This window comes from Pseudomonas paralactis (genome assembly GCF_001439735.1).
Lineage (GTDB): Bacteria > Pseudomonadota > Gammaproteobacteria > Pseudomonadales > Pseudomonadaceae > Aquipseudomonas > Aquipseudomonas paralactis.
In genome coordinates, this window is sequence record NZ_JYLN01000017.1 from 1 (window position 1) to 52,547 (window position 52,547).

Genomic DNA, 52,547 nt, shown 5'->3' on the forward strand with positions numbered 1-52,547 from the left:
CGGCTGACAAAGACTGATTGATCGTCGTATGCTTTTTCATGGGCTCGCCCTCGCTGTCGTTGGCTTCTATAAGAATGCCACCGTGGCGCATAGACGCCTCGGCTTGGGCGAGTCCATCTAATTACAGAGGGCGATGTACGCTTAACTGACTGGCCCGTTCCCACAGTTGTTTTGTGAGGCTTACATAACCCTCAAGCGCTGATTAACCGCCCGATGAACCGCGCGCACATAGACGCAGCCCCGTGGCCTTTCTAAACTGCGGCTTGTCTTGGGGAGAGGGGTGGGCGCCGATGAATCGCAATGAACTACGCAAGGCCGACATCAACCTGATGGTGGTCTTCGAAGCGCTGATGCTTGAGCGCAATGTGACGCGGGTGGCGGAGAAGCTGTTTCTCGGCCAGCCAACCATCAGCTCGGCCCTCAATCGCCTGCGCACTTTGTTCAACGATCCGTTGTTCATTCGCGTCGGCCATCGCATGGAACCCACGGCACGAGCCGAGGAAATCATCCAGCACCTGTCGCCGGCCCTGGATTCCTTGTCATCGGCCCTGAGCCTGACCCATGATTTTGATCCGTCCATCAGCACCATGACCTTTCGCATCGGCCTCTCCGATGACGTTGAGTTCGGCCTGTTGCCGCCCTTGCTGCGTGCCTTGCGCCAGGAAGCGCCGCAGGTGGTGTTTGTGGTGCAGCATGTGGATTATTGGCGCATTCCCGACCTGCTGGCGTCCGGCGATATCACCGTGGGCATCACCCAGACTCGCGGCCTGCCGGCAAATGCCAAGCGCAAGCTGCTGCGGCATATCCGCCCCTGCCTGCTGCGTGCCGATGCCTCGGACACGCCGCTGACCCTCGACGAATATTGCTCACGGCCCCATGTGCTGGTGTCCCACACCGCCAACGTGGCCGGTTTTGCCGATGAGTGGTTGGCCGAAGTCGGCCGCAAGCGCCATGTGGTGCTGTCGGTGCCGCAATACAGCTCGCTGCCGGCCTTGCTCGCCGGCACCGACATGATCGCCAGCCTGCCGGACTATACCGCCCAGGCCATGGCCGCCAGCGGGAATCTGTTCTGCGAGCCGTTCCCGTTTCAAACCCCGACCCTGGACTTGTCGATGGTCTGGCTCAGCCACGTCGACACCGACCCGGCGGAGCGCTGGATGCGTTCGCGGCTGGAGGCGTTCATGAGCGACAAGCTCCCGGCGCCAAGCTGAAAGCAACTGTAGAGACTGCTTGGCGCTTTCAACTTGCCGCTTGCAGCTGTTCCTCACACACCCTCACCACTTGCTCACGAAACCAAATATTGGCGCTGTCTTGCCCATTGGTTTCGTTCCAGTGCATATCCAGGGTGAACCCCGGCAAACCGTTGGGCGCTTCGCACACACCGAACCCCGGCGTCGGCGCCAGTAACTTCTGCACGCGGCGTGGCAGGGTGACGATGAAGTCGGTGCCTGCAATCATCTTCAACGCCGCGCTGTAGCTGTTGGCCCGCGCAATCACCTGGCGCTTGCGCGCCTGACGTGCGAGCCAGCCGTCGATCATATTGGTGTCCGATGTCCACGGTGTGGGGAACACGTGACGCCGCTCGACGAAGGATTGCAGGCTGAACGCCGGTTCCCTGGGGGCCGAGCGCTGGTCGCACACACAGACCAGGTCATCTTCCAGCAGCATCTGGGTCTTGAAGTCTTTATGGGTGCGATGAAAGTGCGGGCCGAAGCAGATCACCAGGTCGAGGCGGCCTTCACGCAGGTCATCGACGGGAATGTCGGCTTCCAGCTTCTGCACATTGACGATCACCGGCAGGTCGGCATGGTCGAAGTGCTTCAACAGACGCGGCAGGATCAATTGCTCGAAGTATTCCGGGGCGCACACATTGAAGGTCACCGCCTGTTGGGTCGGGTCAAAGGCCTGGCCGCCGGCGTGGCATAGGTTGATGCTTTCCAGGATCTTCTGCACATGCCCGTACATGGTGGTGGCCTTGTACGTCGGACGCATACCGGCTCGCGTGTTGATAAACAGCTCATCCTCAAAGCTGGTACGCAACTTTTTCAGGCTGTAGCTCACCGTGGACTGGCTGACGAACAGCGTTTCGGACACATCAGTAACGCTGCTCTGGTCATAGACGGCGATAAACACCATCAAATCCTGCATATCGAGCTTTCTGAGCGAGTTACTGTTTAGCATCGGTTTCGTCCGTAAACCCTTTGTACCGAACTCAGTACAAGACTGAGCAAAATGTTAACGGAACGCTCGTACCAATAGAAAGCTCTGTAGGACCCTTCAATGTTTTGTGGGGGACAAATACTGTTTGTAATACGACGTCAGCGAATATGTCGTACGTAATGCCGGGGGTTGAAGCGCAGGACCATCAACAGCATCACCGCAGTCACCGCTGTCAGCGACCACCAGGCTCCTTCAAAGCTGCCCAGCTGGTCGCGGATCACTCCGGCAATCAAGGGCGACACCCCGGCAATCAGGTAACCGATGCCCTGTACAAACGCGGTCAGGCTACCGGCGCGCCGTGGGTTGTCGAGGTGGTCCAGAGACACAATCAGGCTCATGGGAAACAGCCCGCCAATACCCAGGCCGAGCAGGCAAGGCCATAGCAGGCTCCAGTGTTGCGGGCTCAGGATCAGGCCGCAGAACCCGAGAATAATCAGCACCAGCAGCCCCGCAATCACGCCGCGTTTATCCTGGCGCCGGTTGGCGATGGCCGGGGTGACCAGGCCGGAGATGACCTCCATGGCGGTCAGCAAACCCAACAGCAATCCGGCGTTCTGCTCGCTCCAGCCCTGTTCGACGTAGTACGGCGCCAGCCACGCCAGTACACAGGTGTAGGACGCCGTGCCGAGGCCAAAAAAGATCGCCAACAGCCACGCGCGACGATTGCTGAAAAATGACTCGCGGGGGGTCGAACCGGCTTGCGGCAAGGGTGGCAAAACTGAACGCTGCGCATACCAGAACACCAGCGCCAACAGCGCCAGCGCTGCCCAGATCGCCAGGCCGATACGCCAGCTGCCGGTGCGCACTTGCACCAGAGGCGAGAGTGATGCCGCCAGCGCAGCGCCGCCCATAATCGCCGTCACATACAGGCCCATGAACAGCGAAACGTCGGAGCTGAATCGCGACTTGATCAGCGTCGGCATCAACGCCTGAATCAGCGCAATACCCACCCCTGCGGCAATTGCGCTGACGATCAGCTCCAGCGCCGAATCCAGGAACAGGCGCGATAACGTCGCCAGCCCAATCACCAGCAGCGACAGCACAATACTGCGATGCTCGCCCAGGCGCTTGGCCAGGCCCATGCCAAAAAACATCGCCAGGCCCATGGCCATGACCGGCAACATGGTCAGCAAGGCGGCGCTGCTGAAACTCAACGGCACATCCACGCGAATCGACGACAATAACGGCCCCACAGCCGCCATCGACGGGCGCAGGTTAAGGGCGACCAGCACCACGCTGATCATCAGCCATACGGCGGTGGTGGGTTTTACTTGAACGTTTTCCATGGGCCTGCCTTGATGGGACAAGGGCGAATCAGGCCATGCAGGGGGGAATGGAGCAAATCAGAAAGTCGTTGGGGCTATCTAAAAATCACAGATGATTGACGCACCGCCGATCAAAATGTGGGAGGAGGCAAGCCCCCCCACATTTTTACCGCGGCGTGTCAGTAGCCAACGGTGAAGCGCTGACGCGAGTGTTTCGGTGTTTCGACCTCGTCGATCATGGCGATGGCGTAGTCGGCAAAGCTGATCGAGCTGTTACCGTCACTGCTCACCAGCAGGTCATCCTGGCCCAGGCGGAATTTGCCGGTACGCTCGGTTCCGTCGAACAGCGCCGAGGGCGACAGGAACGTCCAATCCAATTCCTGTTCCTGGCGTAGCGTTTCCAGGAACTCAGCCCCGGCACCGGCTTCGGCCTTGTACTCTGCCGGGAAACCTGGGCTGTCGATGACGCGGCTGCCGTCTGGCAGCAACAGCGAACCCGCACCACCCACCACCAGCAGGCGTTTGACCCCGGCCTTTTTCACCGGGCCGATCACGGCGCTGGCCGGCAAGGTGGCGAAGTGCGCGGCGCTGATCACCACATCGCTGCCGCTGATGGCGTGTTGCAACGCTTGTGCGTCCAGGGCGTCGACCTGTTTGGCCGTGACACCCGGGCGTACGCCCAGCTTTTCGGTATTGCGGGCGATGGCGGTGACGGTATGCCCACGGCGCAGGGCTTCTTCCAGCAGTTGGCTACCGGCACGGCCGGTAGCACCAATGATTGCGATTTTGCTCATGACGTTCTCCATCAGGGTTAGGGTTTAAAGCCAATCACCACTTCATTTCGCCCTTGGCGACTTTGGCGCTCAGTTCCAGCGAGCTTTCGTCGGCGAGGGTGGGGTAACGCTGTTTCATGGCCGCGATCAGGGCGGCGGAATCCTTGGCCTTGGCGGTTTCGATGTCGAAGGCCTTGATGTAGTCGGCGGTAAATTTCACCGAGGCCAGTGATGGGGTGCCCAGGTAGTGGCCAGGGATCACGGTTTGTGGCTTCAAGCTTTCAATACGCTCAAGGGTGCTCAGCCAGTCTTTATGGGATTGCGCGCTCTGAGTGTCAGCCATCCACAGGTGAATGTTTTCGGCGACCACCACACCACCGACCACGGCTTTGATCGACGGGATCCACACAAAGCTGCGATCCGGCTGCGGGCCGTCCAGACCGATCACTTCCAGCTGTTGCCCTTCAAGGGTCAGGCTGTGGCCCTGCAGCACCTGGGGCACGACGGTCTTGGCGGGTTTGTCGGCGCCCATTTTCGGGCCCCAGAATTCCAGCTTGCCGGCGACGGTGGCGTTGATATGGTCGACCACCGGTTGCGGCGCCAGCACCTTGGCGTCGGGGAAGGCGGCGGTCAGGGTGTCGAGGCCGAAGTAGTAGTCCGGGTCGCCATGGCTGATATAGATGGTGGTCAGGTGTTTGCCGCTGGCGCGGATCTTCTGCACCAGTTGCTCGGCCTGGCCTTTGCCGAACTGGGCATCCACCAGGATCGCGTCTTTGGCACCGCTGACCAGCACCGAGCTGACGGGAAAGATCGCCGCTTCGCCTGGGTTGTACACGTCCAGTTTCAGTTCTGCGGCTGCTGCGTGCGCGGCGAAGGCCAGGGCGGCAGTGGCCAGGGTCAAGCGTTTGAAGGTCGAGAACATCGGGCAGCTCCTGCCATTGGTAAGGGGTGGATAGAGCTTAGTTGCATAAAACACCACAAAAAATGCGATGCTGGGACATAGTTTGTTTCTGAAATCGGGCAGATCATGGATCGTCTTCAAGCAATGCGCGTGTTTGTTACTGTGGTGGACCTGGGCAGCCAGTCTGCCGCCGCCGATCATCTGGACCTGTCGCGCCCGGTGGTCTCGCGCTACCTGGCCGAGCTGGAAGACTGGGTCGGCGCGCGCCTGCTGCACCGCACCACGCGCAAGCTCAGCCTCACCGCTGCCGGGAGCGAAACCCTGCCGCGCTGTCGGCAATTGCTGGAGTTATGCGGCGATATGCAGGCCGCCGTCAGCGAGCCGGATGACGCACCCCGGGGCTTGTTGCGCCTGAGCGTCAGCACCTCGTTCGGCCAGGCGCAGCTGGGCGCGGCCATTGCCGAGTACGTCAAGCGCTACCCGTTGGTGACGGTGGATTTGCAGATGCTCGATCGCACGGTGAACCTGGTGGATGAACGCATCGACCTGGCGATCCGCACCAGCAATGATCTGGACCCCAACCTGATCGCCCGACGCTTGACCGTGTGCCGCTCGGTGGTATGCGCCACACCGGCCTATCTGCGAGAGCATCCGGCGCCGCAGAAAGTCGAAGACCTGGCCCGGCACAACTGCCTGACCCACTCCTACTTCGGCAAGAGCCTGTGGCATTTCGAAGAACAGGGCGAGCACGTGTCGGTGCCGGTGCACGGCAATATCACCGCCAACGAGGCCAGCACGCTATTGCGTATCACCCTGGCCGGGGCAGGGGTGGCGATGCTTCCCAGTTATCAGGCCGGTGACCTGATCCGCAGTGGTGAACTGGTGCGCTTGCTGCCCGCCGCAGAGCCCCGGCAGATGAACATCTACGCGGTGTACGCCTCGCGCAAGCACATGCCCTCGGCGCTGCGCAGCCTGCTGGATTTTCTGGTGCTGCGGTTTCCCGAAGCGCCCGCGTGGGACGTCGGGCTTTAAGGCGATATAAACGCGCTGAATGGCAGCCAATCATGGCAACTTGCGCTGACTGACCTATGCTTTAAACAGCGCCGTGTAGATCCGTTCAGAGGTCTGTGCCATGAGTATCAAAACCAGAAAGTACCTGACGATTTTCACCCTCTGCGCATTGGCGACTGCGTTGTACGGGACAGCCGCCTATCGCGTCGAACAAACACGCATGCAACCGGCGGCATTCGCCATCAGTTGCCACCAAGATCAATGCGTTCCCCGCACCGGCAGTTTCAGCGCGCTCAGGTAGGCTGCTCGGCCTTCAATTGCTCGCGAAACGCCTTGGGTGAAAACCCGACCCTGCGCCGAAACAGGCGCGAGAAGTTGGTCGGGTCGGAAAAGCCCAGCACCTCGGACATCTCATTGATGGTCATGCTGGTGTAGGTCAACAAACGCTTGGCTTCCAGCAACTGGCGGTCATGCATGATCTGCAACGCCGGCTGCCCGCCCAACTCCCGACAAGTCCCGTTCAAGTGTGAGACCGAGATGCCCAGCTTGTGGGCCAGGTCTTCAATCTTGGGGTGCTCGCGATAGTGTTGCTCGACCAGTTGAGTGAACCGGCGAAAATACTCGCGACCACGCGGCGCCCTTGGATGGCGGCGCTGAATCGCCTGGCGGCTGACCCACACCAGCAACACGCTGACCAGCGCGTGCAACATCATGTCCCGTGCCGGTTGATCATCGGCGTATTCGTCCTGCAAGCGGGCGAACAGGTTGTTCAAGTAGTCGCTGTCCTTGCCTGCCGGATAACTGCCCAGGGTTTGCAGACCGTCGACTGTGGCGCCCAGTTGCGCCTGCAAATGACTGACCAGCGGCGCCGAAAGGGTCAACACGTAACCCTGCACATCTTCGGAAAAACGAAAGCCATGCACGCACAGTGGCGGTAGCACTTGCAGGCTCGCTTCATTGAGGGTGGTGCGCTGGCCTTCGATTTCCAGTTGAGCCTGGCCTTTGTGCACATACAGCAGCTGGCACAGATCCGCGTGCCGGTGGGGCTGGATTTCCCACTGGTATTCCCGACTGCGCCGGGAAATGGTTTCGCAGTGCAACAAATCGGGCGTCGGCCACTGCTGGCTTTCCCCGTAAAGCTTGAAGACCGGAATCGCGGTTTTGGTCATGGTTTCAATCCGATACTCAGGATAATGGTTCGGTAATCGCCCCGATTGGCGAAAAGCACAGGCTTTGAAGCAGTTTTCACCTTCTTATGCGGTTCGCTCAAGTGAAAAATGTCAGCCACAAGTCCACTGACAACTCTTTCACTCGATACGTTCGGGTCAAGCGTGAAGGCCATAAAAATAATGAAAACCCTGAAAACTCAAGTCGCCATTATTGGTGCCGGTCCGTCTGGATTGCTGCTCGGCCAATTGCTGCACAACGCGGGCATTCAAACCCTTGTTCTAGAGCGACAGAGCGCCGATTACGTGCAAGGGCGCATCCGCGCCGGTGTGTTGGAGCAGGGTATGGTCGAGCTCTTGCGTGAGGCCGGGGTGAGCCAACGCATGGACACTGAAGGGTTGGTGCACACCGGCTTTGATATTGCGCTTAACGGCCAACGTGTTCCCATCGATCTCAAGGCATTGACCGGTGGCCAGTCGGTGATGATCTACGGCCAGACCGAAGTCACCCGCGACCTGATGGCCGCCCGCGCAGCCGCCGGCGCTACCACCCTGTACGAAGCGTGCGATGTTCAGCCCCATGATCTGAAAACTGATCGACCCTGGCTGACGTTCAACCATCAAGGCCAAGCCTATCGCCTGGAGTGCGATTACATCGCCGGGTGCGATGGTTTCCATGGCATCGCCCGGCAATCGATTCCGGCAGAGGCGTTGAAGGTATTCGAACGGGTCTATCCCTTCGGTTGGCTGGGGGTGCTTGCCGATACGCCGCCGGTACACGCCGAGCTGGTATACGCCAAACATCCACGGGGTTTTGCCCTGTGCAGTATGCGCTCCCCGACGCGCAGCCGTTATTACCTGCAAGTGCCGCAGGACGAGGCCGTGGAGGATTGGTCGGATGATCGTTTCTGGGATGAGCTGAAAACCCGCTTGCCCGCTTCATTGGTGCAGCAGTTGGTGACCGGCCCATCGATTGAAAAAAGTATCGCGCCGCTGCGCAGCTTCGTGGTGGAGCCCATGCAGTACGGGCGCCTGTTCCTGCTTGGTGATGCCGCACATATCGTCCCGCCCACCGGCGCCAAGGGGTTGAACCTGGCGGCCAGTGACGTGAGCACGTTGTTCCGGATTTTGCTCAAGGTGTATCGCGAAGGGCGCCTGGACTTGCTGCAACAGTACTCGGCGATCTGCCTGCGCCGGGTGTGGAAAGCCGAGCGGTTTTCCTGGTGGATGACCTCGATGCTGCATGAGTTTCCCCAGGCGGATGCCTTCAGCCGGCGCATTGCCGAGAGCGAGCTGGACTATTTCATTCACTCGGACGCCGGGCGCAAAACCATCGCAGAAAATTACGTCGGGCTTGCGTACGAGCCTATCGAATAGCCTGCTATCGTATCGAGCATTCCTGCGGGCGATTTTGTCCCGCGGGCCTTGCTCGAAGGTTCTGCCGTGACTCACCTCAATCAACCCGCCCCAACCGTTCCCGCCGTGCGCAGCATTCTTGCTGCGCTGATGATGGCGATCTTCCTTGGTGCCCTGGACCAGACCATTGTCGCGGTGTCCATGCCGGCCATTTCCGCGCAATTTCATGACGTCAACCTGCTGGCCTGGGTGATTTCCGGCTATATGGTGGCGATGACCGTGGCGGTGCCGATCTACGGCAAGCTTGGCGATCTGTATGGGCGCCGGCCCATGATGCTGATCGGCATGGGCCTGTTCACCCTGGCGTCGCTGTTTTGTGGCATGGCGCAAAGCATGGAGCAATTGGTGCTGGCGCGAATTCTCCAGGGCATCGGTGCCGGCGGGATGATTTCGGTGAGTCAGGCGATCATCGGCGACATCATCCCCCCTCGCGAACGTGGGCGGTACCAGGGCTATTTCAGCAGCATGTACGCGGTGGCCAGCGTGGCCGGGCCGGTGTTGGGCGGTTACATGACCGAGTACTTGTCGTGGCGCTGGGTGTTTTTGATCAACCTGCCGCTGGGCGCCGGCGCCTGGTACGTGGCCCATCGCACCCTGGTGGGGCTGCCGGTGCCACAGCGCAAGCCGATCATTGATTACCTCGGCACGGTGCTGATGATCATCGGCCTCACCGCCTTGTTGCTGGGCATCACCGAAATCGGCCAGGGCCATCATTGGCGTGACGCTCAAGTGCTGGGGTTGCTGGCCTGCGCGCTGCTGGCGTTGAGTGTGTTTGTGTGGCACGAACGCCGCGCCCGTGAGCCGTTACTGCCGATGCACCTGTTCGCCAACCGCAGTGCGGTGTTGTGCTGGTGCACGATTTTTATCACCAGCTTCCAGGCGATTTCCCTGAGCGTGCTGATGCCCCTGCGTTACCAGAGCGTGACCGGTTCAGGTGCCGACAGCGCAGCCTTGCACCTGCTGCCGCTGGCGATGGGGTTGCCGATGGGCGCTTATTTTGCCGGGCGCATGACCTCGGTGACTGGTCGTTACAAACCGATGATCTTAAGTGGCGCGTTGTTGAGCCCGCTGGCGATTCTCGGCATGGCCTACAGCGCGCCCCAGGCGTTGCTGCTCACCAGCGTATTCATGCTGTTGTGCGGCATCGCCGCCGGTATGCAGTTCCCGACCTCGCTGGTGGGTACGCAGAACTCGGTGGAACAACGGGACATCGGCGTCGCTACCAGCACCACCAATCTGTTTCGTTCCCTGGGCGGGGCGGTGGGGGTGGCCTGCATGTCGGCACTGCTGCTGGCGCTGTTGCACGACTCCAGTTTCGCCCACCTGGCCAGCGGCGCACTGGTGGCCGAAGGCAGTTCCGGCAACGTGCTGCTCGACGGTCTCAACGCAGCACCCGGCTCGGCGCAGGATGCGTTGCGCGGCGAGTTGGCGGTGACGTTTCGGCATTTGCTGATGGTGAGTGCGGCGGTGTCGCTGTTGGGGTTGGCGGCGGCGCTAGTGATGCCCAACCGGGTACTGCGCGGCCGTGAGGATAAGGCTCGATAATTGCGACTAACAGTACATCGCCCTCTGTAGGAGCGAGCTTGCTCGCGAAGAACGTCAACGATAACGCGGGCTTTCTGAGTGAACGCGGCGCCTTTGAGTTTTTCGCGAGCAAGCTCGCTCCTACAAAAAGCCAACGGATCAGGGGCTGTAATACCCGACCGCAACCATGAAATGCCCGCTTTTGCGCACATAGGCATGTTTGTTCTCGACCTTGCCGGTCACCGGGTTTTTCCAGCGGTACTTGTATTCCCCCTGGTCCTGCTCGGCCATCATCTTGAGAATCGGCTCACCCACCGGTTTGCCGTCCGGGTCCTTGATCTTGGCGAAGTCGGTATTTATCAGGCGCAAGTGGGTGCCGTGTGCCACGTAACGCCGCGTATCCAGGTCGACCACGAATACATACAGGTCATCCTGCAGGAAGCCGCCCTGCAATGAGTTGATTGCCTTGAGGGTGCCGGTTTCATCTTTCACCAGCGCATCCACTGCCTTGTTACGCAGCGCCCGTGCCTGTTCCGGCGTGGCGCGTGGCAGGTAATAACCCACCGCCAGGATGCGTTTGCCTACCCGCTGATAAAACACATGCTTGTGTTCGACCTTGCCGTCATTCCAGTTTTGCCAGCGATAATCAGCCTGCTGGATACCCTGGCTTTCGGGGACCTTGAGTGCTTCCTTGAACGATTGACGCAAATCCGGCCCGAGTACCTCCGATACGTCGCGACCGATCAGCGCGGAGGAGGGCCCGCCACTGGCCAGCAGCACGCCCTGGGTATCGACCACGAAGACGTAGCGGTCCTGGTCGATGAATTCGCCCTGGCGACTGAAGGCCGCAAAGGCCTTGTCACCGTGTTGCTGGTAATACGCCAAGGCTTTTTCCAGTAGGGCCTTGGCGGCCTGGGCATCCGCTTCCTGAGCCGTTGCGGCATGCACCTGGCTGCAACACAACAGCAGCAGCCAGGTGAGTCGGAGCAGTGTGTTCATATACCCGTCCCTCGATCTTGTTGGTGTGACAAGAGCGTAGACGGTTGCTCGGGAATCAGAAGGGTTTGGTTGGCAGGTATTTGCCGTCCAGGGTGATGACCGCACGGGAGCCGCCGTCCGGGTCTTCGACTTTCTTGATGTCCAGCTTGAAGTTAATCGCGCTGATGATGCCGTCGCCGAATTGCTCATGCACCAGGGCTTTCAGGGTAGAGCCGTAGACCTGCAGCATTTCGTAGAAACGGTACATGGTCGGGTCAGTCGGCACACCGCTTGGGAAGCTGCCGCGCAGTGGGACGCTTTGCAGCAGGCGGCTGGCATCCTCGTCGAGGCCGAGTTTGCCGCACACGATGTCGGCCGCCTCCTTGGGCAATGGGTGCTGGCCGAGCAGGGCGGCGGTGACGAACGCCAGGCTCAGGCCGGTGCCGTCGGTGAGGTCCTGCCATGACAGATTTTTGCGCGCCTTGAGGTCGATAACGGTATCGGCCAGGGCCAGGCGTGGGGTTTGCGCGAATTGGGATTGCAACATGGTGATGTCCTCTTGGGTGGATAAGGTTCAGGCAGCGTGGGCGCGGGTGGTTGGATGCTCAAGCAGGGAGACGAAGCGCCCGCTGCGTCCGTCCAGCGCGTCGATGCCGCCGGTTTCGATGTCGTACACCCAGCCGTGCAGGTTCACCCGGCCTTGTTCCAGGGCCAGGGCAACGCTGGGGTGAGTCTTGAGATTAGCCAATTGGGCGACCACGTTTTCGCGCACCAACGAATCCAGGCGTGCAGCGTCCGAGGTATGCGTACGGGAGGCATTGATCACCTTGGCCGACTCGGCATGGCGCAACCAGTTGGCCACGGCCGGCAGATGGTCCAGGCACTTGCAGGTGGAGATCGCAGTCATGGCGCCGCAGTCCGAATGCCCGCAAATCACGATGTCGCTGACCCCCAGTACCGCCACTGCATATTCGACGGTGGCCGACACACCGCCCGGCTCCGGGCCGTAGGACGGCACGATGTTGCCGGCATTGCGGATCACGAACAGATCACCGGGTTCCTGCTGGGTCAGAAGCTCCGGGACAACACGGCTGTCGGAGCAGGACACAAACAAGGTGCCGGGGTTTTGTGTGGTCGCCAGGTGCTTGAACAAGTCGCTGCGTGGGGAAAAGGCTTCACGTTGAAATTTGCGAAAGCCATCGATGAGATGCTGCATGGTGGTTCTCCTTGCGTCGCTGATGGGGCAAGGATGGAAGTTTTCGGCTATAGCGTCCAAGACCGGTTTATGATGATCTCTATAAGTCATGCCTATAGTTGGAGCATTGCCGATGCTGCTGCGTCATATCCGTTACTTGCTCGCCGTTGCCGAGCACCGCAACTTCACCCGCGCCGCCGAAGCGCTGCATGTGTCGCAGCCGACCCTGTCACAACAGATCAGGCAACTGGAAGAAAGCCTCGGCGCGCCACTGCTCGACCGTTCCGGGCGCAGCATCAGCCTGACCGATGCGGGGCAAGCCTACGTGCGCTTTGCGCGCCTGGCCTTGCAGGATCTGGAGGCTGGCAGCCGCGCCATGCACGATGTGCAAGACCTCAGCCGCGGGCACTTGCGCCTGGCCATGACGCCGACCTTTACCGCCTACCTGATCGGGCCATTGCTGGCGCGCTTCAACCGGCTGTATCCGGGCATTACCCTGAGCATCGAAGAATTGACCCAGGACCGCATCGAAGCCGCCCTGGGTGAGGACCTGCTGGATATTGGCATCGGATTTACCGGCGAGCATGGGCCGGACATTGAGTGCGAGGCGCTGTTTGTCGAACAACTGAGCGTAGTGGTCGGTGCCAACCATCCTCAATCAAGTCGACTTGTTTGGCTTGAACAACCCCTGGTGCTGCTGAACACCGGCTTCGCCACCCGCCGCCATATCGATGACTACTGCCGCCGGCAAGGTGTGAAACCCCGCATCGCCATGCAAGCCAACTCCATCAGCGCAATCATCGAAATCGTGCGCAACACGCCACTGGCGACCGTCCTGCCCCAAGCCCTGGCCGAGGCGCAGAGGGGGCTGCGCGCAGTGATCATCGACCCACCGCTGCCGCAGCGTACTGCCGCATTATTGAGCCGCAAGGGCGCCTACCGCAGCGCCGCGTGCAGGGCATTCGTCGAGTTGATCAAGGCGCAGCCAACCACTGACTGACAACACCCCCATACACACCCGTCGCCACACTCAGGTGCAACCACTGATCCACATAGCTCTTCCAGGCCACATCATCGCGGGGCAGCAGGAAGGCTTTTTCACTGTACTGCATCGGCCGCTCAGGGTTGACCGCACACAACCCAGGCTTGAGCTTCTGCTGATACCGCGCCTCGCTGGCATCGGTAATCATCACATCGGCCTTGCCCGCCAGCAGCTCATCAAAAATCGTCACGTTGTCATGCAGACGAATCTGCGTCTGGCCCAGGTGGGCACGGGCAAACACTTCATTGGTGCCACCTGCCGGCTCGATCACTCGCACCTGGGGCTGGTTGATCTGCTCAACCGTCTGATAACGCTGCACATCGGCGCAACGCACCAGCGGGATCTTGCCGTCGACCCCGAGGGATTGGCTGAAGAACGCCTTTTTCTGCCGCTCCAACGACACGGAAATCCCGCCCACGGCAATGTCGCAGCGCTGGGCGAGGAAGTCCGGCATCAACGTTTTCCAGGTGGTGGGCACCCACTTGATCGTGGCGTTGAGGCTCTTGGCCAGGGATTCGGCCATGGCAATATCAATGCCCTCATAACCGCCATCGGCGCGCAACGAGGTATAGGGCTTGTAGTCGCCCGTGGTGCAAACGGTCAGGGTGCCGCGCTGGATCACATCGTCAAGACGGGACGGGGCAGTGTCGGCCTGGGCGATGTTGGTCAGGCTTGCCAGCACGCAGAGGGCCAGAGGCGCTTTCATGGGGTCGAGTCCTTGGGGCACGGTCGGGGGGGCTTATTATTTCCAGCGTGGAGCAGGGTGGCAAGGTGCGGTTAAACGTGCCGAATATCGCCAGTTCATGGGCGAGGTCGGCGAGCAGGATTGGCGTTGGTACCTGCATCAGGCGTGACGGAGTTTACGGTGGCGGCTTTCGACCTTTTTTTCACGTTGCAGTGGTTAAGCTGTGAATCAAGGTCGTTCACTACCGTTTTACCCACATGAGCCCGTGATGTCGCCACAACCTCCATCCCCCATCGAGACTGAATTCACCGAGCGCTGTGACCGTGAGCATGCCAGGGTCTGCGGTGATCCGCGTCCGCCAAGGCTGTTGCAGCGCCTGGCCGCGTGGCGGGATGCGCGGCTGGTTCGCCATGCACTGAAGGTCGCGGGTGAGCCAGGGCTCATCCTTGACCTGGCCTGTGGTTCGGGGCGGTTCTGGCCGGTCCTGGCCGAGCACGTCAACCGGGTGATCCTGGCCTCTGACAACTCCCAGGCCATGCTCGACCACGCGCGCACCCATCACCCGGGCACGTTGCTCAAGCGTGTCAAAACCTTCCAGGGCTCGGCGTTTTCGATTGGCCTTTCAGCCAATGCGGTGGACTGCATTTTCTGCCTGGAGTTGTTTCGCCATGTGCCCAGCAGCGATGCGCGACTCCTGTTGTTGCGCGAGTTTCACCGCGTCAGCCGCGACACGGTGATTGTTTCCGTAAGCGTGGGTACGTCGGTAGAACAGGAGTTTCGTCAGGCTGGCTTCAAGATCCTGAATTACCAGGAATTCCTGCCGGGCTCCAAGTTGTGGTGTGTGTACGTCCTGCGTAAGAGAGGCTAACCCCCATCTGTCGGACTATTCTTTATCTCCTGTCGGAGTTTTCATGATGGTGTGTGCACTGCGGATGCTCGCAAGCGCCTTTGGCGATATATACTGCGCGCCATTCTTCAAGGGAGAGCCGTGTGGCCATCGATATTCACTGGATCTGCGACAACGATAGCCTCGGCCAGCATTGCGCCCAATGGCAGCAGTTGCCATTCGTCGCCCTCGACACCGAATTCATGCGGGTCGACACCTTTTATCCCATTGCCGGGCTGATCCAGATCGGTGATGGCGTACGCGCTTACCTGATCGATCCCCTGACCATCGACAACTGGCAGCCCTTGGCCGCCTTGCTGGAGAACCCGGCGGTGATCAAGGTGGTGCACGCCTGCAGCGAAGACCTGGAAGTGCTGCTGCGCCTGACCGGCAGCCTGCCCGCGCCTTTGTTCGACACCCAGTTGGCTGCGGCTTACCTCAACCTTGGTTTTTCCATGGGTTATTCGCGCCTGGTGCAAGCCGTGCTGGATATCGAGCTGCCCAAGGGCGAAACCCGCTCGGACTGGCTGCAGCGGCCATTGTCCGAGACGCAGGTCAGCTACGCCGCCGAAGACGCGGTGCACCTGGCCGAGGTCTATATTCGCCTGCGCCCGCAGCTATCGGATGACAAATACGCCTGGGTCCTGGAAGACGGCGCCGAACTGGTGGCCAACCTGCGCCGCGAAATCGACCCTTTCGAGGTGTACCGCGACGCCAAGCTGGCGTGGAAACTGTCCCGTGCCCAACTCGCCGTGCTGCGTGAATTGTGCGCCTGGCGCGAGCAACAGGCCCGCGCTCGCGACCTGCCGCGCAACCGCATCATCCGCGAGCATTCGCTCTGGCCGTTGGCCAAATCCCAACCGGATAACCTGGCGGCGCTGGGCAAGATCGAAGACATGCACCCGCGTACCGTGCGTCAGGACGGCCAGTTCCTGCTGGACCTGATCAAGCGTGCCGGTAGCGTGCCGATGGACCAGTGGCCTCCCGCCGTTGCCGAACCGTTGCCGGTGGACGCCGCCGCGCTGATCAAGCAACTGCGCGCTCTGGGCCAGACGTTCGCCGAGCGCCTGGAGATGGCGCCGGAACTGATGCTGCGCAAGAAAACCCTCGAAGCCCTGGTCAAAAGTGGCTACCCCGATGGGCCTTACCAATTGCCAGACTCGCTGCGTGGCTGGCGCCGCGAGCTGATGGGCCAGGCGCTGCTCGACAGCCTGGCCAATGCCGGAGAACAGCCTTGAAACGTATTTGCTCCATCTACCGCAGCAAGAAAAAAGACGGCATGTACCTCTACGTGCTCAAAAGCGATGCCCTGGAGCGTGTGCCCGAGCCGTTGATGGAAGCCTTCGGCAAGGCGCATCACGCGTTTGACATGGTGCTGACGCCGGAGCGCAAGCTGTCGCGCGAAGACATCACCGTGGTCCTGGAAAACCTCGACAAGCAGGGCTACCACCTGCAAATGCCGCCGGCCGAAGACGAGTACATCGAGCACTTGCCTGAAGAGTTGCTGCGCCGCAACGACCCGATGTGATCGATCAGTGCCCGCGTCAGGGCACAGGTTTTAAATGGAATCGTATTAGACGACGGTGGCCGTAAGGATGCGGGCGGCCGTCTGCATTGTTTTTGAAAGGTTTGAACCATGCGTGTTCTGATTGCTGAACAGGATCACCCGCTCTACGCCCAACTGCTCAAGGAAGCTGCCCCCGACCTTGAGGTGCTGACCAGCGGTGACTCGGCCGAACTCTCGCGTCTGGCCGCCGATTGCCCGGTGTGGCTGGGCCAGCCCGATCTGCTGGCGACCCTGCTGCGCCAGGGCCATCATCCGCAGTGGCTGCAATCGACCTGGGCGGGCATCACGCCGCTGCTGGCCGAGGGCTTGCCCCGCGACTATCGCCTGACCCGGGCGGTGGGCATCTTTGGCCAGGTCATGGCCGAGTTTGTGCTCACCTATATGCTGGGCCATGAGCGCGAAGTACTGGCGCGCCTGGTCAGCCAGGTCGAGCGCAAGTGGGACAACCGCATGGGCCAGAGCCTGGCGGGGCGCAAGGCGCTGATTGTCGGCACCGGCGACATTGGCAAAAGCGTGGCTGATTTTTTGGTGCCCTTTGGCGTCAAGTTGTACGGCATCGCCAGTACGGCGCGGGAACAGGCGCCGTTTATCGAAGTGGCCGAGCTCGACCAGTTGGGCCGTTTGGTGGGGGAGGTCGATTATGTGATCAACCTGCTGCCCAATACGCCCAACACCCATGACGTGTACAACGCGGCGTTGTTCAAGCAATTCAAGCCGACGGCGTTGTTTATCAACGTCGGGCGCGGCGTGGCGGTAGTAGATGCCGATCTGGTCGAAGCCCTGAAAGAAGGGCACCTGGCTGGCGCGGTGATCGACGTGTGCCGTCAGGAGCCGCTGCCGCAGCGCCACCCGTTCTGGACCGCCTGGGGTTTGCTGTTGACCGGGCACAGCTCGGCACCGACCTCGCCGTCGATGATGGTGGAGTTGTTTGTGCAGAACCTGCGGGCGTATCAGACCAAGCAAGCGCTGCGCGGGGAAGTGGACTTCGAGCGCGGGTACTGAGCTTGCCCCATGCCCTCCTGTAGGAGCGAGCTTGCTCGCGAAGAACGTCAACGATGACGCGCACTTTCTGAATAAGCGCGGCGCCTGTGAGTTTTTCGCGAGCAAGCTCGCTCCTACAGAGGGTCAGAGTGCGATGCTTAGAGGCTGAAGTCCCCCTCGCACACCAGCTCAGTCAACGGCTTGCGCGGGCTCGGCGCTTCACGGCCTTGCAGGTATTCCGGCAAACTCGCCTTGTCACCCAGCTTGCCCACGGCCACGGCGGCATGTAGCGCATAACCTTGAGGAATCTTCAGCTCTTTGCGGGTCAGTTCCTGATCGAAACCCGCCATGCCGTGGGTGTGCCAGCCGCTGAGGCTGGCTTGCAGCGCCAGGTGGCCCCAGGCCGAACCGGTGTCGAAGGTATGCCACAGCGCCGGGGTTTCTTCTGTAGCACCGGGGGCGATGAAGTCGGTTTTCGACGCGATGATGACCAGGGCCGACGCGTGCTGCGCCCAATTGCGGTTGAATTCATTCAGCAGGCCCAGGAAGCGCTCCCAGTCCGGTGTGTCCCGGCGCGCATAGAGAAACCGCCACGGCTGCGAGTTGTACGCCGAGGGTGCCCAGCGTGCGGCTTCGAAGAAACTCAGCAACGTCTCTTGCGCGATGCTTTCGCCGGTAAAGGCGCGGGGCGACCAGCGTTCGGTGAATTGGGTATGGATCGGGTAATCGGCAACGCGTGGGTTATCGCTCATGGACAGATCCTGATGAAAAAAGCGGGGTTTCAAAGCTACTGCGCCGACCCAGGCCTGACAAGCCTTGCAACACCGTCAGTCGTAAGCGCTTGGCCGTAACGGGCTTGGGCACTAGACTGGCGGCCTTTTCACCTTCCGATACTGATGTAGAGCCATGGCCGCCAAAGTCGAACCTTTCTGGATACGCAAAACCCTTGAGCACCTCGACCAGGAGGAGTGGGAGTCGTTGTGCGACGGCTGCGGCCTGTGCTGCCTGCAAAAGCTTGAGGATGAAGACGACAACAGCGTCTATTACACGCGTATCGCCTGCAAACTGCTCGACTTGAAAACCTGTCAGTGCACCGATTACCCCAATCGCCGGGCCTCGGTGCCCGACTGTATCCAGCTCACCCCTGGCCAGGCCGACCAATTCAAATGGCTGCCGCCGACCTGCGGTTACCGTCTGGTCAGCGAGCGCAAGGATTTGCCGCTTTGGCACCACCTGGTCTGCGGCGACCGTGACGCGGTGCACCATGAACGCATTTCCCAGTCCGGACGCATGCTCAGTGAAGGCAGCGTGCCCGAGGACGACTGGGAGGATTACCTGATCTTCCGTGCCGGCTGAACAAAGGAGTGCGTATGAAGGTGGCAGCCAAGTTGGCAGCGGCCCTGGGAATGCTGGCCCTGAGCGGGCCGGGCTGGTGCGCGAAGAAGGTTGACCTGGATTATCACGTCAAGCTGCTGCCTCAAAGCGAGCAGGCTGAGGTGCGCGTCAGCCTGGCTCAAGGCTCGGCGGTGCGCAGCCTGGATTTTGACCTGGGCCGCAGCGGCGATTACAGCGACTTCAAGGCCGACGGCCAGTGGCAAGTCACGGGCAGCCGTGGTGTGTGGCAACCCAGCGCCGACAAGGCCAGCCTGACCTACCGCGTGCGTCTGACCCACGCGCGCAAGCCGGGCACCTATGAAACGCGGGTCACGCCCAACTGGGCCTTACTGCGCGGCGAAGACCTGGTGCCGGCTGCGCGCCTGGACCAGCAGGATGGCATTGAGTTGGTCTCGCGCCTGATGTTCGAACTGCCGGCGGGCTGGAAGAGCGTCGAAACCGCCTGGCCGCGCATTGGCAAAAACAAATTCCGTATCGACAACGTATCCCGTCTGTTCGACCGGCCCACCGGTTGGATGCTCGCCGGCGACCTCGGCAGCCGCCGCCTGCGCCTGGGTGAAACCGACGTTACCGTGGCCTCGCCAAAGGGGCAGGGCATGCGCCGCATGGACGTGCTGACGCTGCTGACGTTCGTCTGGCCGCAGGTGGACGCCGCGTTCCCGCGCCATCCCGGCAAACTGTTGATCGTCGGTGCCAATGATCCGATGCGGCGGGGCGCTTATTCATTACGCGATTCGATCTACCTCAACAGCCGCACGCCGCTGGTTGGCGAAAATGGCAGCAGCCCGTTGCTGCGTGAAGTGGTGCAGGCCATCGGGCGCTTCAACGACCACGACGGCAGTGACTGGATCAGCGAGGGCCTGGGGGAGTATTACGCGATTGAGCTGGTACGACGCGCCGGGGGCCTCACCGATGAGCGTTATGCTGCGATTCAGGCGCGGCTGGCCAAAGAGAGCAAGGCGGTTACCAGCCTGAGGGGCGAGCAAATCGGCAGCGCCGGTGTAGCGCGGGCAGTGCTGGTGCTGCAGGACCTGGACCGCGAGATCCGCGTGAAAACCCACAACAAGCGATCCCTGGATGATCTGGCGCAGGCGGTGATGCGGGTGAACAGCATCAACACCAAAGAATTCGTGCAGTTGGCCGAAAGCGTAATCGGCGAGTCGTCGGTGGTACTGGACAGCAAACTGCTGCGCTGATCCCAAGCCCTGTGCAATTCAAAATGTGGGAGGGGGCAAGACCCTCCCACATTTGAATTTCCAGCATGTCCAAGACTTGGATCAGGCTTTGGGTTTCACCGCCTTTTCAGCCGCCATTTCCGCCTTGGTTTTCAAGTTTTTCAGCTCTTCCCCGGCTCGCTCGATCTTTGTGCGCACGCTGTTCATTTCCTGGCGGCCCTGCTCCAGCTTGTCCTTGAGCGAGCTGTGCCCGGTAAAGCCACGGGCCAGTGCCACGCCGCCAATCGCTACTTGGATCAGCCCGAAAATCCCGCCGCGGCGCAGGCCTTTGCCGACCATCATCACGCCGCCCGCCACCGAGCCGATACGTTCCCAGCCATGCACGTTCTGGGTGGGCTGAGGCTTCAACGGTGCGGCTTCGATGATAGGTTGCAAAATTTTGCTGTCGCTCATGATCTGTCTCCAACAAGGGCTAGTGTTACTAGCTGACTGCGCGCAGGGGCTGGATGTTCCCGCCAAATCAGTACTTGGGGCCCGAACGGGTGTTGTTACCCTTGGCCAGGCGGTCGTAAAGCACCACATTGACGGTGGCCGCCAGGTTCATGCAGCCAGTGGTGGGGATGTACACCACGTCTTCGCACCAGTCGCGGATCTCCTTGTCCAGGGAACCGTCCTCGGGGCCGAAGATATACAGCGCGCGGTCGGGGTGGGTGTATTCAGGCAGCGGGCGGGCGCCTTCCACCAGTTCCACGGCGACCGGGATGCAGCCCAGGGGCAGGATCTTTTTCAGGTCGTCGATGCCGATCAGCGGAATGTCGTGGTGGACCTTCTTGGTGTCGGTGATGAAGTCCCGGGCACGCTCGTAGCGCACGCCGGTGTAGAACACCGAGGCCACGCCGTAGCAGCCGGCGGCACGCATCACCGAGCCGACGTTTTCGGGGGATTTGGGGTTATACAGACCGATGCAGCTGTAGCGTTTATTGCCCACGGGGAAAGGTGCCTTAAGAAAAAAGGCGATTATACGGCCTGGGGGTATGCAGTGCTTGGGCGATCGTCATCGCGGGCAAGCCCGGCTCCCACAGGGGAATGCATTCCAAATGTGGGAGCTGGCTTGCCTGCGATGAGCACGGGTATCTACACAACTTTTGTAGCCACTGCCGACGCTAACCACGATGCGAAGCGAGCCGCTCTTGCTCTTGATCTTAGGCGCCCCGTCAAACCACGCTGGCCGGAATTCGCCATGGATTTGGGGGGTAAACCGGCAGGGATGCCGGTTTAGCCGCCCCGCGCCATGGATGGCGCGTGGCGGCGGCCCCCCAAATTCATGGCGAATTACGGGCACACCGAGCCTAAGCGAGGTGCCGAGTGGTGGGGCAAGAGCGCTTTGGTTACTTTCGCGCTTTTCGAAAGTGACCCGCTGTAAGAGCGGAACCCATAGCAGCCGTTACCCAAATAACGGATATGTACTCGGTCTGATCCAACATCCTGGCCTGTCCTGAGGCCGCCATCGGGGGCAAGCCCCCTCCCACAGGTCCGGCTTCGCACCAAAGTTGTGTAGATACTTATGCTGCGATGAGGCCAGTACAGACAAGGACGATCTTCAGTCGTCCTTCTTCATCAACCCCGCCAACGCCGCAAACGGGTTGTGCGTCGCCTTGGCGATGCTCGGGCTGCTGGTGGAACCTTCGCCGAAATATTGCTGGTCGGTGTAGCGCGAGTGTTCGTTATCGTGGCAATACAGGCACAGCAATTCCCAGTTGGAGCCGTCCTGAGGATTGTCATCATGATTATGGTTGCGGTGGTGTACGGTCAGTTCACTCAAGCGCTTGCCGGCGAATTCACGGGCGCAGCGGCCGCACACGTGGGGGTACATCTTCAAGGCTTTGTCGCGGTAGCCCATTTCGCGATCGCGCTGGGCATCGGCGAGGATGCGGTCCAGCTTGGCGGTGTGGGAGGGCGGGTTGTTCGAGCTCATCATGGCTCCTGGCTATTATTGGGTGGTTCACGGACAAGGTTGATTCTAGCTGCTCCCACAGGGGATTGGCGCTATTGAATCAACCGCGATCAGCCCTTGAGCTTCTCTGCAATCCAGATGGTATGCCGCGTGCCCTTGTTGCCATGGGCAAATACCTGCACTTCCTCGGCTTTGAAGCCGGCCTTGCGCAGTTTGTCACTGAACAGCTTGTCGGCGCTGGCCGACCACACGGCCAGCACGCCCTTGGGCCGCAGGGCCTTGGCGCAGGCGGCCAGGCCACCGGCGGAATACAGCCAACTGTTGGCCTTTTGCGTAAGCCCCTCGGGACCGTTGTCGACGTCGAGCATGATGGCGTCGAAGCCCTGGGGCTCGGCCTGTAGCACTTTGGCTACATCTTCCAGGCGGACCACCGTGCGCGGGTCCAGCAACGGGCGCCCGGACTTTTCTCCCAGCGGCCCACGGTTCCATTCCACGACGCCCGGCACCAGTTCGGCCACCACTACTTCGGCACTCTTGCCCAAATGCTTGAGCGCCGCGGCCAGGGTGAAGCCCATGCCCAAACCGCCGATCAGCACCCGGGAATTCGGGCGACCGGCCACCTTGCGGCACGGAATCTCCGCCAGGGCGTCTTCGGAGCCGTGCATACGCGTGTTCATCAACTGGCCGCCGTCACCACCCTGAATCTTGATGACGAAGTCCTCGCCGTATTCGAACAGGCACAGGGCGCCGCCGTTGTCGGGGATCGGAGTAGTGTCCAGCAGAACGAAACGTTTCATGGAAATCTCATTGGGAAGGGCATTCTTGCGCAGTTGGGAGTAGCCTTACGGCATTCCGGTCAGGCCATGGAGCCATCGATGAAGTGCAGCATTCTAACGGTCATTGTATTGAGCGCGCTCATATCCGCTGCGGCGCAGGCTCAGGAGTTGCAAACCGTACCGGTCGCGCCCACACCAACCCCTGGTGCGCCGGGCACGCCGACTCCCACGTTGTACCCGCAAGTCAGCCCGCCCGCCACGCCCAAGACCAACGGTACGCCCCCTTTGGTGCCTATCGTGTTGCCCGCGCCGCCCAAAGACCAGACCGTCCCCGGCCTGCAGCAGAACGACAGCAAGCCGAAGACGCCCGGCGGTTAAAACTGCTGAGCCAACAGTTGCCCATCGGCCATGCGCAAGCGCCTGGACAGGGCAACAGCAATGGCGCGGATGATCTTGGCCGCAACCCGGGGAGCTTCGTTGAGCATTTTTTCCAGGGCATCCTTGCCCAGGTTCAGCAGCACGCAATCACTGGCCGCGACACAACTGGCCGAGCGCCGCTCGCCATCGAGCACCGCCATTTCGCCAAACGCTCGGCCACTGCGCAGGGTGGCGATGGTCAGGCGCTGGCCGGTGTGGTTGGTTTTCTGCACGGCCACCTGGCCGCTGTGGAGGATGCACATAAACGTGCCGGCATCGCCCTCAAGAAAAATCACCTCGCCCTGGGCAATGCTGCTGATATTGAAATAGCCCGCAGCGATATGAAAATCTTCCGGCAACAGCGGGTCAAACAGGCCGCAGTCCATCAGCATGTCGCGGATTTCGTCGTTGAGTAAGGTCGGTTGTGGCATGGCTAAAATATTGGTCCGTCAATCATGTAGGGCGGTTCCGAGTTCAGACAGGACCGCTCCATTAAGTTCCTGGATCAGCCCGAGCGCCTTGAACACAAAGGCATATTCGAGCGCTACGTCACGCAATCCCTGGTAGCGCCCGCTCATGCCGCCATGGCCGGCGCCCAGCTCGGTTTTGAGCAGCAACAGGTTGTCTGACGTTGCGGTGTCGCGCAGCTTGGCCACCCACTTGGCGGCTTCCCAGTACTGCACGCGGCTGTCGTTGTAGCCGGCAATCACCAGCATGGCCGGATACGCCTGGGCGCTGACGTTTTCGTACGGCGCGTAGGCCTTGATGCGCGCATACACTTCGGGTTCCTCGGGGTTGCCCCATTCATCGTACTCGGTGATGGTCAGCGGCAGTTCCGGGTCGAGCATGGTGTTGAGCACATCGACGAACGGCACCTCGGCAATCGCAGCCTGGAACAGGTCCGGGCGCTGGTTGAGCACCGCGCCAATCAACAGACCGCCGGCACTGCCACCGCTGATCGCCAGTTGCCTGGAAGTGGTCAGGCCCTCGGCGATCAGGTGTTCGGCGCAGGCGATAAAGTCGCTGAAGGTATTCTGTTTGTGTTCCTGCTTGCCATTGCGATACCAGGCTTCCCCCAGCTCACCGCCGCCGCGCACATGGGCGATGGCAAACGCAACCCCACGGTCCAGCAAGCTCAGGCGTGCGTGGGAGAACCACGGATCCAGGCTTGAGCCGTAGGCGCCGTAGCCGTACAGGTACAGCGGCGTGGGTTTACCCAGCTGGTCACGCTTGACCACCAGGCTGATGGGCACCTGGGTACCGTCGGCGGAGGTGGCCCACAGGCGCTGGCTGACGTAGTCGTCGGCATTGAATGTGCCGAGTACCGGGGTTTCCTTGAGCACCACCTGCGCGCCGCTCTCCAGCTCCAGCTGACGCACCTGGGCCGGGCGGTTCAGTGCCTCATAGCGCAGGCGAATCTTGTCGCTTGGAAATTCCAGGCTGTTCTGTACATAGAGGCTGTAGGCGGCGTCGGGTAATTCCACGCGATAAGCCGGTACACCCTCGGGATGCACCTCGATGATCGGCAGGCCGCCAATGCGCAGGCTCAAGGTCATGGCGTTGGCGTTCAGGCTCACGCCGTCGAGCATGACCTCGTCGCTATGGGGGATCAGGTTCTGCCAATCGGCTTCGGTAGGCGGCGTGCCGGTATCGGCGGCGACGAACAGCGCGTAGTTGATGCCGTCGCGGTTACTGCGAATAAACCAGGTCCACTCGCCATTGCGCTTGCCGTGGTCGACATCGTATTCGTGGTCATCGACCCGCGGCGCCAGGCAGGTGAAGGCCAGGTGTGGCTGATCGGCGTCCAGCGCCCAGACTTCGCTGGTGGTCTTGCTGCCCAGGGCCAGCAGCAGTTGGCGCTCGGAGCTGGAGCGGTAGCAGTGCAGGAAGAAACGGCCGTCAGGCTCATGGAACACTTCCTGCGCCGCCGTACCGTCCAGACGGTAGCGATACAGCTTGTGCGGACGATGGGTCTCGTCCAGTTCGCCGAAGAACAGCGTCAGGCTGTCATTGGCCCAGGTCATGCTGCCGTCGCAGTTGTCGAACGCCAGTTCGCTGACCTTGTCGGTCGCCAACTCCTTCACGTACAGGGTGTAGATCTCTTCACCGCTGGTGTCGAGGCTGTAGGCCAGGCGCTGGTGGTCGGGGCTGATGCTGAACGCGCCGAGGGAGAAAAAGCCGCCATTGGCCAAGACGTTCGGGTCCAGCAGCAGTTCTTCGCTGCTCTCGTCCACCTGATTGCTGTCATCGGCCGGGCGGCGGCAGCGGTAGTGGCGCGCGTATTCGTCACCGGCGGTGGTGCGGGTGTAGTACAGGTACGGGCCCCAGGGTGAGGGCAGCGACAGATCGGTTTCGAGGATGCGGCCCTTGATCTCTTCAAACAGCGTCTCGCGCAGCGCCTGCTGGTCGGCGAGCTGGGCTTCCTGCCAGGCGTTTTCGGCCTTGAGGTAATCGAGCACTTCAGGGGTGTCGCGCTCTTGCAGCCAGGCGTAGGGGTCTGCGCCTGGGGCCTTGCGGGCAATCGGAGCGGTGGAAATAGGCATGGATAATTCCCTATCTGGCGGACGGTGGCCGGCATTGCAGCCGCGACACGCAAAAGCCGTTATCATAGCCGCCTCTTTGCCAGCCTTGCCATGGACACCATGACCGAGAACGACTATCTGACCGCTTGGGGCCTCTACGCCTTCGCCGCTTTGGGCTGCCTGTTAGTGTGGTGGCGCATGACCCGCTGGGTCTGGCGCTGGTTGCGCGAGCCGCTGCAACTGCTGATGGCGGTGCTGTTGCTGAGCCCGACCATCGTCGACCCGGTCAAGACCCAGTTTGCGCCGGCCGTGGCCATTACCGCCCTGGACCTGGTGCTCAAGGTCGGCAACAACGCCTGGCGGGCGATCTCCGATCTGTTTATGTACTCGATGATTGTGTTTGCCTTGTACATCGTGTTTGTGCTGATCCGCTGGCCCATCGAACGCGCCGCCAACGCTCGCCGTGAGCGCAAGGCGGCTGCCGATGCCGCCTTGGCCGCCGAGCCGGAAGACGACGAACCGTTCCGTCGCCCGGCGCCTGCCGGTGGTATGCGGGTCGAGCCGCGCCTTTAAACGTTGACCGCCCTGCAGCGAGAGCCCTGGCATGTGTGAATTATTGGGCATGAGTGCCAACGTCCCCACCGATATCGTGTTCAGCTTTACCGGGCTGATGCAGCGCGGTGGGCGCACTGGCCCGCACCGCGACGGTTGGGGCATTGCCTTCTATGAAGGCCGTGGCCTGCGCCTGTTCCAGGACCCGGCTGCGAGCAGTGAGTCTGAAGTGGCGCTGCTGGTGCAGCGTTATCCGATCAAGAGCGAAGTGGTGATCGGCCATATCCGCCAGGCCAATGTGGGCAAGGTCAGCCTGGCCAATACCCACCCGTTCGTGCGCGAGCTGTGGGGGCGTAACTGGTGTTTTGCCCACAACGGCCAGTTGGCCGATTTCAACCCGCGCGCCACGTTTTACCGGCCGGTGGGCGATACCGACAGCGAAGCGGCCTTCTGTGACCTGCTCAACCGCGTGCGCGAAGCCTTCCCCGAGCCGGTGGACATCGAACAGGTGCTGCCCGACCTGATCGCCGCCTGCGCCGAATACCGCAGCAAAGGCGTGTTCAACTGCCTGCTCAGCGACGGCGACTGGCTGTTCTGCTATTGCTCGACCAAGCTGGCACAGATCACCCGGCGTGCGCCTTTTGGCCCGGCACGCTTGAAAGATGTCGACGTGATCGTCGATTTTCAGGCCGAAACCACCCCCAATGATGTGGTAACGGTGATCGCCACCGAGCCTTTGACCGACAACGAAAACTGGACCCGCTACGAACCGGGCCAATGGAGCCTGTGGCGACGCGGTGAATGCGTCAGCCAGGGCGTTACCGAATAAGGAATCGACCATGTTGCTCAGCTATCTGCGGTTGGTGCTGTTTGCCATTGGCTTGTTGGTCGGCGTTCAAGTGCCGGGGTTTATCAACGATTACGCCAAGCGCGTCGAAGCCCACCTGATCGAGGCACAGACCGGTCTGCGCGGCTTTGAGTCCACGGCGCAGCAGTTTTTCAACGGTGATATGCAAGCCTTGGTGGCGCATTACCGCGCCAGCGATGACCCGGTGTTCCAGAGCGACGCCAGCAGCCTGGGCGCCATGCTCGACCGTCAGCTGGAGCTGGACAAGCAATTTCAGGCCATGCAGGGCCCGTGGTATATCCGCGCCCTGCAAGTGGCCGTGGCCGCCGACCCGGATATCCGTCTGGAGACCTGGAATGGCTACAGCTACCAGATTCTGCTGACGCCCGAAGCCATGGGCTGGGGCCTGGGCGGGGCGATGTTGTTGTCGTTCGGCATCGAGTGCCTGTACCGCTTGATTGATTGGGTGGTGCTGGGTGGCCGGCGTTTACGTCAGAGCCGGCCCATCGAAGAGCGGGACCTCAAGGGCCTGTAGGAGCGAGCTTGCTCGCGAAAAACGTCAACGATAACGCGTGCTTCCTGAGTAAACGCGGCGTCTGTGGGTTTTTCGCGAGCAAGCTCGCTCCTACAGAAGCCTTAGGGCAAGCCAGCTCCCACAGTTTTAATCGGGTTTATGCAGTTGCATGCGTTCTGCACCGACTTGCTCTGCATAGCGGGCGACGACTTTCTGGCACAACCCCACAATCTCTTCCACCAACTCCACCCCCACGCGCCATGACACCACCACCTGCAAGTTCGGCAGGCGCTGTGCCATCGGCAGCATCACCAATTCCCCTCGCTCCAGTTCTTCGCTGACCAGCACCGGCGGCAGGGCACCGATGCCGAAGCCGTCACGCAACAATCGCGTAATTGCCGACACCGAGTTCACGCAGTTCATGCGCGGCGCGGCCACGCCATTGGCCTGCATCAAACTCAATACGTCCTGATGCGGGTGGGAGTTCTTTGAGTAAGTGATGATGCGCTCCTGGGCCAGTTCGGCGAGGGAGGCGTAGTCGCGGTTGTAGATCGACTGGCTCGCCACGATCCAGGCCATGGGATGGCTGGCCAACTCCAGGCTGCGTACGGTTTCCAGGCGCAGCAGGTCGGTTTGCAGGATCAAGTCGAGAAAGCCTTTTTGCAGTTGATCGCTGAGGTTCAGCGCGGTATCGGCGACCAGCTCGATTTCCACCAGCGGGAACAGCTTCATCAATTCAGCGACCAGCGGGCTGAGCCAGGTATGGATCACCGTGTCCATCGCGCCGATCCGAATGCGCCCGACCTTGCTGCTGGTGGTCTCCAGGGACTGCTTCAAACCCTGCATGGTCACCATCATTTGCTCGGCATAATCGAGCACCTTCAAGCCTTCCGGGGTCAGGCTCACGCCTCGCGAGTCACGCAGGAACAGCTTCACGCCCAGCTCGCTTTCAAGCACGGCAATGCGGCTGGAAATCGAGGCCTGAGTGGTGAACAGCTTCTCGGCAGTCAGGCGAAAGCTCTTGAGCTTGGCCACCCAGACGAAGGTTTCGAGGAACTTCAAATTCATGGGATCAACTTTTTCTTATGCATGGATCGGTTTTTATTAGTTGGACGTCGCACCGGGCAAACGCCAAAAATCGAGCCGTTCCACGATAAGCGTCGTTGGGGTGCCAGGACAAGTTGCGAGTTCTGTGTAATAAATCCCACACTAGAAAAAAACAAAACCTACAGGAGCGACCACCGTGAGCCGCCTGCTACTGAACTGCGACATCGGCGAAAGCTTTGGCAACTGGACCATGGGTCTGGACGCCGAAGTCATGCCGTTCATTGATTGCGCCAACGTGGCCTGCGGCTTCCATGCCGGCGACCCGAGCATCATGCGCAAGACCGTCAGCCTGGCGTTCAAGCATGGCGTGCAAGTGGGCGCTCATCCGGCCTATCAAGACCTGCAGGGCTTTGGCCGCCGGTCCATGAACTACACGCCGCAGGAAATCCAGGACCTGTTGCACTACCAGATCGGCGCGTTGGATGGCATCTGCCGAGTCCAGGGCGGACGCGTCAGCTACGTGAAACCCCACGGTGCGATGTACAACGACATGATGGCCAACCCCGCGCAGTTGCGTGCGGTGATCCAGGCCGTGGCCGCTTACGGCGACCTGCCGTTGATGCTGCTGGCCACCCGGGACAACAGCGCCGCCCAAGCCGTGGGCGACGAATACGGTGTGACCCTGTGGTTTGAAGCCTTTGCCGATCGCGCCTACGACAGCAAGGGCCATCTGGTTTCCCGCCAGTTGCCCGGCGCGGTGCACCACGACAGCGACACCATCGTGCAGCAGGCCCTGACCATTTCCCGTGGCGAGGCATTGGTCGCCAGCGACGGCAGCCCGTTGGTCTTGCAGGCCCATACCTTGTGCGTACACGGCGACAACGCCAGCTCCGTGGCCGCGGTGCAGCGAATCCGTGAAGCGTTGCAGACAGCATGAAGCCACGCATTGAAGTAGTGGCCATCGACTGCCTGATGGTGCGTCTGTTTGACCTGATTGCCGAGGCCAACATGCCGTGGATGCTCGCTGCCACGGCGCGTCTGCGCGCAGAGTTCGGCACGGCGCTGGTGGATTTGGTGCCGTCCTACACCACCTTGATGGTGCATTACGACCTCAAGGGGCTGACTCCGGCACAGGCCCGGGAACTGATTGACCTTGCGCTGACCGACCTGCAACCCCACGCCCAGGGCAGTGGCCAGAGCCATGTGTTGCCGGTGTGGTACGACCTGAGCGTCGGCCCGGAGTTGACCCTGTTGTCCCAGCGCAGCGGGCTGACGGTGGAGGACGTAATCCGCTGCCACAGCGCCCACGAATACCAGGTATTCGCCCTTGGTTTCGCCCCCGGTTTTGCCTTTATGGGGTTGGTGGATGAAGTGCTCGCCACCCCACGCCTCAACACGCCGCGCAAACGCGTGGCCGCCGGCAGCGTCGGCATCGCCGAACGGCAAACCGCTGCGTACCCGGTGGTGTCCCCGGGCGGTTGGAACCTGATCGGCCGCACCCCGGCCAAACTGTTCGACCGTGAGCGCGACGGCTACAGCCTGATGCAGCCCGGCGACACGGTGCGCTTCGCCTCGGTCAGCCACGCCGAATTCATCAACCTGGGTGGCGATGACACGCCGTTGGAGGCGCAGGCATGAGCCGCTTGATGATCGAGGCCAGCACGCCGCTGTGCCTGTTGCAGGACGCCGGTCGTTTTGGCGTGCGCCACCTGGGCGTGACCCAGGGCGGCGCACTGGATTGGGTGTCAATGTCCTGGGCCAACTGGCTGTTGGGCAATGCCCTGGATGCGCCGGTGGTGGAGATCACCCTGGGGGGCTTTACCGTACAGGCCGAGGATTATTGCCTGCTGGCCCTGGCGGGTGCGGACCTGGGCGCCTATATCGATGAGCGCGCCATAAGCCCCGGCCGCAGTTTTATCCTGCAAAAGGGCCAGCGACTGCGCTTTACCCAGCCGTTCAATGGTGCCCGCGCTTATCTGGCGGCGCCCGGTGGCTTCGATGCGCCGGCGGTACTGGGCAGTTGTGCCACAGTGGTACGTGAGGAACTGGGCGGAGCGGACGGTTTCGGCAAGGCATTGGCCGAAGGCGGGCGGTTGGCGTATTCCGGTACGGGCGGTGCAATAAAGGTGCTGGCCAACCCGGATGTGGAATCCGCTGCATCACTGGACGTGATCATCGGCGCGCAAATAGGCCAGTTCAGCGGGCAGAGTTTGTTCGACGCCTTCAACACCGAATGGGCGCTGGACAGCCGCGCCGACCGCATGGGTATGCGCTTGCTCGGCACGCCGCTGCACTATCAAGGGCCGTCGTTGATTTCCGAAGGGATCCCATTGGGCGCGATCCAGGTGCCGCCGGATGGGCAGCCAATCGTGTTGCTCAACGATCGCCAGACCATTGGTGGCTATCCCCGGTTAGGCGCGCTGACGCCTTTATCCCTGGCGCGGCTGGCGCAGTGTCTGCCGGGGGAGAAGGTGCGGTTGGCACCGGTGGTGCAGGAGGCTGCGCATCGGCAGCACATCAAGTTTTTGCAGCGTTTTGCCGATCGCTAAAAGCATCGCAGGCAAGCCAGCTCCCACAAGGGTTATGCATTTCAAAGTTGGAATGCATAACCCTTGTGGGAGCTGGCTTGCCTGCGATGAGGCCGGTCAAAACACCGCCTATTTCGAGAGAAAACGCATACCTTCTTCCAACCCGCGCAGCGTCAGCGGATACATCTGATCCTCCACCAACTCCCGCACAATCCCCGTCGATGCTGTATAGCCCCAGGTATCTTTCGGGTAGGGGTTAATCCAGATCAGCTTCTTGTACTTGGCCATGAAGCGCTGCATCCACACATACCCGGGTTCCTCGTTCCAATGCTCGACGCTGCCACCGGCCTGGGTGATTTCATAGGGCGCCATGGCCGCATCGCCGATAAAAATCACTTTGTAGTCGGCGCCGTATTTGTGCAGCAGGTCCTGGGTGGAGGTGCGTTCGGAAGTACGGCGCTGGTTGTTCTTCCACACCGATTCGTACACGAAGTTGTGGAAGTAAAAATACTCCAGGTGCTTGAACTCGGTCTTGCACGCCGAGAACAGCTCTTCGCAGATCTTCACGTGGGCATCCATCGAGCCGCCGATGTCGAACAGCAGCAACAGCTTGATGGTGTTACGCCGTTCGGGGCGCATCTGGATATTCAGCAAGCCGGCATCGCGGGCGGTGTGGTCAATGGTGCCGTCGATATCCAGCTCTTCGGCCGCGCCCTGGCGGGCAAACTTGCGCAGGCGGCGCAGGGCGATCTTGATGTTGCGCGTGCCCAGTTCCACCTGGTCGTCGAGGTTCTTGTACTCGCGCTGGTCCCAGACTTTCACCGCCTTGCCCTGACGCTTGCCGGCGTCACCGACGCGAATGCCTTCGGGGTTGTAGCCGCCGGAACCAAAGGGGCTGGTGCCGCCGGTGCCGATCCACTTGTTGCCACCGGCGTGGCGTTCTTTCTGTTCTTCCAGGCGCTTCTTGAACTCTTCGATCAGCTTGTCGAGGCCACCCAGGGACTGGATCTGCGCGCGTTCCTCATCACTCAAGGAACGTTCGAATTCCTTGCGCAGCCACTCTTCGGGGATCAGCGCCTGCAAATGGTCATCGAGTTTTTCCAGGCCATTGAAATAGGCACCGAAGGCGCGGTCGAACTTGTCGAAATGCCGCTCGTCCTTGACCAGGATCGCTCGGGCCAAGTAATAAAACTCGTCCATGTCGGCGAAGGTCACGCGCTGTTTCAGCGCGTTGATCAGGTCCAGCAGCTCGCGCACCGATACCGGCACCTTGGCTGCACGCATTTCGTTGAACAGGTTGAGCAGCATCAGCGATTACCGCGGCGGCTCATGAACGCCAGCCGTTCCAGCAATTGTACGTCCTGCTCGTTTTTCACCAGGGCCCCGGCCAGCGGCGGGATGGCCTTGGTCGGGTCACGCTCGCGCAGTACCGCTTCGCCGATATTGTCGGCCATCAGCAGCTTGAGCCAGTCGACCAGTTCGGACGTGGACGGCTTCTTCTTCATGCCCGGGACCTTGCGCACATCGAAGAACACGTCCAGCGCTTCGCTGACCAGGTCTTTCTTGATGTCGGGGTAGTGCACATCGACGATTTTTTGCAGGGTGGTGCGGTCGGGGAAGGCGATGTAGTGGAAGAAGCAGCGGCGCAGGAACGCATCCGGCAGCTCTTTCTCGTTGTTGGAGGTAATGATGATGATCGGGCGCTTCTTGGCTTTGATGGTCTCGTCGATTTCGTAGACGTAGAACTCCATCTTGTCGAGTTCCTGCAACAGGTCGTTGGGAAACTCGATGTCGGCCTTGTCGATTTCATCGATCAGCAGGATCACCCGCTCTTCGGACTCGAAGGCTTCCCAGAGTTTGCCCTTCTTCAGGTAGTTGCGCACGTCGTGGACCTTGTCCACGCCCAGTTGCGAGTCACGCAAGCGGCTCACCGCGTCGTACTCGTAGAGGCCCTGATGCGCCTTGGTGGTGGACTTGATGTGCCAGGTGATCAGCTTGGCGCCGAAGGATTCGGCCAGTTGCTCGGCAAGCATGGTCTTGCCGGTGCCCGGTTCGCCCTTGACCAGCAATGGCCGTTCCAGGGTGATGGCGGCGTTGACGGCCAGCTTCAGGTCATCGGTAGCCACATAGGCCTGGGTGCCTTCGAACTTCATCGGTCATTCCTCGAATTCATCAATGCCCCGACTATACCCCGCAGCCCCGGCGACTGTGAACGCAGACGGGTTATTCAGTCTCTGACTCGTTGGTACACTTTCAAGCTGTCGAGTCGTCGGCAGGCCAGGTAGAATAAGGCTTGCAGCGGTTCGGTCGTGTGACACATGGCGGTGTATTCAGCGCTTGTATGTGCCCCGCGACACCACCACGTGACCGTACCACGTGCCCCGGAGAATTCTGAATGTCCTATTTGTCCCGCCGTGAGGGGCGTTATCACTACCGCCGCCGCTTCCCGCTACCAGTTGCCGAACTGCTGGGCCGCTCTGAATACCGCAAAGCCCTAGGCACCGCCGACCGCGCAGAAGCCCTGCGCCTTGCCCGGCAGGTGTCAGTAGAGTTTGACCGCATCTGTAGCGAAGCCCTGGCGCCTGTGGCGAACGATCCAGTCGAGCGCAGGGCGTCGGTCCCGGTTGATCCCCGCGCTGTCCTGGCAAGCCTACAGGCCGTGGTCGAGCGGGTAACACTCCGTGCGGTTACAGACATGGCGCCAGGGGCGAAGCTGGTAACGAGGAACTGGCAGACCGAACTGGATTGGCAGAAGCGGGCGTACTCGATGGCCGCGCAGGGGATGCCGCCACCAGGGATGGAGGCTGTTCACCCACTCGAATCTATGGCCGCTGTTAGGGCGCTGGAAGCCCTGGAGCGCGGCGAACCGCCAACCCTTGGCGCTGGCATTCCTGGCCCGGTGGATACGCCTGTGGAGCAGGTCAGCCAGCAAGGCGATAGACGTACCGCCCAGCAGTTCGCCGTGGCTCTGGACGGCTATTGCGAGCGTGTCAGCGCAGGCCGTGTGGGGATCATGCGCAAGCTCTGCAATGACGTTTTACGCTGGCCCAGCACCCCGGCGCAGCAGGTGCAACGGATCATGGCCTACGCCGAGGGCAAGCTAGCTGCCGGTGGCAAAGCTTCGTCGGTCCACACCCAGGCGGCGGGGATGATAACGATTCTGCGGGAGGTGCCAGGATGGGACGGAATCAGCCTACCGAAGCAGGGCGCAGTAGCCAGGGCCATCCGGGCAGGTGGTGCACTCCAGAAGAACGCCCGTGACCCGATGCCGTTAGCCGTGGTGGCTCAGGTACAGACGGCCCTGGATGCCCGTGGTGATGCCGTAGACGCGGCAGCAATGCGCTTGCTTGTCCGGTACGGCGTGCGGCCCCTGGAGTTATTGAGCGAAGGTCCAGCGGCATTGACCATGCGGGAGGACATCGTGGGTAACAGGGAGCAGGTATTCCAGGCTGGCCTATCTGGTGCCAAGAACGCAGCCAGTCGCAGGGATTTGCCTGTGGCAGCGGAGGACGTTCCGCTATTCAATCTGGTGCTATCAGGCTTTGGTGATGGCAGCACAGCGGAGAGAGGAAGACAGCGCGTTACGCGGTTGAGTCGTGCTGTGAGCGCAGCCCTGCTCAAGATACCGGGCATCACGGGACAGGTCAGTCTGTACAGCGCACGGCACACGGCAGCGGATTTGCTCAGGGCGGCAGGTGCGAGCGATGCGGAGGTGGGAGGTATCCTCGGCCATACCCAGTCTGGGAATAAGCACACCGGCGTCTATGGCGGAACGGCTCCGCTCACACGGCAGCGGGAACTGCTGGCTAGAGTCCGCGAACTGCTCGACAAGCAAAATACCCTGCAAGCCGTTTAGGCAAGCAGGGTTGGTTTTAGTACGTGGTAACAGCAGACTTGCCGAAGTCACGCAGACGGCGTTCCGCAACAGTCATCCCGCCATTCTCCACGGTGCCGGTAAAGGCGTGGTCTACGCCACCCAGGCGAACGTCGATCTTCGATTGCAGCGCGGCCAGGGCTTTACCATCAGCAGCCACCAGGGCAGTGTGCGGCAGCAGGCCCGATGCGTTCGATTGGACGGCCTCGCGGTAGACCACGACGCCGTCAGTATTGGCACCCAGGACGACAGAGCCGAAGCGCAGCCCAGCTTCCTGCATGGACGCGCCTTCGATAGCGTCCGGGAAGTAGCTGTGTAAAGCCATGGCGGCAGCCAGCTCAACGTCGCCCAGGTCCAGGGACAAGGCGTCGATGTTGGCAGCTTTGAGGATCATCAGACCACGGCCAGCAGCCATAACGGGCACACCAGCTTGGGCGGATGCGTTCAGCTTCTCGCGAACGTGCAGGTCGATACCCAGCGCCGCCATGGTCTTGTTCGGAGCAGTGGCAGCCTCGGCCATCACGTCAGCGCCAACCACCTTTGCCACACTCAGGACGGCGGTGATGTCAGAGAACCATTCCGAGACCTTGGCCGACAGTGCCTCGGTGTTCGCGTTGGCGGCGCGGGTGTAGCGCGTCACGGTGTCGAGGTGCTGGTTACGATCTTGCTCAAAGGCGAAGAGGGTTGGCAGGTCCGCGAATGCAAAGCCACGGTTGCTCATGGTGGTCAGCACAGACACGAACTCATGCTCGACATCATCGCGACTGGTCTTCTTGGCGTCAGCACGTTCATCAGATGTGAACAGCTCCGTCATCGTGGTGATGCCCTTGCGCAGCTCTTGCAGGTTGGCCGGGGCAGTCGGGTATTTAGTGGTCGGGACTTCGACCAGATTAAAGGGGACGGCAGCCTTAAGCGCATCGAACAATGCGATGGCGTTAGCGGATTTGCGGGCAACAGCGAATTTACGAGTCATGGAATTTCTCTCTATATAAGAAGGGATTGTTTGGGGCCGGTTGGCTAAGGGACTTTGATGCCGCTGGAAGTGGGGACCACGTCCGTGTCAGTGCGGAAGTTGAGGAAGCCGGAAGCCGGTGTGCTGTCTAGGGACTGCATTGAGGCACTTGTAGCTAGAGCGGCCAGTCGACCCAGCCGTGCGTCGTCATTGGCCTTCGCTGCCTTCGCCTGCATGTCGGCATAGATGCGGTCGACGTTGAGCTGTGAGGTGCTGCGGTCGTCGATCACAAGCCGTACTCCGCCAACAGGTCTTCTTTGGTCGGGGCAGCGGTGGGGCGGGCCGCACGCCCGGCGGTCTTGGCATGGAAGCCAGCGACTAGAGCGGCGGTCTCTTTGTCCTTGTCGTCGTCATCGACGTGACGCATCGTCTCCAGCAGTTTCAGTAGAGAGACGTTGGCGCTTACCTGGGCAGCGTCGACAGGCACCTCGTTCTCAGCGCACCACTCCAATTTTTTGCGGGAAGCGGCCAGGGTTTCAGCCAGCAACGCCAGCCCTTCGGCGTGGACATCCAGGGGTTTACGTTTACGGCGGCGGGTAGTTGGTGCGGTAGTTTGTTCAGTCATAGCAGTTTCTCAGTCTCGGTAAGCTCACGGATATTTGCGGCCCAAGTATCAGGGCAGGCAACTTTGAATTGGTTGATGTGCGGGGCACCAACTAACGGCATGGTTGTAAGTCCAGTAGTTAGGAAGTAATTCATCACGGTGTAAGTCTGTGCAGGTGCGCCAGTGGCAACACGTTTATGCACTTGGCCGACTGTGATAAGTTCGCCAGCATCTAACATCGCCTTGACAACATGCATACAGCGGATGCGGTGAAGTGGTGGTCGGCCTCTTTGCTTAAACAAACCGACATGTTCTTTGTTGCGCAGGTACTTCATGGGTAATTCCTTCGTGCAGGGTTGGCTCTCCCGCGAGCGCAGGAAGGTCAAAGTTCATTCGGATAAGTGGCGCTAATTTAGGCCGGGAGTGCAGCGTTAATCAGTCTCGCAAACGGCCACGGGCCTTGCGCCCTGTGAGGTCTTGTGAGGCTCTCTCAGCCACGTTCAATCCGCGCCGCTGGCCTAGGGTGGTGGCGTCTCGGTAACGCCGGTCATCCCGTAGGGCGAGCCGCTGGCCCGCCGCCCCACCATCACCTCCATTAGCAAGGGCGACGGCAGCACGGTACATTTCCCCAGGCTCAGCACCCAGGGCGCGGCGGGGTTCGTGGTCGTCGGTGTTGTGTTGCGCGGATGGTGGCAACTCGCAGGCGTCCAGTAGTTCGTTGAGTGTCAGGTTCATGGGAGGTTTCTCCGGGCAGCGCGAAGCCGCCCTGCATGGCAAGTGGCGAAGGGTTTTATTAGGTGCGGCTCAGTAGCAAGTCGACGGTGTTGCTGTTCCGCTCGCAGCGAGCAACCACTGGGTCGCTGCTATACCCTGGGATAGCGATTGCTTTAATTTCGTTGACGACAGACAAGTACGGCATGTCCGGGAACTGGTCGCGGTATGCGGCTGCGGCATCTTCGACCGCCTCATATACAGCCTGGGCAGCGGCGAGCATTGCGCGGTTACTTGCAACGGGATCGCTTGCATCCATCCAGCCAGGAATGAACAGTGCTACATCACCAGCGGCTTTGGCCTTGCGTCGTACATCGGCGCGAAGTTGGCGGTGTTGTTTCTCATCCATGTTCAAATTGAACTCCCCATCTACGCAAGTGAGACCGAACGCTGCGCCCAAGGTCTCTTTGTACTCGTGGTACTTGACGCCCAAGGGGCGGATGGCAAGCGCTAGGATTGCATCCACGGCTTGTACTCGGGTCATGGTCGGCTCCGTGTTGAATTCGGTCAGGTCGAACTCACTTGTAGTGGCGCTCATGTCGAGCGTGGTCGGTGGTCTCATCTTGCTCAGGTCATTTACCCGGCGACGGGATAGGCCAAGCTGGGTGGCGATCTGCCGTTGGCTGTGCAGTGCCAGCAAGCCGTGAACTGCGATGAGGTCGTGTAACTGGTTCACCAAAGCCTGGATATGCGCAGGTAGGGTGGGAGCGGTCGTCGCCTGGGCGGTCGTCGCGTTGGTCATTATTTACTCACTTATGGGCGTGCCAGTGCCGGGCCACCTTGGGCCAGTAGGTTGGCGAAGTGCCCGTATTCATTGGGTTGGGCCAATTGCCGCGCATAGATATAGGGATTGGCCCATGCGGTTGATTGGCTGTTTCGGTTTGCGAGTGCAAGGTCAGCGACGACGCTTCAACGCAGCCTTTGCAATGTGGTCATCCAGCATCAGCTTGAGGGTCCGTTCCGCTGCTACCGCCTCGCGCTGCTCAGCAGGCCCCAGCGGAGGCAAGCCGACCATTGCGCGGTTGGTGCCCAATAGATAGCTGGTGATGTGTTCAGCGTTCGGCACAGGTAGCCACACGAGGTGCGCCTCATAATGCAGATCGACCAATGCCCGGTGAACGCTGGTCCGGTTCAACGTGCTGTTGTGTTTGAGGATCGCACCGATGGTGACTGGTCCTTGGTGTCGATGATTGAGCTGTTGCAGGGCCAGGACAACCAGCGCCTTAGTGCGCGGGAACCGACCTTTAAGTGCGTGATACTGCACTGCTTTGTACTGGCGGACGTACCGACTTCCATCCGCATGAGACGGACGAATAGGGTTTGAGAATGCACGGTTCATGGATCACCGAAAGCTATTTTGGAGGGTAATGTGGCTGAATGCCAAAACACATACAGGCCGTGGCTTTCAGGGATGAATAGGGTGCCTTGGGCGAGTGATTAAGACGGCTCAGATGGCGCCACAGGGATGCACAGCGCGGGTGCTGGCGGGTGTATCAGAAGGGTGGGATTGCGGCCGGGTGCGCTTGAGTCTGCGCCAGCCTTCAATGCCGAGGGGTTGGATCAATGACGGGTTGCCCTGATGAATCTCAGGTGTCCAGCGGGACCAATTGAATTCCCGTGCGTTCTTACCTACGTATGTGACATTTAAAAAGTAATGCCCAAACACCATTTGCCACTGCTCGGGAGGCATTGCACCTCCCACGCAAGTGCGCTGCTTATGCTTCTGCGGGCACCACTGCCTGCCGAACCCGCTGCACAGTGTTCGTACTGCACCCCAGCAGGTCCGCGACTTTGCGAATCGACTTACCTTCTTTCAACAGCTCAGCGATGTGTGAGTGCAGCGCCTCGTTAGTCGCGCGTCCTTTATAGGCGCCATCAGCCTTGGCCTTCTCGATGCCCTGTGCTTGACGGCGGCGGCGATCCTCGTAGTCCTTGCGGGCGACAGCGGCGAGCATGTCCAGCAGCATTGCATTCACCGCGCCCAGCATCCGGGCTGTGAAGGCGTCGGCACTTGCACCGGAAGTCATAGCGTCGTGACTTGTTGGTAGGTCCAGGGCAACCACAAGTACGCCCTTGGCGGTCAACTCGGCGCGTAGGGCTTGCCAGTCCGCCTCGGTTAGTCGCGATAGCCGGTCAACCTGTTCAACCAGCAACACGTCACCCGGCTCGCAGTCAGCCAGCAGACGCATAAGCTCAGGCCGTTGCAGGGTGGCACCGCTCTCATTCTCCGTGTAATAGCCCGCGATGCGTTGGCCGTGTTGGTCAGCGAATGCCTTGATGTCCGCTCGGGCACGGCTGGCATCTTGCTCATTGGTGGAAGCGCGGAGGTAGGCACGGATCATCATGGCGAAGTCTCTGTAGCGGTTTAGGTGTAGCGATGATGCGTGTAGCGATTGAAGTGGTCAAGCTGCAATAACGCTACGGATCATTCGACCCGACAAGCGGTAGTGCTTGAGGTATACCTAATTCGCTACATGCCAACTGCCCGCTACAACGGTCCTCGTGCTTCGACCATTCTCTACGCGGGACGCGCATTGTGAGCGCCTCTGTAGGTCGGCAATCTCCCTGGCGAATGGTGTTGCTGGTTGGCGTGGGAGGGCATACGGGGGAAGATGACGTGATGGGATCAGAGAGACCCACACGAACGAGTGACCTAAATTTTAGGTTGGGTCGATTCGGTGCGGCCCCTCGTGATAATCGAGCAAGGGGATAGATGTTGTTCACTTGACATCGAAAGTGTTAGACCGTCGATAGATGACTTAAATTAGGCTTCCCAATCTACCGAACCACACTTTGGGCACTTGTAACCACGATTGACAATCCAGGTCACAATCTCGTCTTTGAAGAATAGTATAGCTACGCCCCCAGCAATTATCGCGATTACTATCTCAATCGCAAAGCCTGTACCTGCGAAGAGGTAAGTCGTCCATGCTGCGAATCCTCCGAACGGCATTGCGCCGCCAATTATTTTTACAAATAATTCTGCATTGGCTTTTTCTTCGTGCTTACAGTTTAACTTCTTACATTTTATATTCATTAGTTATCAGGCTTGACTATGGTATGGATTTTGATCTTGGAAGTGTAGTTGTGGAGTGTGCGTTCTATTACGATATTTTGAATGGCATAGCCAAAAAGTGACTTTGCTCTTTTGCACTCATGTACTGTCCGTAGGTCGCAAAGTAATCTCCTGAGATCATCCTAACTTCCCAGTCTTCTAGTTGTCGTCCTGCTAGTTCTTGTGCGTAGTGAACACCGCAGACTGCTTGTCTGCGGACATCAGAGCGACCCTGAGTTTTATATTGCAAGCGGGCTAACCAAAAGCCGACAACCCCAGTAATCAGCATACAAAACTGCCATACGTTCATAAGCTTCCCTCTCAATTTGCCATCATTATGCCTTCACTCGGAAAGCTCTGGCAATTGAGTAGAAGCAATCGAAATCGCGTCAGGGCACGAATTCCCGCTACAGCCGAGAGTAAATAGGGACACACGTCCTGTGCGCTCGGTGTGCCCATTTGAGCGGATCACCGCCGAAGTGCCCGTAATCATTGGTCCAAACCGAAATCTCTTGTCCAGTCTCTGAATGGCGGGTCACATCAGCCCTCATGCCGAACTGTAGGAGCGAGCTTGCTCGCGAAAAACTCCCAGGCGCCACGTTCCTTCAACATGCACGCGCTATCGTTGACGTTTTTCGCGAGCAAGCTCGCTCCTACAGAAGGTTATGACGGTTAATCAGCGCTGGGCTTGGGTTGTTCATAGCGGGCATTGAATGCCTGGATAAACCCATTGCGCAGAATCGCGATCACCGCAGAAAACGCACTGACATTCTGTTGATGCACACTACCGCTGAGCTCCACACGGGTGGCGAACTGGTTTTTACGCTGGTTTTTCAGCACCGTCTCGCTGGCACCGACCACGGCCTCCCAGATTGAGCGGAAGATGTTCTTGTCCTGGTTTTCGACGTCCTGTTGCCAGTCAAACACTTCAACATCGCGCAGCAGCGGCTTGATGTAGCCGGTGAGCCGGCCATTTTCAGCCTGGGCTTCGATCACCACGTCGCCCGTGCCGGCCTTGAAGTCAAACTTGCCATAGGCCGAGGCAAAGTCATTCATGCGCTTGAGTTGCAGGTCGCGGGCGCGGAAGCGGAACTCGAATTCTTCGAAATCGCTCAGCGGATCAAAGGTGGCATTGGCTTCCAGAGGCGCCTGGCCTTGCAGCAGTGCCTTGCCTTCGAAGCGGGCGTCGCGCTTGCCTTTGACGTCCACCACATTGGTCAGGTTGTAGAAGCTGGCGTTGACCGCAGTGGCGTTGATATTCACCTGAGGCTTGGAGGTGAAGTTATGGAAGGCAATCTCGCCGTCTTCGATGCGCACTTCGTTGAGGGTGATCGGCAGCAACTTGCGCAGTTGTTCCTGCCAGTCGGTGCCTTTACCCGTCTGGGACGCCTGCTTGTTGGCACCGCCATCGACGAAGTTGATCTGCGGTCGCACAAAATGCCCCTCGGCGACGACGGCGTGGTCGTACCAGAGTGAATGCCAGCTCACCGCGAACTCGATCAACGGCGCCTTCACGAACGGCACCGGGACCTTGCCGTCCACCTTGACGATTTGCAGGCCGTTGATCCGGTAGGCGCCGCGCCACAGGGCCAGGTCCACATCGGCGATTTCGCCGCGGTAATCGCCCATATTGGCGAGTTTATCGTTCAGGTAGTTGCGCACCAGATAGGGCAGCGCGATGTTCAAGGCAATCAGGACCAGCACCAGAGCGGCGATTGTCCCTAACGGCCAACTGTAACGACGTTTCATGGGGCAGTTCTCCTTGCTTGTAGGAGATTGACTGTTCTGATGAGCGCAACGTTCCACCGTCTGGACGCCTCGCCGCACGAGGCATACCCTTGGGGCCTTCTTCAAAGTCGCCAACAGGATCGCTCATGAGCCGTATCTTTGCAGACAACGCGCATTCCATCGGTAACACGCCGCTGGTTCAGATCAACCGCATCGCACCGCGTGGGGTGACGATCCTGGCCAAGATCGAAGGGCGTAACCCGGGCTATTCGGTGAAGTGCCGCATTGGCGCAAGCATGATCTGGGATGCCGAAAGCAGCGGCAAGCTCAAGCCGGGCATGACCATTGTCGAACCGACTTCCGGCAACACCGGGATTGGCCTGGCCTTTGTCGCCGCGGCCCGTGGCTATAAATTGCTGCTGACCATGCCCTCGTCCATGAGCCTTGAGCGCCGTAAAGTGCTCAAGGCCCTGGGTGCAGAACTGGTGCTGACCGAGCCGGCCAAAGGCATGAAGGGCGCCATCGAAAAGGCCGGAGAAATCGTCGCCGGCGACCCGACCACCTACTTTATGCCGGCCCAGTTTGAAAACCCGGCCAACCCTGCGATCCACGAGAAAACCACCGGCCCGGAGATCTGGAACGACACCGACGGCGCCGTAGATGTGCTGGTGGCGGGCGTGGGCACCGGCGGCACCATCACGGGGGTGTCGCGCTATATCAAGAACACCGCGGGCAAGCCGATCCTGTCGGTGGCCGTGGAGCCCATGGTTTCACCGGTGATCACCCAGGCCTTGGCGGGTGAAGAGATCAAACCCAGCCCGCACAAGATCCAGGGCATCGGCGCCGGTTTTGTGCCGAAAAACCTCGACCTGTCGATGGTCGACCGCGTGGAGCTGGCAACCGACGAAGAGTCCAAGGCCATGGCTCTGCGCTTGATGCAGGAAGAAGGCATTTTGTGCGGTATCTCGTGCGGGGCCGCCATGGCAGTGGCGGTACGCCTGGCCGAGAAGCCGGAAATGCAGGGCAAGACCATCGTGGTGATTTTGCCGGACTCCGGTGAGCGCTACCTGTCGAGCATGTTGTTCAGCGATGTGTTTACCGAGCAGGAAACCCAGGCCTGAATCGACGGTAGGAGCGAGCTTGCTCGCGAAGAACCTGAGAGCGCCACGTTGTGTCAGTAAGCCCGCGTTATCGTTGACGTTCTTCGCGAGCAAGCTCGCTCCTACAGGAGGGCAGGGGTGTTGATGCAGGTCAGTCTGTTTTCCTGGGCCTTCTGCATAATGGCTCAAGTGTTTATCATGGCCGGCTGTTACGTCTGGTTTCCCGTTGACGCAAGTTTGCCGGCCAGACGCTTATTTCCAGGAGTTGCTGCATGACCTTTTCTTTGGCCGCCAAACTGTCGGTGTTGCTGCTGTTTATCGGCAGCACGCTGTACGTGCACCTGCGTGGCAAGGCCCGTTTGCCGATGCTGCGCCAGTTCGTCAACCATTCGGCGCTGTTCGCCCCCTATAACGCCTTGATGTACCTGTTTTCCGCGGTGCCGTCCAAGCCGTACCTGGACCGCAGCAAGTTCCCGGAACTGGATGTGCTCAAGGACAACTGGGAAGTGATCCGCGAAGAGGCCATGCACCTGTTCGATGAGGGCTACATCCGCGCTGCTGAAAAGAACAACGACGCCGGTTTCGGTTCGTTCTTCAAGAAGGGCTGGAAGCGTTTCTACCTAAAGTGGTACGACAAGCCGTTGCCGTCGGCCGAGGCGCTGTGCCCCAAGACCGTGGCGCTGGTCAGCAGCATTCCCAACGTCAAGGGCGCGATGTTTGCGCTATTGCCGGGCGGCAGCCACCTGAACCCGCACCGCGACCCGTTCGCCGGTTCCCTGCGTTATCACCTGGGGCTGTCCACGCCGAACTCCGACGATTGCCGCATTTTCGTTGACGGCCAGGTCTACGCCTGGCGCGACGGTGAAGACGTGATGTTCGACGAAACCTACGTGCATTGGGTCAAGAACGAAACCGAGCAGACCCGTGTGATCCTGTTCTGCGACATCGAACGGCCGTTGAGCAACCGCTTGATGACCCGCATCAACCGCTGGGTCAGCAAGCAGCTGGGCCGCGCCACGGCCCCGCAGAACCTTGATGACGAGCGCGTGGGCGGCATCAACCAGGCGTATGCCTGGAGCAAGACCTTCAGCGACAAGTTCAGCGGCCAGGTCAAACAGTGGAAGCGCAAGCATCCCAAGGCCTACCGCATTGCACGGCCGGTGCTGGCGGTAGTCGTCCTGGTACTGCTGTGGAAGTGGCTGTTCGGCTAAACCGCACACCATAAAAAAGGCGCTGTATTGAAGGATGCAGCGCCTTTTTTATGCCTGGAATGTGATCAAAACTGTGGGAGCTGGCTTGCCTGCGATGGTCATAAGTATCTACACAACTTTGGTGCGAAGCCGGACCTGTGGGAGGGGGCTTGCCCCCGATGGCGGCCTAAGAGCCGACCTGGATGCTGGGCTTTGATCGAGTACATATCCGTTATTTGGGTAACGGCTGCTATTGGTTCCGCTTTTACAGCGGGTCACTTTGGAAAAGAGCCCCAAAGTAACCAAAGGGCTCTTGCCCCACCACTCGGCACCTCGCCTAGGCTCGGTGTGCCCGTAATCCGCCATGGATTTGGGGGGCCGCCGCCACGCGCCATCCATGGCGCGGGGCGGCTAAACCGGCATCCCTGCCGGTTTACCCCCCAAATCCCTGTCGAATTCCGGCCAGCGTGGTTTGACGGGGCGCCTAAGATCAAGATCAAAAGCAGATCAAGAGCAAGAGCGACTCGCTTCGCATCGTGGTTACGGTTGGCAGTGGCTATAAAAAAGTTGGCTGACCCACCGCTTTCGCAGGTAAGCCAGCTCCCACCTTTGATCAGCGTTGCTCTTAAGAGGCGATCAACTGGCGCAGCACGTAGTGCAAGATCCCACCGGCCTTGAAGTACTCCACTTCATTCAAGGTATCAATCCGGCACAGCACCTCAACCTTCTCGCTGCTGCCATCGTCCCGAGTGATCACCAACGTCAGGTTCATGCGCGGCTCGATCTCGGCATCGGTCAGCCCGAGGATGTCGATCTTCTCCTTGCCGTTGAGCTTGAGCGTCTTGCGGTTCTGATCCAGCTTGAACTGCAACGGCAACACGCCCATGCCTACCAGGTTGGAGCGGTGGATACGCTCGAAGCTCTCGGCGATCACCGCCTTGACGCCCAGCAGGTTAGTGCCCTTGGCCGCCCAGTCGCGGCTGGAGCCGGTGCCGTATTCCTGGCCTGCGATCACCACCAGGGGTGTACCTGAGGCCTGGTACTTCATCGACGCATCGTAGATCGCCATTTTTTCGCCGGTGGGGATATACAGCGTGTTACCGCCTTCTTCGCCGCCGAGCATTTCATTGCGGATACGGATGTTGGCAAAGGTGCCGCGCATCATCACTTCATGGTTGCCACGGCGTGAGCCGTAGGAGTTGAAGTCACGCGGTTCCACGCCTTGCTCGCGCAGGTAGCGCCCGGCGGGGCTGTCGGTCTTGATATTACCGGCAGGGGAGATGTGGTCAGTGGTCACCGAATCCCCCAGCAACGCCAGCACATTGGCGCCCTTGACGTCCTTGATCACCGGCAGCGGGCCGCCAATGTCATCGAAGAACGGTGGGTGCTGGATGTAAGTGGAGTCCTTTTGCCACACGTAGGTCGCCGCTTGCGGCACTTCGATCGCCTGCCATTGCTCGTCACCGGCAAACACCTCGGCGTATTCCTTGTGGAACATGCTGGTGCTGACCTGGGCGACGGCGTCAGCGATTTCCTGGCTGCTGGGCCAGATGTCCTTCAGGTACACCGGATTACCCTGCTGGTCATTGCCCAGCGGCTCGCTGCTGATATCGATGCGCACGGTACCGGCCAATGCGTAGGCGACTACCAGGGGCGGCGAGGCCAGCCAGTTGGTTTTCACCAAGGGGTGCACGCGGCCTTCGAAGTTGCGGTTACCGGACAACACCGAAGCGACGGCGAGGTCGGCTTTCTGGATGGCTTTTTCAATCGGCTCCGGCAGCGGGCCCGAGTTACCAATGCAGGTGGTGCAGCCGTAGCCCACCAGGTCGAAGCCGAGCTTGTCCAGGTACTGGGTGAGGCCCGCCGCCTTGTAGTAGTCGGTGACCACCTTGGAACCCGGTGCCAGCGAGCTTTTCACCCAGGGCTTGCGGGTCAGGCCTTTTTCCACGGCCTTTTTCGCCACCAGCCCGGCCGCCATCATCACGCTGGGGTTGGAAGTGTTGGTGCAGGAGGTGATCGCGGCGATTACCACCGCGCCGTTTTTCAGGCGATAGGTGTTGCCTTCATATTCATAATCGGCCTCGCCGACCAGGTCGGCGTTGCCCACGGCTACACCGCCACCGCCTTCGCTTTCCAGGCGGCCTTCTTCCTTACTGGTGGGCTTGAATTGCAGGTCGAGGAAGTCGCTGAACGCTTGGCCGACATTCGGCAGCGATACCCGGTCTTGCGGGCGCTTGGGCCCGGCAAGGCTGGCTTCGACGCTGCCCATGTCCAGGGCCAGGGTGTCGGTGAACACCGGTTCCTGACCGGCGTTGCGCCACAGGCCCTGGGCCTTGGTATAGGCCTCCACCAGTTTGACCGTTTCAGCCGGGCGACCGGACAGACGCAGGTAGTCCAGGGTCACCTCATCCACCGGGAAAAAGCCGCAGGTAGCGCCGTATTCCGGCGCCATATTGGCGATGGTGGCACGGTCTGCCAGGGGCAAATCGGCCAGGCCATCACCGTAGAATTCGACGAATTTACCCACCACGCCTTTCTTGCGCAGCATTTGCGTCACGGTGAGCACCAGGTCGGTGGCGGTGATGCCTTCCTTGAGCTTGCCGGTGAGTTTGAAGCCGATCACTTCCGGGATCAGCATCGACACCGGCTGGCCGAGCATGGCCGCTTCGGCTTCGATCCCGCCCACGCCCCAGCCCAGTACGCCAAGGCCGTTGATCATGGTGGTGTGGGAGTCGGTGCCAACCAGGGTGTCGGGGAAGGCGTAGGTGCGGCCGTCTTCCTCTTTGGTCCACACGGTGCGGCCCAGGTATTCGAGGTTGACCTGGTGGCAGATGCCGGTACCCGGCGGTACCACGCTGAAGTTGTCAAAGGCGCTCTGGCCCCAGCGCAGGAAGGCGTAGCGTTCTCCGTTACGCTGCATTTCGATGTCGACGTTCTGCTCAAAGGCACTGTGGCTGCCGAACTTGTCGACCATCACCGAGTGGTCGATCACCAGGTCCACCGGCGACAGCGGGTTGATGCGCTGCGGGTCACCGCCGGCCTTGGCCACGGCGGCGCGCATGGCGGCCAGGTCGACCACGGCGGGTACCCCGGTAAAGTCCTGCATCAGCACGCGGGCGGGGCGATACTGGATCTCGCGGTCCGACTGGCGCTCTTTGAGCCAGGCGGCGATGGCTTTGAGGTCGGTGCCGGTAACGGTCTTGGCATCTTCCCAGCGCAGCAGGTTTTCCAGCAGCACCTTGAGCGACATCGGCAGCTTGTCCAGATCACCCAGGCTCTTGGCGGCTTCGGGCAGGCTGAAGTAGTGGTAGGTCTTGCTGTCTATTTGCAGTGTCTTAAGGGTTCTCAGGCTATCAAGGGATGACATTACATGACTCCTTATGGTCCGCACGGCTACGGACCTGACGGGACGAACAGAGCTAACACGTTAGCGCTGTTTTCATTAGCAGGCTAATAACTGGACTCTATCGCCGAGCCCAAGGTTCCGAACTCGGCTATCATGCGCGCGTTTTCATGACAGGCATTGCGATAGCGCAAGGTCAGTTGATTCACCAGGAGAGTCGATGAACACCCTTTTTATGCACTGCCGCCCGGGTTTTGAAGGCGAAGTCTGTTCCGAGATCGCGGAACACGCCGCGCGCCTGAACGTGTCCGGCTATGCCAAGGCCAAAACCGGCAGCGCCTGCGCCGAATTTGTCTGCACTGAAGAAGACGGCGCCCAGCGCCTGATGCACGGCCAGCGCTTTGCCGAGCTGATCTTCCCAAGGCAGTGGGCGCGCGGGGTGTTTATCGACCTGCCGGAAACCGACCGTATCAGCGTGATCCTCGCCCACCTGCGCGAGTTCCCGACGTGCGGCAGCCTGTGGCTGGAAATGGTCGACACCAATGACGGCAAGGAACTCTCCAACTTCTGCAAGAAGTTCGAAGTGCACCTGCGCAAAGCTCTGCTTAACGCCGGCAAGCTGGTGGACGACCCGAGCAAGCCGCGCCTGCTGCTGACCTTCAAAAGTGGCCGTGAAGTGTTCATGGGCCTGGCCGAGTCGAATAACTCGGCGATGTGGCCGATGGGCATCCCGCGCCTCAAGTTCCCGCGTGACGCGCCCAGCCGCTCGACCCTGAAGCTGGAAGAAGCCTGGCATCACTTTATTCCCCGTGATCAGTGGGACGAGCGCCTGCACGGCGACATGACTGGCGTGGACCTCGGTGCAGCGCCGGGCGGCTGGACCTGGCAACTGGTCAACCGTGGCATGCTGGTCACCGCTATCGACAACGGCCCCATGGCCGAAAGCCTGATGGATACCGGCCTGGTGCAACACCTGATGGCTGACGGCTTTACCTTCGTGCCCAAGCAGCCGGTGGACTGGATGGTCTGCGATATCGTTGAGAAGCCCGCTCGCAACGCGGCACTCTTGGAAACGTGGATTGGCGAAGGGCATTGCCGCGAGGCGGTGGTCAACCTGAAGCTGCCGATGAAACAGCGTTACGCCGAAGTGAAGCGTTTGCTGGAGCGCATCGAAGAGGGCTTCAAGGCGCGTGGCATTCGTGTGGAGATCGGCTGCAAGCAGCTCTACCATGATCGCGAAGAAGTGACATGTCACCTGCGCCGCCTGGTAGATGTAAAGAAATCCAAAGGCCGCTGATATTAAATGTGGGAGCTGGCTTGCCTGCGAAAGCGGTATAACAGTCGAAGTTTATGTTGAATGTGCCCCCGTCATCGCGGGCAAGCCCGCTCCCACATTGTTGAGCGGTGCCAGTTTTAGGAGTGAAGTATGAGTCTTGAACAGCCTGTCGACGGCACCCTCGACGCCACCGGCCTCAACTGCCCGGAACCCGTGATGATGCTGCACCAGCACATCCGCGACCTGCCGGCGGGCGGCCTGCTCAAGGTGATCGCGACCGACCCGTCGACCCGTCGCGATATCCCCAAGTTCTGCGTGTTTCTCGACCATGAACTGGTGCGTCAGCAGGAAGATGCTGGCACCTACCTGTACTGGATCCGCAAGAAAGTCGAGTGACCCGGAACCCTTGTAGGAGCGAGCTTGCTCGCGAAAAACCAGAGAGCGCCGCGTTAAATCAGGAACGCTGCGTTATCGTTAACGTTTTTCGCGAGCAAGCTCGCTCCTACTGGACCCGAATGCGTCGGCGTGCACTGCGCGCCAGGCGCACCACCAACATCCCCGCCGCACAGCTCAAGCCCACGATCAGACCTTGCCATAAACCGCTCGGGCCGCTGGGCTCACCGAGCCAGTTGGTCAGGCCCAGGGCGTAACCCACCGGCAGGCCCACGCCCCAATAGGCGAACAAGGTCAGCACCATGGTCACCCGGGTGTCCTGATAGCCGCGCAATGCGCCGGCGGCGGTGACCTGGATCGAGTCGGAGAACTGGAACAGCGCCGAGAACACAATCAGCATCGACGCCAGGTGGATTACCACCGGGTCGGGCGTATAGATCGCCGCGATCTGCTCACGAAACAGCAGCATGAGGCTGCACGACAGGCAGGCATAGGCCAGTGCAGTGCCCATGCCGACCCCGGCGGCGAAGCGTGCCTCACGCGGTTCGCCACGGCCCAGGGCCTGGCCGACGCGCACGGTCACGGCCATGCTCAGGGAATAGGGGATCATGAATACCAGGGAGCTGACGTTCAGTGCGATCTGATGGCCGGAAACCACGGTCGCGCCCAGGCTGCCCAGCAACAGGGCAATCACTGCAAATATGCTCGACTCGGCGAAGATCGCCACGCCGATCGGCAGGCCGATGCCCAGGATGCGCTTGATCACCGTCCATTGCGGCCAGTCGAAGCGCTTGAACAGTTCGCTGCTCTGGTACGCCGGGCCCCAACGCGTCCAGCCAGCCAGGCCGAGCATCATCACCCACATCGCAATGGCCGTGGCCCAGCCGCAACCCACACCGCCCATGGCCGGCACGCCGAAGTGGCCGTAGATGAAGATGTAGTTCAGTGGAATATTCAGCGCCAGGCCACACAGGCCCATGACCATGCTTGGTCGCGTACGACCCAGGCCATCACTGAAACAGCGCAGCACGTAATACAGCGCGATCGCCGGCATCCCCGCGGCGATGCCATGCAGGTAACCCATGGACGGCTTGATCAGGTCGGGCTCGACCTTCATCGCATGGAGGATCGGCTCGGCGCACAGCAACAGCAGCGCGCCGCAGAGGCCAACTACCACCGCCAGCCACAACGACTGGCGCACCAACGGCCCTATTTCGGTGAGTTTGCCCGCGCCATAACGCTCGGCAACCTTCGGCGTGGTGGCCAGCAGGGTGCCGGTCATCAGCAGGTACACCGGGATCCAGATCGAGTTACCCAGGCCGACCGCCGCCAGGTCCTGGGGGCTGACACGCCCGGCCATCACCGCATCGACAAAACTCATCGCAGTGGTTGCCAGTTGGCCGATCATGATCGGTAGGGCCAGCGTCAGCAGGCCGCGCACCTCCCGGCTGACACGGGCGGGGCGGGAGAGGGTAGCGGTGGCAGTGTTCACGTACAGGTGTCCAATAAAAAAGGCAGTCGCAAGAACGGCGGATTCTACGCTTTGACGCAGTGGTCAGGAAAAAACCTGTGTTAGGGATTTGTAAGCAATGCGCCCAGGCCAGCTCCGACACAGGATCTTCTGTACACTGCTGATCCGCCAAAGGAGCCTGCCATGCTGATTGTTGCCGACGAAAATATCCCGCTGCTTGATGACTTTTTTCAGGGGTTTGGCGAGATTCGCCGCGTTCCCGGCCGTTCTATCGACCGCGCCACCGTCGAGCAGGCCGACGTGCTGCTGGTGCGCTCGGTGACCAACGTCAACCGTGCCCTGCTGGAAGGCAGCAACGTACGCTTTGTCGGCACCTGCACCATCGGCACCGACCACCTGGACCTGGACTTTTTCAAGCGGGCAGGTATTCAGTGGGCCAGCGCGCCTGGCTGCAATGCGCGTGGGGTCGTGGACTACGTGCTCGGCAGCTTGCACACCCTGGCCGAAATCGAAGGCGTCGAACTGGGTCAGCGCACCTATGGTGTCGTCGGTGCCGGTGAAGTCGGCGGGCGGCTGATCAAGGTACTCAAGGGCCTGGGTTGGAACGTGCTGGTGTGCGACCCGCCGCGCCAGATCGCCGAAGACGGCGACTACGTCAGCCTGCAGCAGATCATCGAGCAGTGCGACGTGATCAGTCTGCACACGCCGTTGATCAAGTCCGTCAATGGCGCCACCTGGCATTTATTCGACCGCCAGCGCCTGGAGCAACTCAAGCCCGGCACCTGGCTGATCAACGCCAGCCGTGGGGCGGTGGTGGACAACGCCGCCCTGCGCGAGGTGTTGCTGGCCCGTGAAGACCTGCAAGCGGTGCTGGACGTGTGGGAAGGCGAGCCCGAGGTGGATGTCGACCTGGCCGACCTGTGCGTGCTGGCCACGCCGCACATTGCCGGTTACAGCCTGGATGGCAAGCAGCGCGGCACTGCGCAGATCTACCAGGCGTTGTGCGCGCACCTGGGCCAGGAGCCAAGCGTTCAGCTCAGTGATTTATTGCCGGCACCGTGGCTGGACGAAGTCCACCTGACCGCGTCAACCGATCCGGCCTGGGCCTTGGCGACTCTGTGCCGCAGCGTGTACGACCCGCGCCGTGACGACGCGGATTTTCGTCGCAGCCTGGTGGGCACCGTGGAAGAACAACGCAAGGCCTTCGACCTGCTGCGCAAGCATTACCCGCAGCGTCGCGAGATCGATGGCTTGAAGGTGCGCATCAAGGGTGAGTCGGCGGCGCTCTCGCAAATCGTCACTGCTCTGGGGGCCGAACAGCTGTAACTGTAATTAGATGGACTCGCCCAAGCCGAGGCGTCTATGCGCCACGGTGGCATTCTTATAGAAGCCAACGACAGCGAGGGCGAGCCCATGAAAAAGCATACGACGATCAATCAGTCTTTGTCAGCCG

General features: G+C 60.5%; 55 protein-coding genes and 2 pseudogenes. 26 read left to right on the forward strand and 31 right to left on the reverse strand.

The window, feature by feature from the left end; translation table 11 throughout:
- Nucleotides 1-290: 290 nt before the first annotated feature.
- Nucleotides 291-1,211, forward strand: a complete 921-nt coding sequence (locus tag TX23_RS25670; RefSeq protein ID WP_057704585.1) for a LysR substrate-binding domain-containing protein — start codon at nucleotides 291-293, stop codon at nucleotides 1,209-1,211.
- Between the two features lie 28 nt (nucleotides 1,212-1,239).
- Here TX23_RS25670 and TX23_RS25675 read toward each other — a convergent pair whose 3' ends face one another.
- From TX23_RS25675 to TX23_RS25690, 4 genes are all read right to left on the reverse strand, one after another.
- Nucleotides 1,240-2,181 carry a LysR family transcriptional regulator gene (locus TX23_RS25675; RefSeq protein WP_057704586.1) on the reverse strand — a complete coding sequence of 314 codons (942 nt, stop codon included), beginning with the start codon at nucleotides 2,179-2,181 and terminating at the stop codon, nucleotides 1,240-1,242.
- A gap of 137 nt (nucleotides 2,182-2,318) precedes the next feature.
- On the reverse strand, nucleotides 2,319-3,506 hold the full coding sequence (locus tag TX23_RS25680; RefSeq protein ID WP_057704587.1) for a cyanate transporter: 1,188 nt from the start codon (nucleotides 3,504-3,506) through the stop codon (nucleotides 2,319-2,321).
- Between the two features lie 158 nt (nucleotides 3,507-3,664).
- The gene (locus tag TX23_RS25685; RefSeq protein ID WP_057704588.1) at nucleotides 3,665-4,279 is read right to left on the reverse strand and encodes an NAD(P)-dependent oxidoreductase; all 615 of its coding nucleotides are present in this window, start codon (nucleotides 4,277-4,279) and stop codon (nucleotides 3,665-3,667) included.
- Nucleotides 4,280-4,313: 34 nt separating this feature from the next.
- On the reverse strand, nucleotides 4,314-5,180 hold the full coding sequence (locus TX23_RS25690) for an MBL fold metallo-hydrolase (protein ID WP_057704589.1): 867 nt from the start codon (nucleotides 5,178-5,180) through the stop codon (nucleotides 4,314-4,316).
- Between the two features lie 105 nt (nucleotides 5,181-5,285).
- Here TX23_RS25690 and TX23_RS25695 point away from each other — a divergent pair, with 105 nt between their 5' ends.
- Both TX23_RS25695 and TX23_RS28595 read left to right on the forward strand, forming a co-directional pair.
- Nucleotides 5,286-6,191: a LysR family transcriptional regulator gene (locus TX23_RS25695; protein ID WP_057704590.1), complete on the forward strand. Its 906-nt coding sequence runs from the start codon at nucleotides 5,286-5,288 to the stop codon at nucleotides 6,189-6,191.
- A 100-nt stretch (nucleotides 6,192-6,291) separates the two neighbouring features.
- Nucleotides 6,292-6,471 carry a hypothetical protein gene (locus TX23_RS28595; RefSeq protein ID WP_003189580.1) on the forward strand — a complete coding sequence of 60 codons (180 nt, stop codon included), beginning with the start codon at nucleotides 6,292-6,294 and terminating at the stop codon, nucleotides 6,469-6,471.
- Here the strand turns inward: TX23_RS28595 and TX23_RS25700 are convergent.
- Entirely contained in the window at nucleotides 6,464-7,339 is an 876-nt protein-coding gene (locus tag TX23_RS25700; RefSeq protein WP_057704591.1) for a helix-turn-helix domain-containing protein, read from the reverse strand. The two genes, TX23_RS28595 and TX23_RS25700, sit on opposite strands and share 8 nt — an antisense overlap.
- A 189-nt stretch (nucleotides 7,340-7,528) precedes the next feature.
- Between TX23_RS25700 and pobA the strand changes: the two genes are divergently transcribed.
- On the forward strand, nucleotides 7,529-8,713 hold the full coding sequence (gene pobA / locus TX23_RS25705; protein WP_407071395.1) for a 4-hydroxybenzoate 3-monooxygenase: 1,185 nt from the start codon (nucleotides 7,529-7,531) through the stop codon (nucleotides 8,711-8,713).
- Nucleotides 8,714-8,779: 66 nt separating this feature from the next.
- Nucleotides 8,780-10,297 (forward strand): MDR family MFS transporter, encoded by a 1,518-nt coding sequence (locus TX23_RS25710; RefSeq protein ID WP_057704629.1) that lies wholly within the window; start codon nucleotides 8,780-8,782, stop codon nucleotides 10,295-10,297.
- Between the two features lie 138 nt (nucleotides 10,298-10,435).
- Here the strand turns inward: TX23_RS25710 and TX23_RS25715 are convergent, their stop codons facing one another.
- Genes TX23_RS25715 through TX23_RS25725 form a run of 3 tightly spaced genes read right to left on the reverse strand, consistent with a single transcriptional unit; the run spans nucleotide 10,436 to nucleotide 12,470 of the window.
- Nucleotides 10,436-11,275, reverse strand: a complete 840-nt coding sequence (locus TX23_RS25715) for a cache domain-containing protein (RefSeq protein ID WP_057704593.1) — start codon at nucleotides 11,273-11,275, stop codon at nucleotides 10,436-10,438.
- A gap of 55 nt (nucleotides 11,276-11,330) precedes the next feature.
- On the reverse strand, nucleotides 11,331-11,801 hold the full coding sequence (gene cynS / locus TX23_RS25720; protein WP_014717475.1) for a cyanase: 471 nt from the start codon (nucleotides 11,799-11,801) through the stop codon (nucleotides 11,331-11,333).
- A gap of 27 nt (nucleotides 11,802-11,828) precedes the next feature.
- On the reverse strand, nucleotides 11,829-12,470 hold the full coding sequence (locus TX23_RS25725) for a carbonic anhydrase (protein WP_057704594.1): 642 nt from the start codon (nucleotides 12,468-12,470) through the stop codon (nucleotides 11,829-11,831).
- A gap of 112 nt (nucleotides 12,471-12,582) precedes the next feature.
- Here TX23_RS25725 and cynR point away from each other — a divergent pair, with 112 nt between their 5' ends.
- On the forward strand, nucleotides 12,583-13,449 hold the full coding sequence (gene cynR / locus TX23_RS25730) for a transcriptional regulator CynR (protein WP_057704595.1): 867 nt from the start codon (nucleotides 12,583-12,585) through the stop codon (nucleotides 13,447-13,449).
- Here the strand turns inward: cynR and TX23_RS25735 are convergent.
- On the reverse strand, nucleotides 13,424-14,197 hold the full coding sequence (locus TX23_RS25735; protein WP_057704596.1) for a transporter substrate-binding domain-containing protein: 774 nt from the start codon (nucleotides 14,195-14,197) through the stop codon (nucleotides 13,424-13,426). The genes cynR and TX23_RS25735 overlap by 26 nt on opposite strands.
- A 67-nt stretch (nucleotides 14,198-14,264) precedes the next feature.
- On the opposite strand from TX23_RS25735, the pseudogene TX23_RS28605 reads away from it, so the two are divergent.
- The 5 genes and pseudogenes from TX23_RS28605 to TX23_RS25755 form a co-directional block, all read left to right on the forward strand.
- A pseudogene (locus TX23_RS28605) lies at nucleotides 14,265-14,345 on the forward strand (hypothetical protein); the annotation flags it as partial.
- Nucleotides 14,346-14,444: 99 nt separating this feature from the next.
- Entirely contained in the window at nucleotides 14,445-15,044 is a 600-nt protein-coding gene (locus TX23_RS25740; protein WP_057704597.1) for a class I SAM-dependent methyltransferase, read from the forward strand.
- A 122-nt stretch (nucleotides 15,045-15,166) separates the two neighbouring features.
- Nucleotides 15,167-16,300, forward strand: coding sequence for a ribonuclease D (gene rnd / locus TX23_RS25745; RefSeq protein ID WP_032877242.1), 1,134 nt, complete (start codon nucleotides 15,167-15,169; stop codon nucleotides 16,298-16,300).
- Nucleotides 16,297-16,590 carry a YcgL domain-containing protein gene (locus TX23_RS25750; RefSeq protein WP_014717482.1) on the forward strand — a complete coding sequence of 98 codons (294 nt, stop codon included), beginning with the start codon at nucleotides 16,297-16,299 and terminating at the stop codon, nucleotides 16,588-16,590. Before rnd ends, TX23_RS25750 begins: the two co-directional genes overlap by 4 nt.
- 108 nt (nucleotides 16,591-16,698) lie before the next feature.
- Nucleotides 16,699-17,631, forward strand: a complete 933-nt coding sequence (locus tag TX23_RS25755; protein WP_057704598.1) for a D-2-hydroxyacid dehydrogenase — start codon at nucleotides 16,699-16,701, stop codon at nucleotides 17,629-17,631.
- Nucleotides 17,632-17,768: 137 nt separating this feature from the next.
- Here the strand turns inward: TX23_RS25755 and TX23_RS25760 are convergent, their stop codons facing one another.
- Nucleotides 17,769-18,362, reverse strand: coding sequence for a nitroreductase family protein (locus TX23_RS25760; protein ID WP_057704599.1), 594 nt, complete (start codon nucleotides 18,360-18,362; stop codon nucleotides 17,769-17,771).
- 154 nt (nucleotides 18,363-18,516) lie between these two features.
- On the opposite strand from TX23_RS25760, the gene TX23_RS25765 reads away from it, so the two are divergent.
- Nucleotides 18,517-18,966, forward strand: a complete 450-nt coding sequence (locus TX23_RS25765; protein WP_003172524.1) for a YcgN family cysteine cluster protein — start codon at nucleotides 18,517-18,519, stop codon at nucleotides 18,964-18,966.
- A 14-nt stretch (nucleotides 18,967-18,980) separates the two neighbouring features.
- A complete protein-coding gene (locus TX23_RS25770; protein WP_057704600.1) occupies nucleotides 18,981-20,201 on the forward strand; it encodes a hypothetical protein in 1,221 nt (406 codons plus the stop codon).
- 81 nt (nucleotides 20,202-20,282) lie between these two features.
- Here TX23_RS25770 and TX23_RS25775 read toward each other — a convergent pair whose 3' ends face one another.
- The 4 genes from TX23_RS25775 to TX23_RS25790 all read right to left on the reverse strand — a co-directional run bounded on the left by TX23_RS25775 (nucleotide 20,283) and on the right by TX23_RS25790 (nucleotide 22,931).
- Nucleotides 20,283-20,633 carry a YgaP family membrane protein gene (locus TX23_RS25775; protein ID WP_057704601.1) on the reverse strand — a complete coding sequence of 117 codons (351 nt, stop codon included), beginning with the start codon at nucleotides 20,631-20,633 and terminating at the stop codon, nucleotides 20,283-20,285.
- Between the two features lie 67 nt (nucleotides 20,634-20,700).
- Nucleotides 20,701-21,168: an RNA methyltransferase gene (locus TX23_RS25780; protein WP_003189607.1), complete on the reverse strand. Its 468-nt coding sequence runs from the start codon at nucleotides 21,166-21,168 to the stop codon at nucleotides 20,701-20,703.
- A 612-nt stretch (nucleotides 21,169-21,780) separates the two neighbouring features.
- A complete protein-coding gene (locus tag TX23_RS25785; protein ID WP_014717487.1) occupies nucleotides 21,781-22,155 on the reverse strand; it encodes a YajD family HNH nuclease in 375 nt (124 codons plus the stop codon).
- Between the two features lie 89 nt (nucleotides 22,156-22,244).
- Nucleotides 22,245-22,931: a spermidine synthase gene (locus TX23_RS25790; protein ID WP_057704602.1), complete on the reverse strand. Its 687-nt coding sequence runs from the start codon at nucleotides 22,929-22,931 to the stop codon at nucleotides 22,245-22,247.
- A 78-nt stretch (nucleotides 22,932-23,009) separates the two neighbouring features.
- Here TX23_RS25790 and TX23_RS25795 point away from each other — a divergent pair, with 78 nt between their 5' ends.
- A complete protein-coding gene (locus tag TX23_RS25795) occupies nucleotides 23,010-23,288 on the forward strand; it encodes a hypothetical protein (RefSeq protein ID WP_057704603.1) in 279 nt (92 codons plus the stop codon).
- Here the strand turns inward: TX23_RS25795 and TX23_RS25800 are convergent.
- The gene (locus TX23_RS25800) at nucleotides 23,285-23,758 is read right to left on the reverse strand and encodes a Crp/Fnr family transcriptional regulator (protein ID WP_057704604.1); all 474 of its coding nucleotides are present in this window, start codon (nucleotides 23,756-23,758) and stop codon (nucleotides 23,285-23,287) included. The genes TX23_RS25795 and TX23_RS25800 overlap by 4 nt on opposite strands.
- An 18-nt stretch (nucleotides 23,759-23,776) precedes the next feature.
- On the reverse strand, nucleotides 23,777-25,870 hold the full coding sequence (locus tag TX23_RS25805) for a S9 family peptidase (protein ID WP_057704605.1): 2,094 nt from the start codon (nucleotides 25,868-25,870) through the stop codon (nucleotides 23,777-23,779).
- Between the two features lie 24 nt (nucleotides 25,871-25,894).
- On the opposite strand from TX23_RS25805, the gene TX23_RS25810 reads away from it, so the two are divergent.
- Genes TX23_RS25810 through TX23_RS25820 form a run of 3 tightly spaced genes read left to right on the forward strand, consistent with a single transcriptional unit; the run spans nucleotide 25,895 to nucleotide 27,783 of the window.
- Nucleotides 25,895-26,422, forward strand: coding sequence for a hypothetical protein (locus TX23_RS25810; RefSeq protein WP_057704606.1), 528 nt, complete (start codon nucleotides 25,895-25,897; stop codon nucleotides 26,420-26,422).
- A 31-nt stretch (nucleotides 26,423-26,453) separates the two neighbouring features.
- Nucleotides 26,454-27,230, forward strand: a complete 777-nt coding sequence (locus TX23_RS25815) for a class II glutamine amidotransferase (RefSeq protein WP_003189615.1) — start codon at nucleotides 26,454-26,456, stop codon at nucleotides 27,228-27,230.
- A 10-nt stretch (nucleotides 27,231-27,240) separates the two neighbouring features.
- Nucleotides 27,241-27,783 carry a DUF2937 family protein gene (locus TX23_RS25820; RefSeq protein ID WP_005786113.1) on the forward strand — a complete coding sequence of 181 codons (543 nt, stop codon included), beginning with the start codon at nucleotides 27,241-27,243 and terminating at the stop codon, nucleotides 27,781-27,783.
- A gap of 126 nt (nucleotides 27,784-27,909) precedes the next feature.
- Here the strand turns inward: TX23_RS25820 and TX23_RS25825 are convergent, their stop codons facing one another.
- Nucleotides 27,910-28,830 (reverse strand): LysR family transcriptional regulator, encoded by a 921-nt coding sequence (locus tag TX23_RS25825; RefSeq protein ID WP_057704607.1) that lies wholly within the window; start codon nucleotides 28,828-28,830, stop codon nucleotides 27,910-27,912.
- A gap of 175 nt (nucleotides 28,831-29,005) precedes the next feature.
- Here TX23_RS25825 and TX23_RS25830 point away from each other — a divergent pair, with 175 nt between their 5' ends.
- The 3 genes from TX23_RS25830 to TX23_RS25840 are packed head-to-tail and all read left to right on the forward strand — an operon-like array spanning nucleotide 29,006 to nucleotide 31,358.
- Nucleotides 29,006-29,746, forward strand: coding sequence for a 5-oxoprolinase subunit PxpA (locus TX23_RS25830; protein WP_057704608.1), 741 nt, complete (start codon nucleotides 29,006-29,008; stop codon nucleotides 29,744-29,746).
- Nucleotides 29,743-30,447: a 5-oxoprolinase subunit B family protein gene (locus TX23_RS25835; protein WP_057704609.1), complete on the forward strand. Its 705-nt coding sequence runs from the start codon at nucleotides 29,743-29,745 to the stop codon at nucleotides 30,445-30,447. The genes TX23_RS25830 and TX23_RS25835 overlap by 4 nt, the downstream gene beginning before the upstream one ends.
- Entirely contained in the window at nucleotides 30,444-31,358 is a 915-nt protein-coding gene (locus TX23_RS25840; RefSeq protein ID WP_057704610.1) for a 5-oxoprolinase subunit C family protein, read from the forward strand. Before TX23_RS25835 ends, TX23_RS25840 begins: the two co-directional genes overlap by 4 nt.
- 108 nt (nucleotides 31,359-31,466) lie before the next feature.
- On the opposite strand, the gene TX23_RS25845 is transcribed toward TX23_RS25840, so the two are convergent.
- Nucleotides 31,467-32,645, reverse strand: coding sequence for a vWA domain-containing protein (locus TX23_RS25845; RefSeq protein ID WP_003189625.1), 1,179 nt, complete (start codon nucleotides 32,643-32,645; stop codon nucleotides 31,467-31,469).
- Nucleotides 32,645-33,490, reverse strand: coding sequence for an AAA family ATPase (locus tag TX23_RS25850; RefSeq protein WP_057704611.1), 846 nt, complete (start codon nucleotides 33,488-33,490; stop codon nucleotides 32,645-32,647). The genes TX23_RS25845 and TX23_RS25850 overlap by 1 nt, the downstream gene beginning before the upstream one ends.
- A 242-nt stretch (nucleotides 33,491-33,732) precedes the next feature.
- On the opposite strand from TX23_RS25850, the gene TX23_RS25855 reads away from it, so the two are divergent.
- Nucleotides 33,733-35,193, forward strand: a complete 1,461-nt coding sequence (locus TX23_RS25855; RefSeq protein ID WP_057704612.1) for a DUF6538 domain-containing protein — start codon at nucleotides 33,733-33,735, stop codon at nucleotides 35,191-35,193.
- A 16-nt stretch (nucleotides 35,194-35,209) separates the two neighbouring features.
- Here TX23_RS25855 and TX23_RS25860 read toward each other — a convergent pair whose 3' ends face one another.
- The 9 genes from TX23_RS25860 to TX23_RS25905 all read right to left on the reverse strand — a co-directional run bounded on the left by TX23_RS25860 (nucleotide 35,210) and on the right by TX23_RS25905 (nucleotide 42,342).
- On the reverse strand, nucleotides 35,210-36,184 hold the full coding sequence (locus tag TX23_RS25860; protein ID WP_057704613.1) for a hypothetical protein: 975 nt from the start codon (nucleotides 36,182-36,184) through the stop codon (nucleotides 35,210-35,212).
- A gap of 44 nt (nucleotides 36,185-36,228) precedes the next feature.
- A complete protein-coding gene (locus tag TX23_RS25865; protein WP_057704614.1) occupies nucleotides 36,229-36,453 on the reverse strand; it encodes a hypothetical protein in 225 nt (74 codons plus the stop codon).
- Entirely contained in the window at nucleotides 36,450-36,788 is a 339-nt protein-coding gene (locus TX23_RS25870) for a hypothetical protein (protein ID WP_057704615.1), read from the reverse strand. The genes TX23_RS25865 and TX23_RS25870 overlap by 4 nt, the downstream gene beginning before the upstream one ends.
- Nucleotides 36,785-37,102 carry a hypothetical protein gene (locus TX23_RS25875; RefSeq protein WP_057704616.1) on the reverse strand — a complete coding sequence of 106 codons (318 nt, stop codon included), beginning with the start codon at nucleotides 37,100-37,102 and terminating at the stop codon, nucleotides 36,785-36,787. Before TX23_RS25875 ends, TX23_RS25870 begins: the two co-directional genes overlap by 4 nt.
- A gap of 100 nt (nucleotides 37,103-37,202) precedes the next feature.
- The gene (locus TX23_RS25880; RefSeq protein ID WP_057704617.1) at nucleotides 37,203-37,502 is read right to left on the reverse strand and encodes a hypothetical protein; all 300 of its coding nucleotides are present in this window, start codon (nucleotides 37,500-37,502) and stop codon (nucleotides 37,203-37,205) included.
- 58 nt (nucleotides 37,503-37,560) lie between these two features.
- Nucleotides 37,561-38,280: a hypothetical protein gene (locus TX23_RS25885; RefSeq protein ID WP_057704618.1), complete on the reverse strand. Its 720-nt coding sequence runs from the start codon at nucleotides 38,278-38,280 to the stop codon at nucleotides 37,561-37,563.
- Nucleotides 38,281-38,433: 153 nt separating this feature from the next.
- A complete protein-coding gene (locus tag TX23_RS25890) occupies nucleotides 38,434-38,877 on the reverse strand; it encodes a hypothetical protein (protein ID WP_157243955.1) in 444 nt (147 codons plus the stop codon).
- Nucleotides 38,878-39,253: 376 nt separating this feature from the next.
- Nucleotides 39,254-39,883, reverse strand: a complete 630-nt coding sequence (locus TX23_RS25895; RefSeq protein WP_057704620.1) for a recombinase family protein — start codon at nucleotides 39,881-39,883, stop codon at nucleotides 39,254-39,256.
- Nucleotides 39,884-41,265: 1,382 nt separating this feature from the next.
- Nucleotides 41,266-42,342 (reverse strand): DUF748 domain-containing protein, encoded by a 1,077-nt coding sequence (locus tag TX23_RS25905; protein ID WP_057704622.1) that lies wholly within the window; start codon nucleotides 42,340-42,342, stop codon nucleotides 41,266-41,268.
- Between the two features lie 125 nt (nucleotides 42,343-42,467).
- Between TX23_RS25905 and cysK the strand changes: the two genes are divergently transcribed.
- On the forward strand, nucleotides 42,468-43,442 hold the full coding sequence (cysK, locus tag TX23_RS25910; protein ID WP_057704623.1) for a cysteine synthase A: 975 nt from the start codon (nucleotides 42,468-42,470) through the stop codon (nucleotides 43,440-43,442).
- A 3-nt stretch (nucleotides 43,443-43,445) separates the two neighbouring features.
- On the opposite strand, the pseudogene TX23_RS28610 reads toward cysK, so the two are convergent.
- Nucleotides 43,446-43,571, reverse strand: a pseudogene (locus TX23_RS28610) (outer membrane lipoprotein carrier protein LolA); the annotation flags it as partial.
- Nucleotides 43,572-43,693: 122 nt separating this feature from the next.
- On the opposite strand from TX23_RS28610, the gene TX23_RS25915 reads away from it, so the two are divergent.
- Entirely contained in the window at nucleotides 43,694-44,632 is a 939-nt protein-coding gene (locus TX23_RS25915; protein ID WP_057704624.1) for an aspartyl/asparaginyl beta-hydroxylase domain-containing protein, read from the forward strand.
- A 604-nt stretch (nucleotides 44,633-45,236) separates the two neighbouring features.
- Here the strand turns inward: TX23_RS25915 and acnA are convergent.
- On the reverse strand, nucleotides 45,237-47,978 hold the full coding sequence (acnA, locus tag TX23_RS25920) for an aconitate hydratase AcnA (RefSeq protein ID WP_057704625.1): 2,742 nt from the start codon (nucleotides 47,976-47,978) through the stop codon (nucleotides 45,237-45,239).
- A 196-nt stretch (nucleotides 47,979-48,174) separates the two neighbouring features.
- On the opposite strand from acnA, the gene rlmM reads away from it, so the two are divergent.
- A complete protein-coding gene (rlmM, locus tag TX23_RS25925) occupies nucleotides 48,175-49,251 on the forward strand; it encodes a 23S rRNA (cytidine(2498)-2'-O)-methyltransferase RlmM (RefSeq protein WP_038449465.1) in 1,077 nt (358 codons plus the stop codon).
- A 129-nt stretch (nucleotides 49,252-49,380) separates the two neighbouring features.
- Nucleotides 49,381-49,626 carry a sulfurtransferase TusA gene (gene tusA / locus TX23_RS25930; RefSeq protein ID WP_057704626.1) on the forward strand — a complete coding sequence of 82 codons (246 nt, stop codon included), beginning with the start codon at nucleotides 49,381-49,383 and terminating at the stop codon, nucleotides 49,624-49,626.
- Between the two features lie 106 nt (nucleotides 49,627-49,732).
- On the opposite strand, the gene TX23_RS25935 is transcribed toward tusA, so the two are convergent.
- Nucleotides 49,733-51,115 carry an MATE family efflux transporter gene (locus TX23_RS25935; protein WP_057704627.1) on the reverse strand — a complete coding sequence of 461 codons (1,383 nt, stop codon included), beginning with the start codon at nucleotides 51,113-51,115 and terminating at the stop codon, nucleotides 49,733-49,735.
- 162 nt (nucleotides 51,116-51,277) lie between these two features.
- On the opposite strand from TX23_RS25935, the gene pdxB reads away from it, so the two are divergent.
- The gene (gene pdxB, locus TX23_RS25940; RefSeq protein ID WP_057704628.1) at nucleotides 51,278-52,420 is read left to right on the forward strand and encodes a 4-phosphoerythronate dehydrogenase PdxB; all 1,143 of its coding nucleotides are present in this window, start codon (nucleotides 51,278-51,280) and stop codon (nucleotides 52,418-52,420) included.
- The last annotated feature ends 127 nt before the right edge of the window (nucleotides 52,421-52,547 follow it).

Excerpts from the sequence above, each read along its gene's own strand:
- TX23_RS28595 (WP_003189580.1), top strand. The coding sequence starts at position 6,292 with ATGAGTATCAAAACCAGAAAGTACCTGACGATTTTCACCCTCTGCGCA.
- TX23_RS25740 (WP_057704597.1), top strand. The coding sequence starts at position 14,445 with ATGTCGCCACAACCTCCATCCCCCATCGAGACTGAATTCACCGAGCGC.
- TX23_RS25735 (WP_057704596.1), bottom strand. The coding sequence starts at position 14,197 with ATGAAAGCGCCTCTGGCCCTCTGCGTGCTGGCAAGCCTGACCAACATC.
- TX23_RS25905 (WP_057704622.1), bottom strand. The coding sequence starts at position 42,342 with ATGAAACGTCGTTACAGTTGGCCGTTAGGGACAATCGCCGCTCTGGTG.
- TX23_RS25715 (WP_057704593.1), bottom strand. The coding sequence starts at position 11,275 with ATGAACACACTGCTCCGACTCACCTGGCTGCTGCTGTTGTGTTGCAGC.
- TX23_RS25895 (WP_057704620.1), bottom strand. The coding sequence starts at position 39,883 with ATGATGATCCGTGCCTACCTCCGCGCTTCCACCAATGAGCAAGATGCC.
- rlmM (WP_038449465.1), top strand. The coding sequence starts at position 48,175 with ATGAACACCCTTTTTATGCACTGCCGCCCGGGTTTTGAAGGCGAAGTC.
- TX23_RS25795 (WP_057704603.1), top strand. The coding sequence starts at position 23,010 with ATGAAGTGCAGCATTCTAACGGTCATTGTATTGAGCGCGCTCATATCC.
- TX23_RS25765 (WP_003172524.1), top strand. The coding sequence starts at position 18,517 with ATGGCCGCCAAAGTCGAACCTTTCTGGATACGCAAAACCCTTGAGCAC.
- cysK (WP_057704623.1), top strand. The coding sequence starts at position 42,468 with ATGAGCCGTATCTTTGCAGACAACGCGCATTCCATCGGTAACACGCCG.
- TX23_RS25685 (WP_057704588.1), bottom strand. The coding sequence starts at position 4,279 with ATGAGCAAAATCGCAATCATTGGTGCTACCGGCCGTGCCGGTAGCCAA.
- tusA (WP_057704626.1), top strand. The coding sequence starts at position 49,381 with ATGAGTCTTGAACAGCCTGTCGACGGCACCCTCGACGCCACCGGCCTC.
- TX23_RS25835 (WP_057704609.1), top strand. The coding sequence starts at position 29,743 with ATGAAGCCACGCATTGAAGTAGTGGCCATCGACTGCCTGATGGTGCGT.
- TX23_RS25725 (WP_057704594.1), bottom strand. The coding sequence starts at position 12,470 with ATGCAGCATCTCATCGATGGCTTTCGCAAATTTCAACGTGAAGCCTTT.
- cynS (WP_014717475.1), bottom strand. The coding sequence starts at position 11,801 with ATGTTGCAATCCCAATTCGCGCAAACCCCACGCCTGGCCCTGGCCGAT.
- TX23_RS25700 (WP_057704591.1), bottom strand. The coding sequence starts at position 7,339 with ATGACCAAAACCGCGATTCCGGTCTTCAAGCTTTACGGGGAAAGCCAG.
- pdxB (WP_057704628.1), top strand. The coding sequence starts at position 51,278 with ATGCTGATTGTTGCCGACGAAAATATCCCGCTGCTTGATGACTTTTTT.
- TX23_RS25825 (WP_057704607.1), bottom strand. The coding sequence starts at position 28,830 with ATGAATTTGAAGTTCCTCGAAACCTTCGTCTGGGTGGCCAAGCTCAAG.
- TX23_RS25915 (WP_057704624.1), top strand. The coding sequence starts at position 43,694 with ATGACCTTTTCTTTGGCCGCCAAACTGTCGGTGTTGCTGCTGTTTATC.
- TX23_RS25775 (WP_057704601.1), bottom strand. The coding sequence starts at position 20,633 with ATGAGCGACAGCAAAATTTTGCAACCTATCATCGAAGCCGCACCGTTG.
- TX23_RS25770 (WP_057704600.1), top strand. The coding sequence starts at position 18,981 with ATGAAGGTGGCAGCCAAGTTGGCAGCGGCCCTGGGAATGCTGGCCCTG.
- TX23_RS25760 (WP_057704599.1), bottom strand. The coding sequence starts at position 18,362 with ATGAGCGATAACCCACGCGTTGCCGATTACCCGATCCATACCCAATTC.
- TX23_RS25850 (WP_057704611.1), bottom strand. The coding sequence starts at position 33,490 with ATGAAGTTCGAAGGCACCCAGGCCTATGTGGCTACCGATGACCTGAAG.
- TX23_RS25890 (WP_157243955.1), bottom strand. The coding sequence starts at position 38,877 with ATGAACCGTGCATTCTCAAACCCTATTCGTCCGTCTCATGCGGATGGA.
- cynR (WP_057704595.1), top strand. The coding sequence starts at position 12,583 with ATGCTGCTGCGTCATATCCGTTACTTGCTCGCCGTTGCCGAGCACCGC.
- TX23_RS25690 (WP_057704589.1), bottom strand. The coding sequence starts at position 5,180 with ATGTTCTCGACCTTCAAACGCTTGACCCTGGCCACTGCCGCCCTGGCC.
- TX23_RS25820 (WP_005786113.1), top strand. The coding sequence starts at position 27,241 with ATGTTGCTCAGCTATCTGCGGTTGGTGCTGTTTGCCATTGGCTTGTTG.
- TX23_RS25840 (WP_057704610.1), top strand. The coding sequence starts at position 30,444 with ATGAGCCGCTTGATGATCGAGGCCAGCACGCCGCTGTGCCTGTTGCAG.
- TX23_RS25845 (WP_003189625.1), bottom strand. The coding sequence starts at position 32,645 with ATGCTGCTCAACCTGTTCAACGAAATGCGTGCAGCCAAGGTGCCGGTA.
- TX23_RS25855 (WP_057704612.1), top strand. The coding sequence starts at position 33,733 with ATGTCCTATTTGTCCCGCCGTGAGGGGCGTTATCACTACCGCCGCCGC.
- TX23_RS25790 (WP_057704602.1), bottom strand. The coding sequence starts at position 22,931 with ATGAAACGTTTCGTTCTGCTGGACACTACTCCGATCCCCGACAACGGC.
- TX23_RS25670 (WP_057704585.1), top strand. The coding sequence starts at position 291 with ATGAATCGCAATGAACTACGCAAGGCCGACATCAACCTGATGGTGGTC.
- TX23_RS25680 (WP_057704587.1), bottom strand. The coding sequence starts at position 3,506 with ATGGAAAACGTTCAAGTAAAACCCACCACCGCCGTATGGCTGATGATC.
- TX23_RS25800 (WP_057704604.1), bottom strand. The coding sequence starts at position 23,758 with ATGCCACAACCGACCTTACTCAACGACGAAATCCGCGACATGCTGATG.
- TX23_RS25675 (WP_057704586.1), bottom strand. The coding sequence starts at position 2,181 with ATGCTAAACAGTAACTCGCTCAGAAAGCTCGATATGCAGGATTTGATG.
- TX23_RS25815 (WP_003189615.1), top strand. The coding sequence starts at position 26,454 with ATGTGTGAATTATTGGGCATGAGTGCCAACGTCCCCACCGATATCGTG.
- TX23_RS25875 (WP_057704616.1), bottom strand. The coding sequence starts at position 37,102 with ATGAAGTACCTGCGCAACAAAGAACATGTCGGTTTGTTTAAGCAAAGA.
- TX23_RS25885 (WP_057704618.1), bottom strand. The coding sequence starts at position 38,280 with ATGACCAACGCGACGACCGCCCAGGCGACGACCGCTCCCACCCTACCT.
- TX23_RS25695 (WP_057704590.1), top strand. The coding sequence starts at position 5,286 with ATGGATCGTCTTCAAGCAATGCGCGTGTTTGTTACTGTGGTGGACCTG.
- acnA (WP_057704625.1), bottom strand. The coding sequence starts at position 47,978 with ATGTCATCCCTTGATAGCCTGAGAACCCTTAAGACACTGCAAATAGAC.
- TX23_RS25755 (WP_057704598.1), top strand. The coding sequence starts at position 16,699 with ATGCGTGTTCTGATTGCTGAACAGGATCACCCGCTCTACGCCCAACTG.
- TX23_RS25880 (WP_057704617.1), bottom strand. The coding sequence starts at position 37,502 with ATGAACCTGACACTCAACGAACTACTGGACGCCTGCGAGTTGCCACCA.
- TX23_RS25785 (WP_014717487.1), bottom strand. The coding sequence starts at position 22,155 with ATGAGCTCGAACAACCCGCCCTCCCACACCGCCAAGCTGGACCGCATC.
- TX23_RS25860 (WP_057704613.1), bottom strand. The coding sequence starts at position 36,184 with ATGACTCGTAAATTCGCTGTTGCCCGCAAATCCGCTAACGCCATCGCA.
- TX23_RS25805 (WP_057704605.1), bottom strand. The coding sequence starts at position 25,870 with ATGCCTATTTCCACCGCTCCGATTGCCCGCAAGGCCCCAGGCGCAGAC.
- TX23_RS25870 (WP_057704615.1), bottom strand. The coding sequence starts at position 36,788 with ATGACTGAACAAACTACCGCACCAACTACCCGCCGCCGTAAACGTAAA.